The following is a 45,300-nucleotide window of genomic DNA, read 5'->3' on the forward strand; positions in this document are numbered from 1 at the left end:
GGTGAAAAGGTTTTTTTGGGGGGGACCTGGTTTTTTCCCCCCCCCCCCCCCCCCCCCCCCCACGCACGGACTCGCCTCAGCGCCGTACCCGCGGCATCCCCAGGCCGATCCAGGAGATGATCTCGCGCTGGATCTCGTTGTTGCCGCCGCCGAAGGTGAAGATGACCGCGCTGCGGTAGCCGCGTTCCAGCTCCCCGTGCAGCACCGCGCCGGCCGAGCCCTCCTTGAGCGGGCCGGCCGCGGCCACCGTCTCCATCAGCCACGCGTAGGCGTCGCGGCGGGCCTCGGAGCCGTACACCTTCACCGCCGAGGCGTCCTGCGGGGTGAGCGTGCCGGCCTCCAGGGCGTGCACCATCTGCCAGTTGAGGAGCTTCATCGCGTCGAGCCGGGTGTAGGTGCGGGCCAGCCGGGTGCGTACCCAGTCGAGGTCGATGACGCGGCGCCCGTCCGCGAGCTTCGTCCCCGCGGCCCACCGGCGTACGTCGTGCAGCGCCCGCAGGGCCATGGTGCCGTGTGCCGCGAGCGTGACGCGTTCGTGGTTGAGCTGGGTGGTGATCAGCCGCCAGCCCTTGTTCTCCGCACCGACCCGGCGGCTCGCGGGGACCCGGATGTTCTCGTAGTAGCTGGCGGTGGTGTCGTGCGAGGCGAGGGTGTTGATGACGGTGCAGGAGTAGCCGGGGGACGTGGTCGGGACGAGCAGGATGCTGATCCCCTTGTGCGGCGGCGCCCCGGGGTCGGTGCGGACGGCGAGCCAGACCCAGTCGGCGGTGTCGCCGTTGGTGGTCCAGATCTTCTGCCCGTCCACGGTGTACGTCCCCGTCTCCGTGTCGCCCTCGCGCACGGCCCGGGTCCGCAGCGCGGCCAGGTCGGTGCCCGCCTCGGGCTCGCTGTAGCCGATGGCGAAGTCGAGTTCGCCGGAGAGGATGCGGGGCAGGAAGTACCGCTTCTGCTCGTCGGTGCCGAACTGCATGATCGTCGGGCCGACGGTGTTGAGCGCCATCAGCGGCAGCGGCACCCCCGCCTGGGCCGCCTCGTCGAAGAAGACGAACTGCTCCGTCGGCGTCATCCCGCGCCCCCCGTACTCCACGGGCCACCCCACCCCGAGCCACCCGTCCCGCCCGAGCCGCCGCACGGTCTCGCGGTAGAACCGCTTCTGCGCGGCCGGATCGTCATAGCGCGCGTAGGCGTTGCCGGGGACCAGCTCGGCGAAGTACGTCCGCAACTCCTCGCGCAGACGCTGCTGTTCCGGCGTGTATTCGAGATGCACGGCGCCTCCAGGGCTCGGACTGCTGCGACTCGGCGGCGCACACCGTAGAACGTGTTTCACTACATGGGAATGGCGAGGGCGGGACGGGACCCTGAGGGCGTCCCTCACCCCCTCCCCGCCATCCCCTCCAGCACCTTCTCCGGCGTCAGCGGCAGATCTCGCAGCCTCACCCCCGTCGCGTTGAAAACGGCGTTGGCCACCGCGGCCGGGCTGCCGACGATGCCGATTTCGCCGATGCCCTTGGCGCCGAGGGGGCCCGCGTGGGGGTCGTCCTCGCCGAGCCATTCGGCGTCGATGCCGGCCACGTCCGCGCAGCTCGCGACGTGGTAGCCGGCGAAGTCCTGGTTGACGACGTGGCCGGTGCGCGGGTCGAGGACGCTCTCCTCGAACAGGGCCATGGACAGGCCCATCACCATGCCGCCGATGAACTGGGACCTGGCGGTCAGCGGGTTGATCACCCGGCCCGTGGAGAAGACGCCCAGCATCCGCGGCACCCGCACCTCGCCGGTGAGGGTGTGCACCCGGACCTCGGCGAACTGGGCGCCGAAGGAGTGCACGGCGTAGCCCTTCTCGTTGGGCCGGCTCCTGCCGTCGGAGCGGGTGCGGGCGCCGGGCGGCGGGGCCTCGCCGTGCTCCTCGCGGAGGCGGCGGGCCGCGGCGACGACCGCCGTCCCCCAGCCCTGCGTGCCCGAGGAGCCGCCCGCGACGGTGGCGTACGGCAGCCGGGTGTCGCCGATCGAGCAGGCGATGTCCCGGGCCGGGCAGCCGAGCGCGTCGGCGGCGATCTGGGTCAGGACCGTCCACGCGCCGGTGCCGATGTCGGCGGCGCCGATCCGGACCGCGTACCGCCCGTCGCCCAGGTGCTCGACCTCCGCGACGGACCCGGGGCCGCCGTACGCGGGGTACGTGGCGGAGGCGACGCCGAGGCCGACCAGCCACTCGCCCTCGCCCCGGGTACCCGGCTCCCGCCGCCGCTCCCAGCCGAAGCGCCGGGCGCCGGTGCGCAGGCAGCGCACGAGGTCGCGGGCCGACCAGGGACGGCCGCTGTCGGGGTCGGTCTCCGGTTCGTTGCGGACCCGCAGCTCGACGGGGTCGAGGCCGCAGGCGTGCGCGAGTTCGTCCATGGCGACCTCGGTGGCGAACATGCCGGGCGCCTCGCCCGGCGCCCGCATCCAGGACGGTACGGGGACGTCGAGCGCGGCCAGCCGGTGCCGGGTCCGGCGGCTGGGCGCGGCGTACATCATGCGGGTCGCCACCGTCGTCTGCTCGGCGAACTCCTTGATCCGCGAGGTCTGTTCGACCGCCTCGTGCACGACCGCGGTGAGCCGCCCGTCCGCGTCGGCCGCGAGCCGCACCCGCTGGACGGTCGGGGTGCGGTGGCCGGTCAGCGAGAACATCTGCTGGCGGGTGAGGGCCAGTTTGACGGGCCTGCCGGGGACGAGCCGTGCCGCGAGCAGCGCGAGGACGTTGTGCGCGTGCGGCATGCCCTTGGAGCCGAAGCCGCCGCCGACGTGCGGCGCGATCACCCGGAACCGCTCCGGGTCGACGCCGAACAGCGGCGCGAGGGTGCCGCGAACGGGGTGCGCGCCCTGCGTGGAGTCGTGGAGGGTGACCTCGGGCCGGCCCTCGCGGGTCTCCCACAGGGCGATGCAGGTGTGCGGCTCCATGGGGTTGTTGTGCTCCATGGGCGTGGTGTACGTCGCCTCGTGGCGGACGGCGGCCGAGGCGAGCGCGGCATCCGGGTCGCCCTCCTCGGTGTCGGTGGGGAAGGCCGGGTTGACCTTGCCCGGCGCGTACAGATCCTGCCGGTCCGGCCCGAACCGGGCGTCGTGCGGGAGCTGTTCGTAGGTGAAGGAGACCAGGGAGGCGGCGTGCCGCGCCTCCTCCGGCGTCCCGGCGAGCACCGCGCCCACGAGCTGGCCCCGGAAGTGCACCCGGTCCGACTGGAGGACGGCCAGCTCGGCGTCGCCCGCGCCGTCCTCGTCCGGCAGCCGCGCCGCGTTGCGGTGGGTGAGGACGGCGACGACGCCGGGCGCGGCCTCGGCCTCCCCGGTGCGGACTTCGAGGATGCGGCCGCGGGCGACGTCCGCCTGGAGCGCGCAGGCGTACAGCGCGTCGTCGACGGGGTGTTCGTACGCGTACGGGGCCGTGCCGGTGACCTTCTCGCGGCCCTCCAGGCGGAGCCGTGAGGTGCCGCACTCGCGCGCCTCCACCCGGCCGTTGCTGTCCGTCATCGCCGCTCCTCCGCCCGTTCGCCGTGGTCCCCGTCGTGCCCGTCGCCGGTGAGGGCGCCGAGGACGGCGGCCGTGGTGGCGCGGACCATGCCGGTCTTGAACGCGTTGCCCTCCAGGGGCCGCGCGGCGGTCAGTTCGGCGTCGGCGGCGGCGCGGAACAGGGCCCGCGCGGCGCCCGGCTCCAGCGTCTCCCCGCGCAGCGCCCGCTCGGCCAGCGTCGCGCGCCACGGCTTGTGCGCGACGCCGCCCCAGGCGATCCGCACGTCCCGCACCCGCCGCCGGCCGCCCGGCGGCCCGTCCAGCTCCAGCACCGCGGCGACGGAGACCAGCGCGAAGGCGAACGAGGCGCGGTCCCTGATCTTGCGGTACCCGGAGCCCGACTCCCGCCGGGGCGCGGGCAGTTCGACGGCGGTGACCAGGTCCCCGTGCCGCAGCACGGTGTCCCGCTCCGGCGCGTCCCCCGGCAGCCGGTGGAACTCGCCCAGCGGGACGCGGCGTTCGCCTTCGGGGCCGAGGACGACGACGGTCGCGTCGAGCGCGGCCAGGGCCACCGCCATGTCGGAGGGGTGGACGGCCACGCAGTGTTCGGAGGCGCCGAGCACCGCGTGGTGGCGCGTCCAGCCGCCGAGGGCCGAGCAACCGGAGCCGGGGGTGCGCTTGTTGCAGGCGGTGGTGGTGTCCTGGAAGTAGACGCAGCGGGTGCGCTGGAGGAGGTTCCCGCCCGTCGTGGCCGCGTTGCGCAGCTGGCCCGAGGCGCCGGCGAGCAGCGCCTGGGAGAGCACCGGGTACCGGGCGCGGACGAGCGGGTGCGCGGCCAGGTCGCTGTTGCGCACGGTCGCGCCGATGCTCAGGCCCCCGTCGGGCCGCTCCGCGACCTCGCCGAGCGGCAGCCGGGTCACGTCCACGAGCGCGGCGGGGGCGGCGACGCCGAGGCGCAGATGGTCGACGAGGTTGGTGCCGCCGGCGAGGTACGCCGCCCCGGGCTGCGCCGCGACGGCGGCGACGGCCGCGGCCGGGTCGGTGGCGCGCGTGTAGTCGAAGGGCCTCATCCCCGTGCCACCTCCCGGATCGCGGCGACGATGCCGGGGTAGGCGCCGCAGCGGCACAGGTTGCCGCTCATCCGTTCGCGGATCTCCTCGTCGTCGAGACCCGCTCTGCCCGGTGGGGGCGCCTCGGGTGCGGTCACCGCGCTGGGGTGTCCGGCGTCCGCCTCGGCGAGCATGCCGACGGCCGAACACACCTGGCCCGGCGTGCAGTAGCCGCACTGGAAGCCGTCGTGGTCGAGGAACGCGGCCTGCACCGGGTGCAGTTCGCCGCTCCCCCGGTCGGGCAGTCCGGCGGCGGTGACGACCTCGGCGCCGTCGTGGGCGACCGCGAGCGCGAGGCAGCCGAGCGTCCGGCGCCCGTCGACCAGCACGGTGCAGGCACCGCACTGGCCGTGGTCGCACCCCTTCTTCGGCGAGGTGACCGCGAGCCGGTCACTGAGGGCATCGAGCAGCGTCGTCCGGGTGTCGACCGTCAGGGCATGTTCCCCGCCGTCGACCCGCAGGGTGATCCGTGCGTCCATCCCGCGCCGGTACCACTGCCCGGTACGCCCTAAACGCCCGGGTTCGCGGACCGTCCCCGTGTGCGGCATCCGGCCCGCGCGGGACCCGAACGCCACGGTCGCGCGGCCGAGTTCGCGTGGCCGCGCCGGGGTCAGTGGGTGTGGTCCGTGGGGCGGATGTCGCGCGGGACCAGGGCCCAGTTGAGTGCCGCGGCGAGGACGGCGAGGCCGGCGCCGGCGAGGAAGGCCGGGGTGATGCCCAGCGTGAAGGCGTGCGACGCCTGGGCCAGCAGCGCGTCGCCCGCGTCCCCGCCCAGCCGGTCGGCGACGTACGCGGCCTCGCCGATGGAGTCGCGCACCGACTCGGTCGCGGCGGGCCCGAGGCCGAGGTCGGGGAGGCCGCCGCGGTAGAGGGCGACGGCGAGGCTGCCCAGGGAGGCGATGCCGAGGGCGGCGCCGAGCTCGTAGGAGGTCTCGTCGATGGCGGCGGCCCCGCCGACGTCGGCCTCCGGGGTGACGGACATCAGCGTGACGGAGGCGACCGTCGTGCCCACGCCCACCCCGAGGCCGAGCACCGCGAGGGAGCAGGCCATGGCCGGGTAGCCGACCTCGGCGAACCGCTGGACGACCCAGGGCAGCGCGAGTCCGGCGGCGAGCAGCAGCAGTCCCGAGCCCATGACGTGCCGCACGGGGAAGACGTGCATCAGGCGGGGCGTGATCACCGAGGTGAGGACGAGTCCGAGGGGTGCGGGGAGCAGCCGCAGCCCGGCGGAGAGCGGGGTGTAGCCCTGCGCGTACTGGAACCACTGGGTGAGCAGGAACAGCGCCGCGCCCATGCCGACCATGGCGAGGAAGATCGACGCGGCGGCGACCGCGAACGCCGGGTCCGTGAACAGCCGTACCTGGAGGAGCGGGTTGTCCAGGCGGAGCTGGCGGCGGACGAAGACGGTCAGCAGGACGGCCGCGAGGGCCAGCAGCACCCAGGGGACGGGGCTGGTCAGCCCGCTCTTGCCGAGCTGCTTGATGCCTCCGGCGAGGGCGATCATGCCGACGACGGACTGGAGCACGCCCCACCAGTCCCAGCGTCCGGCACGCGGGGCGCGCGACTCGGGGAGCAGCCACAGCCCGAGGGCGACGGCGGCGAAGGCGATGGGGACGTTCAGCAGGAAGGCGGCGGGCCAGCCGAAGTCCTGCACCAGCAGGCCGCCGACGATGGGCCCGAGCGCCATGCCGCCGCCGAGCACGGCGGTCCACACCGCGTAGGCGAGGGCCCGCTCGCGGGGGTCGGTGAAGACGTGGCGGAGGATCGACAGCGTCGACGGCATGATCGCGGCACCGCCGACGCCCAGCAGTGCCCGCGCCGCGATGACGTGCCAGGCCGCGGTGGCGGCGACGGCGAGCAGCGAGGCCGCCGCGAACACCACGAAGCCGATCAGCAGCAGCCGCTTGCGGCCCCAGCGGTCGCCGAGCGCGCCGGCCGTGACGAGCAGGCCGGAGAGGGCGAGCGCGTAGGCGTCGATGATCCACAGCTGTTCGACGGAGCCGGGCTGGAGGTCGGCGACGAGGGACGGGAAGGCGACGTTGAGGATCGTGGTGTCCATCGCGATCAGCAGCAGACTGCCGGAGAGGATCGCGAGAATCCCCCAGCGTCGCGCGTGGATCACGGTGCCGGGGCCGGACGGTTCCGGCGCTGTGGTCCCGGTCATGCGCTCGCCTCACTCACGGTCGGGGGTGCTCGGGCCGGGACAGTGTTCCCGCGCCCCGGCGTCCCGCCGTCGGCGGTACGGGCCCGTCACCCGTCTCGCCCAGCCCGCGTCAGGCGGTGGGGCCCGCGGCGAGGAGGCGGCCCATGCCGGCGAGGACGGAGGGTTCGACGCGGTAGTAGACCCAGGTCCCGCGCCGTTCGGAGACGAGCAGGCCGGCCTCCCTGAGCTTCTTCAGGTGGTGCGAGACGGTCGACTGGGAGACGCCGACGTCGGAGATGTCGCAGACGCACGCCTCCCCGGCCTCGTGCGAGGCGACGAGGGAGAACAGCCGGAGCCGGACCGGGTCGCCCAGCGTCTTGAACATCGCGGCCGTGCGCTCGGCCTCCTCACCGGTGAGCGGACGTTCCGTCAGCGGAGGGCAGCACAGGGCGGGTGACGCTTCGGCGTTCGGCATGCCTCGCATTTTGACCCGGGTCGATACAGGAGCGGCCGGAAGAGCGGGCGGGGGAAACCATCGGGTGTCAACTGCCGCGCGGGGTTGACGTGTTCGGGGTGGCCGGGCAGATTCCGTCGGACAACGTTGTCACGCGCCGGTTCCCCATCGCTGTCACGCGCAGAGGAGTCAACCGCCCATGGACCGCAGAACCTTCCTCTCCCTGCTCGGCGCCGCGGGGGTGAGCGTCGGCCTCGCCGGGCCGGCCGCCCACGCCTCCGGGCCGGCCGCCGCCCCGCGCGGCCCGCATCAGCCCTTCCTGCACGGCTACGACGCCGAGGGGCTGAAGAACTGGAGCCCGGAGACCGACCGTTGGGCCCGCCACTTCCGCTCCCGCGTCCCGCTCGCCGAGCGCATCGCCCCGTTCGCCGCGACCCAGGCCGACCCGGCACTGGCCACCGGACCGCGGGTGATGAACCTCAGCTACGACTACGACAACTCCTTCTTCCACGCCTTCCCGTACAACGACGTCTTCGCCCGGCGCCTGCTCCGCTTCTGGCAGTACACCGACCTGTACGGCTCCTGGCACGGGATGCCCGTCGACGGCTCACCCGCCGACGAGCCCGTGCACGGGGTGGTCAACCTGCCCAACCCGGCCTGGACGGACGCCGCGCACCGCAACGGCGCGCGGAGCCTCGGCTGCTGGTTCTGGCCCAGGGAGGGCACCTTCTCCGCGTACCTGGAGCAGCGCGCGGACGGCTCCTTCCCGGTGGCGGACAAACTGATCGAGATGGCCGCCTACTTCGGCTTCGACGGCTACTTCCTCAACCAGGAGGCGGAGACGGCTCCCGAGGACGCGGCGAAGCTGCTGGAGATGCTGTCCTACCTGCGGCGGAGGGCGCCCGAGGGGTTCCACCTCCAGTGGTACGACACGATCACCACGGACGGCAGCCTGGACTACCAGAACCAGCTCAACGGGACGAACGCCCCCTGGATCCGGAACGGCGAAACCCCCGTCGCGCACAGCCTGTTCGCCAACTACTGGCTGCCGGACGCGCAGCAGGTGGTCACCTCGCGCGAGACGGCGGAGCGGCTCGGGCTCGATCCGTACGAGGTGGTCTTCCACGGCACGGAGAACGAGAAGTACGGCTACAACCCGCCCTACGACACCCGGCTGATCTTCCCCGAGGGTCAGCCGGCGCGCACCAGTTGGGCCCTGTTCGGCTCGCACTTCGCCTGGGACCGCCACCCGGACCGGGAGGACCCCGGGGCGCAGGACGCCGTCTTCCGGCGGGAGCGGCGCTACTGGTCGGGACCGGAGGAGGACCCCACGCGCACCGGCCGCACCGAGTACGTCCCGTGGCCCGAGGAGGACGAGGGGAAGCCGCGCGACGCGGACAACCACCGGAAGTGGGACGGCGTCGCGCGGTACATCACCGAGCGTTCGGTGATCGGCTCGTTCCCGTTCGTCACCCGCTTCAACACCGGGCACGGGCGGGCCTTCTTCCTCGGCGGGGAGCGGGTGAGCGACCGGGAGTGGAACAACATCGGCATCCAGGACGTCCTGCCCACCTGGCAGTTCTGGACGCGCAGCGGCGGCCCGGACGAGCCGCTCGCCGTCGACTTCGACTACGGCCTGGCCTGGGACGGCGGCTCCTCGCTGCGCATCGCGGGCGCGCTCGGCCCCCGGAACCCGACCACCGTGCGGCTGTTCAAGACGGCGCTGGAGGTGACCGGTGCGGAGACGCTGTCCGTCACCTTCCGGACCGGACGGGCGGGCGCGGCGAGCGGTCTGGAGCTCGGGCTGGTCCTCGCCGACGCACCGGACCGCTTCGCGTGGCTGCCCGCCGGGCGCACCGCGTCCGGTGGCTGGAACACCGTCCGGCTGCCGCTGGCCCCGTTCCGCGGCCGGACGGTCGCGGCGCTGGGCGTGCGGGTGTCGGCCGGCTCCGGCGCGGCGGACGGGCGTCCGGAGCCGTACGTGCTGCACCTCGGGGAGCTGGCGCTGACGGGTGCGCCCCCGGCGCCGCCCGCGCGTCCCGCGGGGTTCGCGGTGGACGCGGTGCACCGGGACGGGGACGTGGCGGAGGTCTTCGTCTCCTGGCGGCTCGCCGAGCGCGGCGTCTGGTACTACGACCTGCTCGGGGAGCGTCCGGGCGGCGGGCCGGAGGCGCTCGGCCGGATCTACGGCGAGGTGTTCTACGTCAAGTCCCTTGCCCGCAACGGGAAGGAGGCGGCGCGCACGCTCCGGCTGGTGCCCGTCGCGCCCGACGGCACCCGCGGCGCCCCGGCCACGGCGCGGGTGCGCTGGGAGTGAGACGGGTCAGGCCGGCGCGGACGGGCCCGGCTCGCGGCCGAGCCAGGCCGCGAGCCGGGTGTAGACGCCGGCGTCGTCCGGGACCGGGCGGCGGGGCGCGAACGGCAGGTGCGCGCGCCCGTCGTCCGGGACGGCCCGCTCGGCGACGGCCAGCGCGAACCGGCCGAGTTCCGGGTCGAGTCCGTCCGTGCGGGACGTCGCGGTGGCCAGGTCCCAGGAGTGCACGACCACCTCCAGGACGGTGCCCGCCAGCGCGGCGCGCCCCGGCATGGTGCCCCAGGGCACCGCCACCGTGGCGTCCAGCAGCGCGTCGTCCGCCCAGGCACCGGTCATCCGCCCGCGCGCCTCGGCGTACACCCGGGGCCACTCCTCCGCGGGCAGGCCAGGGGCCCAGGCGGGGACCTCCTCGTACGCGGTGTCGCCGCCCGCGGCGATGGCGGCCATCCGGTCCATGCCGCCCACCAGGTGCCCCAGCAGCGACCGCACGTCGAAGTCGCCACAGGGGGTGGGGGCCGTGAGCTGTTCCGGGTCAACCGCCGCGACCAGTCCGGCCAGTTGCTCCGTGGCGCGGTCGAGTACGGGCCGGGGGTCGGGGTGCTGTTCGCTCACGTTCCGCTCCTCGCTCGGGCCGGTTCCTCCGTGCGGAACCGGCTTCCGGGAGCAGTCTGCCGCCGGGCACCGACATCCGCGCGGCGGCCGCTCAGGGGCGGGCGCGGGCGGCGACGCCGTCGAGGAGGCGGCGGCGCTCGGCCGGGTCGGCGGCCAGGGCCACGCCGGTGCGGGCGAGGGCGAGGGCGCCGTCGAGCACCGCGCGGTCGGCGCCGGGGCTCTTGCCGTGCTCGGCGAAGCCGGGGGTGTGGTGGGCGGCGCCGCCGGTGTCGTAGCCGATGGTGGGGTGGATCGACGGGAGCTCCCTGGAGACGTTGCCCATGTCCGTCGAGGCGAGGGTCTCGCCCTGCCGGGAGGTGACGGTGCGGCCCAGCGCGCCGGCCTCGGCCCGGTAGGCGGCGGTCATCGCCGCGTCCTGGCGCAGTTCGGCGAAGTCCCGTCCGTGCACCCGGAGTTCGAGTGCGGCGCCGGTGGCGAGGGCGCCGGCCTCGAAGCAGGCGCGCACCCGTTGCCGTACGGCGTCGAGGGTCTCCAGGTCGGGTGCCCGCACCTCGTAGCGGGCGTGCGCGTGCTCGGGGATGACGTTCACTGCGCGGCCGGCCTCGGTGACGATGCCGTGCACCAGGGCTCCGGGCGGCAGCTGCTGGCGCAGCAGGCCGATCGCGGTGTGCGCGAGGGTCATCGCGTCGAGCGCGTTGACGCCCTCCCAGGGGGCGACGGCCGCGTGCGCGGGGGTGCCGCGGTAGGTGACGTCCCAGGCGCCGATGGCCAGCGAGGAGGCGCCGACGCTGTCCTCGGGGGCGGCGTGCACCATCATCGCGGCGGCGACGTCGTCGAAGACGCCGGCGTCCAGGAGCAGCACCTTGCCGCCGATGTCCTCCTCGGCGGGGGTGCCGATCAGCTTGACGGTGAGGCCGAGTTCGTCGGCGACGGCGGCCAGTGCGAGTGCCGCGCCGACCGAGGCGGCGCCGTTCACGTTGTGCCCGCAGGCGTGGCCGATGCCGGGCAGCGCGTCGTACTCGGCGCAGAGGCCGAGCACCAGATCGCCGCTGCCCCGGGTGGCGACCAGCGCGGTGGGCAGGTCTCCGACGCCGCGCCGGACGGTGAACCCGGCGTCCTCCAGCAGGGCGGCGATCTTCGCCGCCGACCTGTGCTCGGCGAGGGCGGTCTCGGGCTCGTCGTGCAGGCTGTGGCTCAGGCCGACCAGCCGCTCGCCCCAGGCCCGTACGGCGGTGGCGACCGCCTCGCGGGGCGGGGTGGTGCCGGTGGCCGGTGCCGTGGTGTCCGCCGTGGTCATGCGAACTCCCCTTCCGGTGCGTCGTGTTCGTGTCCCGTGGCGGGGGTGTGCGGTGCGCCGCCGGTGCGGTAGCGCAGGGCGAGGGCGGTGCCGAGGACGGCCGCGGCGGCGCAGGCGGTCCAGCTCCAGACGAAGCCGGAGGCCGCGATGGGGCCGCCGTCCGGTGCCCGGTTCGCGGCGAGGAGCGCGCCGATCACGGCAGCGCCGATGGCCGCGCCGAGGGAGAGCGCCAGCTCGTTCAGGCCGACGGCGAGTGCCGTCTCGTGCTCGGGGACGACCTCGGCCGAGAGGGTGCGCGTCACCGACTCGAACACCCCGGTCGCCAGGCCCACGACGAGCGCGGCGGCCACGTACCCGGCGAACGAGCCGTGCAGCGCGACCATCCCGAGGAAGCCCAGCGCCACCAGCACGCCGCCGGAGGTGAGCACGGCGCGGTCGCCGGCCCGTCGGGTCAGCCGCGGGGTGAGCACCGAACCGGCGAAGCCGGTCACCACCATGGCCAGGGAGACGGTGGCGATGGCGCGCGGGCCGAGCCCCATGCCGTAGCCGGTCTCGTCCGGGTCGGCCGCGAGGAACAGGGCGTTCGCGCCGAGGAAGCCGATGGTGCCGAAGGCCGCGCAGAAGGTGTGCGCGCTGACCACCGCGAGCCGCGGGTTGCTCAGCATCCGTACGCTCACCAGCGGGTGCGCGGCCCGGCGTTCGACCGCCACCCAGGCCCACAGCAGCACGACGGCCGCCACCGCGACGCCCGCGGTCGCCGGCGAGGCCCAGCCCCAGCCGCCGCCCTGCGCCAGCACCAGGACGAGCGCGACGAGTCCGCCGGTGAGCAGTGCCGCGGCGCCGAGGTGGAAGCGTCCGCCGCGCGGTGCGTCGCTGTCGGGCAGCAGCGCGGCGGCGAGCACCGCGAGCAGCGCGACGGGGACGGCCGCCCACAGGCCGGCCTCCGGGTGCCGCTCGCTGAGCAGTCCGGCGACGAGTCCGCCGACGCCGATGGCGATCAGCAGCACCCCGACCAGCAGCGAGACCCCGAAGCGGTTCCGCTCGGGCGCGCGGGAGCGCAGGATGCCCACCAGCAGCGGGAAGAAGCCGACCAGCGCGCCCTGGAGCACCACGCCGAGGGCCAGCGTCGGCGCGGAGGGCCACACCGCCATCAGCAGCGATCCGGCGGCCACCGTCGCCACGGCCAGCCGCAGCAGCCTGCGGTGTCCGTACAGGTCACCGAGGCGGGACAGCAGCGGCGTCATCACCGTGAAGGCGACCTGGGACAGCAGGTAGATGTTGTTCTGGCCGACGGCGTCGATGTCGAGCCGCAGGCCCAGCGCGGGCAGCAGCGGCGTCAGGTACCCCTGCACGATGCCGCTGCACAGCACGACGACGGCCATCGCGCCGAGCATCCCGGGCCCGGTGCCCACCAGTGGTGCCGGTGGGCGGGTCTCCCCCGCTCCGTCCGTGGACAATGCCTCACCCCTTCCCGTACGAGGTCACGGGAGCCGTCACGTCTCGGCCGTGACGACTCCCGTGACCGGAAATCGACAGTGCGGCTACTGTGCGGGCCGGGCCGGGAGCGGTCCCCGACATCGTCGGTTTCGTGCGTACGGAGCAGCCCTGATGCGAGAAACGGTCACCGCCAGCGAGTCCGATCTGGCCCTGGTGAACGCGCTCCAGCTGCGTCCCCGTGCGGCCTGGGCCGAGCTCGCGCCGCTGCTGGGCGTCACGGCGGGCACGCTCGCGCGGCGCTGGGACCGGCTGCGCGAGGCGGGGCTCGCCTGGGTGCACGCGGCGCCCGGGCCCGAGTTCGCGCGGAACCGGTGCACCGCCTTCGTGCTGCTGCGCTGCCGCCCCGAGGAGCGCTCCCGGCTCGCGGAGCGGCTGTGCGCCTTCCCGGAGGCGGTCACCGTCGAGATGACCGCGCCGGGCAGCGCCGATCTGCTGGTCGATCTGCTCACCGACGGGCTGCCCTCGCTGGCGCGGTTCCTGAACGGGACGCTGGAGCGGCTGCCGGGCGTGACGGACGTGAACTGCCTGGTCGCGACCTCGCTGTACACCGAGGCCAGCAGGTGGCGGCTGCGCTCGCTGGACCCGGCGCAGCTCACCGCGCTCGCGGCGCCCGTCCCGCAGGGCCCGCCGCGCGCCGTCGCGCTGGACGAGGTGGACCGGGCGCTGACCGACGCGCTGGTCCGGGACGGGCGGCTGGGCTGGGCCGAGCTGGCCGCGCGCACCGGGACCAGCCCGGCCACGGCGCGGCGCCGCCTGCACCGGCTCACCGACTCCGGCGTCCTCACCTTCCGCTGCGACGTGGCGCCGCCGCTCGCGGGCGGGCCGGTGCCGGTCTCGCTGCTCGGGCAGGCGCCGACCGGGGACGTCGCGGCCGTGCACCGGGCGCTGGCGGGGCTCCCGGAGTGCCGGCTGGCGGCGGCCGTGACGGGCTCGGCGAACGTCTTCGCGACGCTGTGGGTGCACGACATCGCCGACATCCAGCGGCGCGAGGCCGCGTTGTGCGCCCGGCTGCCGTCATTCACCGTCACCGACCGGATCGTGGGCCTGCACACCGTCAAGCGGATGGGGCACCTGCTGGACGAGGCGGGGCGCCGGACGGGTGTGCTGCCCATCCGCCCCTGGTAGCAGGCGAGTTGTGATCGACTCGGGGGCATGGTTGCCCTCTGGACGAGCGTCGTGGCGGTGGCGGGAACGCTGCTGGGTTCCGTGATCACCCACGTCTTCCAGCGCCTCGCCGCGCGACGCAACGAGACCTTCACCCGTGCCGAGGCGCTGCGGCAGGAACGCATCGCCACCTACGTGGCGTTCGCCGCCGCGGCCGAGGAGTTCCGGCGCGGCCAGGCCGACCGCTGGTTCCGCCGCCAGGAGGACCCGGAGGGGGACGCGTTCCTCACCGCGAGGGACACGGCCCACCACCTGCGGACGACGGCGCGGCAGGAGCTGTACCGGGTCAAGCTCCTCACCGAGGACGCCGGGGTACTCGCCGCGGCCGACCGCGCGTACGGGGACACCCGGGACATCGCGCTCGCGGAGGACCGCGCGGACCAGCGGGAGCGGGACGCCCGCGCGAAGGAGTCCATCGAGGCGTTCGTCGCACGCGCCTCTCCCCTGGTCCGCTGAACGGGGCGTTGCGCGCCGGGACTTGGGGCGGCTGTTCCGGGCGGCGTCCACCCCCTCCATGATCGCGTAGAGTGATCACGTGAGTACCAGCGGTAGTTGGCGGGGGTGAGTACGTGTGCACGCAGGACCGGTGCGTCGCTGGCTGATTCTGCTCGTACTGCTGTCCGGGGTCTTCCTCGCGAATCTCGACGTGTTCATCGTGGTCGTCGCCATGCCCGAGATCCGGCGCAGCCTCGGCGCGGGCGAGGCGCAGCAGCAACTCGTCCTCGCGGGCTACCAGTTGGTGTACGGGCTCGGGCTGATCGCGGGCGGCAGGCTCGGCGACTCCGCCGGGACGCTGCGCACCTTCCGGACCGGCATGACGCTCTTCACGCTCGCCTCCGCCGCCTGTGCGCTGGCCCCGTCGGCCGGGCTCCTGGTCGCGGCCCGGCTGCTCCAGGGCGCCGGGACGGCCCTGCTCGTCCCGCAGGTCTACCGCTCGGCTCAGACCCTGTTCACCGGTACGGCACGGCGCCGGGCGCTCGCCCTCACCGGCGGGGTGATGGGGCTCGGCGCCGTCTGCGGGCAGCTGTTCGGCGGCTGGCTGCTGACCGCCGACCCCGCCGGGCTCGGCTGGCGCGCGGTCTTCCTGGTGAACGTCCCCGTCGGCGCCGCCGCCCTGGCCGTGCTCCCCTGGATCACCCGGCGCGGGCACAACTCCCGCGCACCGCACGCCCCTTCGCGGGTACGCCTGGACCTGCCCGGTACGGGTCTGGCGGCCCTCGCGCTCGGGCTGCTGACCGGTCCCCTGCTGGTCGGCGGCCCGGACGGGCCGGGCCCGTGGGCGCTGCCGCTGCTCGCCGCCTCGGTACCGGCCGCGCTGTGGTTCCTGCGGTACGAGCGCGCGGCCGAGGCGCTCGGCGACGATCCGCTGCTGCCGCCCCGGCTGCTGCGCTGCCCCGGCTTCGGCCGCGGACTCGCCGTGGTGGCCCTGGTCAACTGCGGGCTGAACGCCTTCGTGCTGGTGCTCGGCCTGCTGCTGCAACAGGGCCTCGGCTGGCCGCCGTTGGAGACCGGCGCCGGGATGCTGCCGGCGGCCGGCGCCTTCGCGCTCGCCTCGCTGGCGACCCCGCGGCTCCGACGGGTGCCGCAGGCCCGGGCGTTGAGCGGCGCCGCGGCCCTCGCCGCCGCCGGCTATCTCGGCTGCGCGGCGAGCGTCCTGACGTACGGGACGGGTGCGCTGCTCCTCGCGCTGGGGGTGGCCGGTGCCGGGCTGGGGCTGCTCGTCGGCCCGGTGCTGGCGGCGACGCTGCACCACGTGCCCGAGGACATCAGCGGCGCGGCCTCGGGCGTGGTGGCCACGGTGCAGCAGATCGGCGCGGCCCTCGGGGTGTGCGCGCTGGGCGCCCTGTTCTTCGCGCTCCGGCACGCGGGCACCGGCTTCCCCGCCGCGTTCGCCGTCACCACCGCCGTGATCGCCGTGACCACGGCCGCGGGCGGGCTCCTCGCCCGGGGCCTGCGCCCGGCCCCGTCCCCCGCCCCCGCGACCGGCTCACCGGCCGGCCCCCCGACCGGCCGGGCGGAGCCCTGACCGCTCCCCCGGCCATCCCGGATATCCGTCCAACCCCCTGCCCCGGAGGCACCCTTGCTCCCCGAACCGGCGTCCCCCGCCACGCACCCGGAAGCCCCGGAGGACGCGGAGGCGGTGCTCGCCCGCACCGTCCCGCGGGCCCGGCAGTACATCACCGGGCTGCTCGACGGGCACCTGGCGCACCAGACGCACCTGCGGCCCGCGCTGGCCCGGCTGCTCGCCCACGGGCGGGCCGACCCGTACGAGCTGGCCCTGCCGCTGCTGGTGCACGGGGCCCTCACCGGCGACCCGGCGCCCGCGGTCCCGGTGGCCGCCGCGCACGCCCTGTGGTGGCGCGCGGCCAACACCTTCGACGACGTCGCCGACGGCGGCACCGGGGCCGAGCTGTACGGGATGCACTCCGGCGCGGCGCTGACCGCGGCCCTGGAGTGCGGGTACGCGCTGCCGCTGCGCGCCCTGGCCGGCATGCCCGCGCCGGGCCCGGTGCGCGAGGCGCTGACCCGGACCTACCTCGACGGCTGGACCGCCGCCAGCAACGGCCAGCTCGGCGACCTCCAGCACCGGCCCGGCGAGGCCACCCCGCAGCAGGTGCTGGACGTCTACCGGGACAAGAGCGGCGCGATCTACGAGATGGCCTGCACCATGGCGGCCCAGCTCGCGACGGGCTGCGCGGCCTCGCCCGCCCCGGAGGCCGGCGAGGACGGCCGGCGGGTCGCGGGCTGGCGGCGGTTCGGGCAGGTGCTGGGGATGCTGGCCCAGTTCCGGAACGACGAGGACGACCTGCACGGCGGGCCCGGCGAGGACCTGACCAACCAGACGCCCACCTACCTGCTCGTCCACCTGCTGCACTCGGTACCGGAGCAGCGCCGGGAGCAGGCGCTCGGCCTGCTGCGGGAGGCCCGTTCCTCGGAGCCCGAGCGGGCGCGGCTGCGCGCGATGATGACCGACCCCGAGGTGCTGCGCCCGTACCACGCCCGGCTGACCGCGCTGCGCGACGAGGCCGAGGACCTGCTCGGCACCCTCGCCCCCGGCTCCCCCTTCGCCGCGGCCCTCCGCACCCGCGTGCACCACGAGACCCGCTTCCTGCGCCGCACCCGGGAGCCGGAGCCCGGCTGATCCGGTGGACGTGATCCGCGCGAGGGCGCAGAGTGAGGGCCGGACCGGGCAACTGTCCGGTCCGGCCCCTCACTTCTCCCGGACGGTGCCCGCCATGTTCGTCGCCTACGTCGTCGTCACCGTCCTCACGGTGCTGGCCAACGCCGGGATCGCCGCCGCCGACTTCGCACGGGCCCGTCCGGTCCTCGCCAACGCGGCCGCCGTGCACGTGCCCGGCTCCTGGCTCCCGGTGCTCGGGGCTCTGAAGGCCGCCGGGGCCGCCGGGCTGCTGGTCGGCCTCGCGGGCGTCCGCCCCCTGGGCATCGCGGCCGCCACCGGACTGGTCCTCTTCTTCACCGGTGCCGTGGCCGCCCACCTCCGCGCCCGCGTCCTGCACAACCTCGCCTTCCCCGCCGCCTACCTCGCCCTGGCCACCGCCTCGCTCGCACTCGCCCTGGCGGTGTGAGGGCGGCGCCCGCGCTCAGCCCCCTGCCAGCCACAGCGCCAAGGACGCGTCCCCCGCTGCTCGGCCCTCTTGAGCACCACGTCCACGCCCGCCGGGACCGCCTCAGCCCCGGGCGCGGAGGACCGAGGTGAGGGCGTCCTCCAGGATGTCGATGCCGGTGTGGAGTTCGGTGTCGGTGGTGGTGAGGGGCGGGGCGATGCGGAAGATGCCGCCCATGCCGGGGAGCTGGACGATGTTGAGGTGCAGGCCGCGGTCCAGGCAGGCGGCGGTGACGGCCTGGCCGAGGGCGTCGGCGGGGGTCCTGCTCTGCTTGTCGGTGACGAGTTCGATGCCCTGGAGCAGGCCGCGGCCGCGTACGTCGCCGACGACCTCGTAGGTGTCGCGCATGGCCACCAGCCGTTCGGTGAGCTGCTCGCCGAGCTTCGCGGAGCGGGCGACGAGGCCGTCGCGTTCGATGACGTCGAGCACGGTGAGCGCGACGGTCGCGGCGAGCGGGTCGGAGACGTGGGTGGTGAAGAAGAGGAACCCGCGGTCGCGGCAGACCTGTTCGATCTCGTCGCCGGTCACCACGGCCGCGACGGGCAGGCCGGCGCCGAGCGTCTTGGAGAGGGTCAGGATGTCGGGGGCGACGCCGTCCCGCTCGAAGGCGTACATGTGACCGGTGCGGCCGAGGCCGGTCTGCGCCTCGTCGAGGATCAGGAGCATGCCGCGCTCGGCGCACATCTCCTTGAGGCGGGCGAGGTAGCCGACGGGGAGGTCGACGATGCCGCCGGAGGAGAGGATCGGCTCGACCACGCAGGCGGCGAGCGAGCCGGTCGACTGGGCGTCGACGGAGGCGAAGCCGTAGGCGAGTTCGGCCTCCCAGTCGTAGGAGCCGTCGGCCCGGCGGAACGGGGAGCGGTAGGCGTTGGGGGTCGGCAGGGTGAGGTTGCCGGGCAGGACGGGGCCGTAGCCGCGGCGTCCGGCGGAGAAGGTCGCGGCGGCGGCGCCGGAGGTCATGCCGTGCCAGGACCGGTCGAAGGAGACGATCTCGTACTTGCCGGTGTACAGCTTGGCCATCTTCAGGGCGGCCTCGTTGGACTCGGCCCCGGTGGTGAGCAGCAGAGTCTTGCTCAGGTTGTCGGGGAGCGTCGCCGAGAGCCGCTTGGCGAGGTCGACGACGGGACGGCTGAGCATCCCGCTGAAGAGGTGGTCGAGTTCGGCGACGGAGCGGGAGACGGCGCGGACGATGTCCGGGTGCGAGTGGCCGAGGACGGCGCTCATCTGGCCGGAGGTGAAGTCGAGGACGGCCGAGCCGTCGCTGTCGTAGACGTAGGCACCGGCGGCGCTCTCGATGACGCGCGGCGTGAAGCTCGCGCCGTACCGGACGACGTGCCGTTCGACGTCGTCCCAGAAGGTGTCCGCACTCATGGGTTCTCCGTAAGTCGTGGCGCCCGCGGCCGGCTTCCGGTGCCGGCGGGACCGCCGCCCGCTGCTTATGGCATAGGAGGGTATGCCATAAGCAGTACCGGGAAAACCCGGCACCGGGGCACGGGACCGGGGATACGGGTTATGGCTTAGTCGTCTACGCTGACGGCTAGGACACAGCGGCGAAGCGGGGGGCCATGGTCACCGACATCAGCGTCAGCCAGCACTCGGACATCCCCATCTACCGGCAGATCGTCACGCAGCTGACGCTCATGATCGAGATGGGGCACCTGCGCGACGGCGAGCGGCTGCCGGGCTCCCGGCTGCTCGCCGACAACCTGGGCATCAACCGCAACACCGTGGCGCACGCCTACAGCGAGCTGCGGCAGCGGGGCCTGGTGGAGGCGCGGGGCCGCAACGGGATGGTGGTGACCGGCGGCGAGCGGGCACGCTCGGCCTCGGCGGTGCGCGACCGGGCCCGCGAGGTCCTGGGCTCGGCCACCCGCGAGTGCCTGGACCTCGGGCTGGCCCCGGCCGAGATCCAGGAGCTCGTCACCCGGTTCGTGGCCGGCGAGGGGGACGGCTCGCCCGAGGTCTCCTTCGTCGAGTGCAACGCCGACCGGGCCGCGTACTTCGCCGCCGAACTCTCGCGGCACGTCGGCATCCGCGTCAGGCCGCTCGTCCTGGGCGAGTTCGACCCGGCGGAGGAGCGGCCCGATCTGGTGCTGACGACGTTCTTCCACCTCGCCGAGGTGCGGGGGCTGCTGCGGCGCCCGGCGACGGACGTGATCGCGATCGTGGTCGCGCCGCACGTGCAGACGCTGCTCCAGATCGCGCAGGTGCCGAAGAACCGCACGGTCGGCCTGTGGTACTCCACCGAGGACCAGGCCGCGAGCATCCGCGACTCCCTCACCCAGGCCGGCGTGACCACCACCGAGGTGCTGACCGGCACGGCCGACGAGGACCTCCGAGGTGTCGACCTCGTGGTGGTGCCGAGCGAGATGCCGGGGCTGCGGGAGCGGCTGGAGGGGCGCGTCCGCGTGATCGAGTTCGGCAACGTGCTGGACGCCGCCTCGATCCGCATGGTCAGCGACGTCGTACGGGATCTCCGGGTGAGCGCGCCCCGGCGGGCCCGTACGCCCTGACCCGGCTTTCGGGCCGGGCGGTCCCGGCCCACCATGGGAGGCGGCCCGTGAGCCCGGCGGGGCGCCCCCGACGCCCCGCCGCTCACGGGAGCACGTACGCCGACGACGGAGGGCCGCACCGTGCACCCAGAAGACCTCCCGGCTCCCGACACCGGGATGCTGGTCACGCACTTCCTGACGGTGGCGGACGTCGCCCGGTCCCGCGCCTTCTACAGCGAAGTGCTCGGCGGCGAGGTGGTGCTCGCCGAGAACCCGTGCATCGTCCGGCTGGCGAACAGCTGGATCATCATGAACCCCGGCGGCGGACCGACCCCCGACAAGCCCGACGTCACCCTGCGGCCGCCCGAGGACCCGGGGACGGCGACGAGTTTCCTCAACCTCCGGGTGGCCGACATCGCGCGGGTCCACGAGCAATGGAGCGCGCTGGGCGCGGAGTTCCTCACCCCGCCGATCGACCGCAAGGCCGAGATCCGCTGCTATCTCCGCGACCCGGACGGCTACCTGATCGAGGTCGGCCAGGCCACCGGCATGCTGCACGGCCACCTCGCCGACCCGCCCGCCGGGTCCGGCTGAGCACCACCCCGTCGGCGGGACTCACCGTCGGTGGAGGGCCGCGGCTGGGAGGCGTGGGTCCGGCATCATGCTGCGCATGAGCCACCCCGATCACCCGGGCGGCGCCGGCAGGCGCACGCTCGCGCACCGCCTGGTGCCCATGACCGGCCGCGACCCCGAGGAGCCCGGACGTGCCGCCACCCCGCTGGAGCTGCTGTTCGACCTGACCTTCGTGGTGGCCGTCGGCACCGCCGCCACGTACTTCGCCGAGATGCTCGCCGAGGGGCATCCGGGGCACGCGGTCGCCGCGTTCGCGCTGGCGATGTTCGCGATCAGCGTCGCCTGGATCAGCGTGAGCTGGTTCGCCTCGGCCTTCGGCACGGACGACTGGCTGTACCGGGCGATGATGATGCTGACGATGATCGGCGTCGTGGTGTTCGCGCTCGGGCTCCCGGCGATGTTCCACTCCGTCGAGGAGGCCGATCACCTCGAACTGCGGATGATGGTCGTCGGGTACGTGGTGATGCGTGTCGCGATGGTGCTCCAGTGGTGGCGCGCGGCACGGGCCGCGCACCCGTACCGGGCCGTGGGGCTGGCGAACATCCGCTGGACGGCGCTCGTCCAGGTCGGGTGGGTGGTGATCGGCTTCGTGCACCTGCCGCTGGCCGTCGTGATCGTCGGTGTGGTCGTGCTCGGGGCACTGGAGCTGCTGGTCCCGGTCCTCACCCAGGGCGGCGCGGGCGGCACGCCCTGGCATCCGCACCATGTCGCGGAGCGGTACAGCCTGTTCGCGATCATCACCCTCGGGGAGGGCGTGGTCGGCACCGTCGCCTCCTCGGGCGATCTGCTCGGCGGCGCCGACGGGACGCGGTGGAGCGGGACGGCGGTCGCCGTCGTCGTCGCCGGTGTGGGACTGACCTTCGGCATGTGGTGGGTGTACTTCGCGACGCCCTTCGGCGACATCCTGGCGTACCGGCGCCGCCGGGGCTACCTGTTCGGGTACGGGCACATCCCGCTGTTCATGGGCATCGCGGGCGCGGGCGCGGGGCTGCACGTGGCGGGTCTGCGGCTGGAGCACCACTCCGAACTCGGCGACATCGCCGTCACGTTCACCCTGGCCGTGCCCGTCGGCCTGTTCCTGCTGATGGTCTACCTGCTGCACACCCTGCTGCTGTCCGCGCCCGACCCGTTCCACCTGCTGCTGATCTCGCTGACCCTGCTGGTGCTGGCCGCCGCCGTGCTGCTGGCCGCGGCGGGCGTGGCGCTCGCGGTGTGCCTGCTGGTGGTGATGCTGGCCCCGTTCGTCACCGTCGTCGGGTACGAGACGGTCGGCCACCGCCACCAGCGGCGCATGCTGGACGAGCTCCGGGCGCGGACGGTCTGAGACCCCGTCAAGGTCCGTGCCCCGCCCGGGAATCCGCTCGCGCGGCCGCCGCGTCCCGGGCTAGGTTGCCGCGATGAGCGAGCTGACGACAAGGCGACTCAGGCTCCGCGCGTGGCGGGAGGACGACCTCGACGAGTGGGCGGAGATGAACGCCGATCCGCAGGTGCGGGAGCACTTCCCCGGGGTGCTGGACCGGGAGGCGAGCGCGGAGTCCCTCGCCCGCTTCCAGCGGGACCTGGAGGCGCGTGGCTGGGGCTGGTGGGCGCTGGAGGTCCGCGCCACCGGCGAGTTCCTCGGCATGACGGGCCTCGACCCGGTCGAGGACGGACTGGCGTTCACGGGCGTCGAGGCGGGCTGGCGGCTGAAGCGCGCGGCCTGGGGGCACGGGTACGCGACCGAGGCGGCCGGGGCCGCGCTGGACTTCGGCTTCACCGCCCTGGCGCTGCCGGAGATCCTCGCCGTCACCACGGCCGGCAACCTCCGTTCGCAGGCCGTGATGCGCCGCCTCGGCATGCGCCACGACCCCGCGCGCGACTTCACCGACCCGGCCGTCCCTCCCGGCCCCCTCTCCCGGAACGTGGTGTACGGCCTGCCGCGCGACGAGCGCCGGTGCGGTCCGGTTCCGCGCGCGTAGGCCCGCGGTCGGCCGTGGCGCCCCGGCAGCCCGGCCGGACGGTGGAGTTGCGGGGCCGTCCCGGTCAACACCGCGCGGGCGCCCATGTGTTCGGCCGCCGCGGGCCCGGCACCGTACGGGGCGCCCGGTGCCGGGGGACGGGATGCGCGGCGGAGGCGCCGTCACGGGCCGGGCGGGCCCGCGGTCACCACGCCTCGAGCAGGAGCGCCGCCTGTTCGGGGCTGAGCCGGGGGTCGCAGAGGGTGGTGTTGCGGACGGTCAGGTCCCGTTCGGCCACGGGGCCGCCGACGCACTCGGTGACCTCGTCGGCGGCGACCTCCAGGTGCAGGCCGCCGGGGTGCTGCTGCCGCTCCTCCAGGACCCGGCGGGCCGCGTTCACCTCGGCCGTGATGTCGGTGAGGTGCCGGGTCTTGAGGCCGCGCCGGGTGCGCACGGTGTTGCCGTGCATCGGGTCCAGCAGCCAGACGGGCCGGTGCCCGGACGCGGCCACCGCCCGTACGAGGTCCGGGAGTCGGTCGGCGACCCGGTCGTGTCCCATGCGGGCGATGAGGACGAGCCTGCCCGCGCGGCGTTCCGGGTCGAGCAGCCGGCACAGCCGGACCACGCCGGCGGGCGAGGCGCCGGGCCCGATCTTGCAGCCGACGGGGTTGGCCACGCCGGACAGCATCCGGACGTGCGCGCCGTTCTCCTGGCGGGTGCGTTCGCCGATCCACGGCAGGTGGGTGGAGCCGAGGAAGGCCGCTCCGGTGCGCTCGTCGGTGCGGACCAGCGGGGCCTCGTAGTCCAGGACCAGGGCCTCGTGGCTGGTCCACGGGCCGGTGCCGAGCCCGGCCCGGCGGCGCTCCACCTCGGCGGTGACGGCGGCGGCCGACCGGTGGGCGAGCAGCAGCCGGTGCGGGTCGGGGCGCCGGGCCTGCGCGGTGGGTTCCTCCCCGTTGACGAGGTGCCCCCGGAACACCGGGAGTTCCCGGCCCTCGTGCGTCTCGGTGTCGTTGGAGCGCGGTTTGCCGAACTGGCCGCCGATGCGGCCGACTTGGAGCACCTCCGTACCGGTGCGGATGATCATCAGGTCGGCGAGCTGTTCCAGGGTGTCCAGCTTGGCCCGGACGTGCGCGGGCTGGCACTCGTGCAGGCTCTCGGCGCAGTCCCCGGCCTGGAAGACGTGTGCCTCGCCCGCGGCGACGCGGGCCAGCTTCGCGGTCAGGTCGGTGAGCTGTCCGGGGTCGACCAGCGCGGCGGAGCGGCGGAGTTCGGCGCGGCAGAACGGCAGGTCCGGGTGGCCGGACCAGTCGGGCTGCTGGGCTGCGACGGCGTCGTGGCCCGGGGCGAGTGCGAGGGACGGGTCCGCGGAGCGGACGGTGGTGGCATCCATCAGATCCAGTCGCTTTCCGTGAGGACGCCCTGCGCCGCCGAACGGGCCAGGGCGGCGGTGGTGTGGGGCGGCAGGGCGTCGAGCGCGTCGGACATGACCTCGACGCTGACCCCGGTGACCCGGGGGCAGCCGCCGAGGGCCCGGAGCAGGCCGCTGATGTCGGCGGCTCCCCTGCCGGGCAGCAGCCGCAGGTGCCTGGCCTCGTGCCGCAGGTCCTGGTGCGGGGCGGCGGGGGCGTCGCAGATCTGCACCGAGAGGACCCGCTCGGGCGGCAGCGCGGCCAGGTCCGCCGGGCGCACGCCGGTGCGGTGGCAGTGCCAGGTGTCCACCAGCAGGCCGCCGTTGGGGCTTCCGGCCTCCTCGACGATGCGGTTCGCCTGCGCGAGCGAGGTGACGGCGCCGTACGGCATGAACTCCAGGGGCACCAGGAGACCGTCCCGTTCGGCGCGGGCGCAGAGCCGGGCGTACTCACGGACGAGGTCGGTCTCGGCGGTGCCGTCGGGCAGACCGGCGTTGACCCGTTCCGCGCCGAAGAGGCGGGCGATGCGGAAGGCGTCGTCCTCCTCGGCGACGGACTCGGCGGTGGGCCGGGTCCACCAGGAGCGGAGCAGTTCCACCTCGGTGACGCGGAGTCCGTGCCGCTCCAGGAGGTCCTGCATGTCCCGGTCCGACCAGCCCTGGCGCCTGGCCTCCCGGTAGTCGCCGATCCGCAGGCCGATGCCGTCGAAGCCGGCGCTCGCCGCCGCGCCGGCCCGGGCGGCGAAGCCGGCGGTGCGCAGGGTCATGGCGCTCAGTCCGGTCAGGTTCCCGGCCCGGCGCGGCAGGCCCGTGAGGGCACCTCCCGCGGGGGTGGGCACAGGGTCACATGCGCGTTCCACGGTGACGTACTCCTTCGGTCGGTGTGCGAGGACGTGTCGACGGGAGGTACCGGCGGGGATGCTCACGCGGCCGGTGCCGGGGCGGGGGCGCCCAGGGCACGTTCGGCGTTCCCGTGCAGGATCGACGCCGTTGCGCGGGCGCCGAGGCCGAGGGCGCGCACGGTGGCCAGCGGGGTGGTGTCGGCGAGGTCGAAGGGGGTGTCGGTGCCGAGCAGGACGTGGTCGGCGCCGACGCGGTCGACCAGTTCGCGCAGCAGCGGGGCCGAGAAGACGGCGGTGTCGTAGTAGAAGGCGTCGATCCGTTCGGCGGGTGCGACGCGGGAGCGGCGGGCCTGCGGCTTGCGTTCCCAGCCGAGGGTCAGCCGGCCGCGCAGCGACGGCAGGCAGCCGCCGCCGTGCGCGAGGCAGAGCGTCAGCTCGTGCCGGTCGAGCAGCCCGCCGAGCACCAGGCGGGAGGCGGCGAGCGCGGTCTCCATGGGGTATCCGGCCAGTTGCGGCAGCCAGAGGTCGCCCATGCGGTCGAGCCCGGGCGCGGACGAGGGGTGGACGAAGGTGAAGGTGCGGCGTGCGGCGAGGAGGGCCCACAGGTCCTCGTTGACCGGGTGGTCGAGTTCGCGCCGCCGCCCCTGGGTGCCGCAGGCGATGCCGGGGGTACCCAGTTCGTCGAGGCAGCGGGCCGCCTCCCGGGCCGCGCCCTCGAACCCGGCCGGTGCGGTGCCGAGTGCGGTGAGGCGGTCGGGTGCCCGGGCGGTGAACTCGGCCAGCGCGTCGTTGCCCGCGCGGACCACGTCGAGCGCCAGGGCCTCGTCCTCCGCCGTGGCGCAGGTGAGGAACGGCGGCAGGGAGACCGCCTGGCGGCCGACCTGTTCGCGGTCCATCCGGGCCAGGCGGGCCGCGGTGTCGTACTGCTCGGGCGGGCAGGGGATCGGGGCGCGGTCGTCGGCGAGGCCGGAGATGCGGTGGTCCAGGCGCAGGACACCCTCGGGCAGTGCGGCGAGGTCGGCGAGGCCGCGTGCGGCGAGCCGCTCCAGGAGGGGCAGCGGCATGGCGTGCGCGTGGATGTCGAATGCCGTGTGCACGCCGGGAGTTGCGGGGCCCAGGCAGCCGGGGCCGCTCACCGGCCGCCGCCCGTCATGTCGTACTCGGCGACGCCCATGCCGGTGACCCAGGCGCGGATGGGCTCGTACGCCAGGACGCGGGCGGGGCGGTCGACGGCCGCGGCGAGGGTGAGCCAGCTGCGGATCTCGTGGGCGCCGTTGCCCGCCTGGTCGAGTTCGGCGTCGTCCATGTCGAGGACGTCGTCGAAGGAGTTCTTCTCCAGCCTGGTCAGGAACCAGCGGTCGAAGTCCTCGTCGATGTCGCCGATCCGTTCGTTGCCGACCCAGTGCGACAGTCCGCCCGCCGCGACCAGGGCGACCCGGTCGACGGCGGTGCACGCGTCGATCGCGGCGCGGAGCCGCTGCCCGAAGGTGAAGCACTGGCGCAGCGACAGCATGGGCCGCACCGCGCAGTTCTGGAGCAGCGGGACGAGCGGCAGCCGTCCGTCGGGGTCGACGGCGTGGTAGAGCGTCATGATCCCGTGGTCCAGGGTCAGATGCTCCGAGAACGAGGGGGTGGCGCCCGCCTCGTGCAGGCCGCTCAACAGGCCGTGGGCGAGAGCGGGGCTGCCGGGGACGGGACGCCTGGGGATGGGGAGCCAGGGTTCGGCGGGGCCGGTGTTGGCCTCGGCGACGCCCACGCAGGTCTGGGGGAAGTTCTCCAGGAAGAAGTTGGTGAAGTGCTCGTTGGACAGGATGATCACGGCCTCGGCGCCGGAGGCGCGCACCCGCGCGGCGGCCTGCCGCAGCCCGGCCATGAAGGCGTCGTGCTGGGCCGCCGGGGCGCTGTCGGCGGCGGCGAGCATCATGGGCGCGTGGGAGGCGGCGAAGGCCGCGGTCAGGGACGCCACCGGACCTCCCGCTCGCTCGTGGTCAGGGTGCCGGCCAGGATCTCCCGGTACTCGTCGCGTGCCTTGCCGATGGAGCGGGCGTAGGCGTTGACGAGGACGGGGTGGACGCCGGCGGTGAACAGGCCGCGCAGGTCCTGCCGTTCGAGGAGCGCGGCCTCGCTCTCGGTCAGCCGCCCGCCGGCGGCCTCGTCCGTGCCGCGCGGGCAGGCGCAGGCCGCGGGGCGGGTGCCGCGGACGGTGTCGAACACGGCTCGTTGGACTCGGTACAGATTCACTGGTCTGTCGTCCTCTCCTGAGGATGCGGGGCGCGCGCCGCCCGGCCCGGTGCCGGGCGCGCTCAATGCCCTTCGGACATACCGACGTTCATCACCACGGCCTTCGGCTCGGTGAAGAACTCCCTGCTGTACGCGCCGCCTTCGCGGCCGATCCCGGACTGGCCCGCGCCGCCGAACGGGGCCCGCAGGTCCCGCACGAAGAAGCAGTTGACCCAGACGGTGCCGCCCTTGAGCGCCGCGGAGACGCGGTGCGCGCGGCGGAGGTTCTCGGTGAACACCATCGCGTTGAGGCCGTAGGGGGTGTCGTTGGCCAGCGTGACGGCCTCGTCCTCCCGGTCGAAGGGGGTGACGACGACGAGCGGGCCGAAGATCTCCTCCCGGCACACGGGCGCGTCCGGCGCCGCGTCGGTGATCACGGTGGGCCGTACCGCCCAGGTGTCCTCCCCGTACCGGCCGCCGGTGACGATCCGGCCCTGTCCGGCGTCGCCGGTGCCGAGCGCGTCGAGGTACGAGGTGACCTTGGCGTGGTGCTCGGCGGAGGCGAGCGGGCCGATGTCGGTGGCCGGGTCCGCCGGGTCGCCGACGGTCAGCCGCTCGGCGGCCGCGGTGAAGCGGGCGAGGAACTCCTCGTACACCGGCCGCTCGACGAACAGCCTGCTCCCGGCCAGGCAGACCTGGCCCGCGTTGCTGAACGCGGCCTGCACGGACCAGCTCACGGCGAGGTCCAGGTCGGCGTCGGCGAAGACGACGTTGGCGCCCTTGCCGCCCAACTCCATGCTGACGGGCGTGAGATGCGAGGCGGCGCCGCGCGCGATGGCCCGGCCGGTGGCCGACTCGCCGGTGAAGGTGATCCGGTCGACGCCGGGGTGGGTGACCAGGAACTCCCCGGCCGCTCCGGGGCCGTGGCCGTGCACGACGTTCAGGGTGCCGGCGGGGAGCCCGGCCTCCGCGGCGAGCTTCGCGAGGAGCGTCGCGGAGGCGGGGCTCTGCTCGGCCGGTTTGAGCACGACGGTGTTGCCGTGCGCGAGGGCCGGGGCGATCTTCCAGCTCTCCAGCATGAGCGGGAAGTTCCACGGGGAGACGGCGGCGACCACCCCGGCCGGGTCGAAGCGGGTGTAGACGTGGCAGCCGAGGTCCGAGGGCAGGTGCTGGGACTCGGCGATCCGCGCGTGGTCGGCGAAGAAGCGGAAGTTGGCGGCGGCCCGGGTGACGTCCTTGGCCAGGGCCTGGCCGAGCGGTCGGCCCATGTCGCGGCTGTCGGCGGCGGCCAGCTCCTCGGCGTGCGCCTCGATCAGGCCGGCCAGGGCGTGCAGCGCGCGGCCGCGTTCGGCGTACCCCATGCGCGGCCAGTCGCCGCCGGTGAAGGCGCGGCGCGCGGAGGTCACGGCCCGTTCGACGTCGTCCGCGCCGCCCTCGGCCACCTCGGCCCACTCGCCGCGCCGCCACGGGTCGACGGTCGGGAAGCGGCGGCCGTCGGCGGACTCGTCCTCCTTGCCGTCGATCACGTGGCCGATGAACGGCTTGCTCATGCCTGACTCCTTCTCGTGCGGTTCCTGAGCCCGTGCGGGCGGGTGAAGTCGGGGCGTACGGAGGTGCTGACGGCCGGGGCGGGGGAAGCGGCCGTCAGGTGCGGACGGTGACCTCGCCGAGGGTGCCGAAGTACGCGGTGACCTCGTCCCCGGCGGTGACGGGGACGGCGTCGGTGATGCCGCCGGTGAGGACGGTCCAGCCGGGTTCGATCCGGATGCCGCGGCGTCCGAGCAGCTCGGCCGCGAAGACCAGGGCCCGGAGCGGGTCGCCCAGCACGTCGGCGCCGACGCCCTCGCTGACCGGCTGCCCGTTCTTCTCCATCCGGCAGGGCTCGGCCACAAGGTCCAGGCCGCCGGGGGGTGTTGACGTCCCGGCGAGCGCGTAGTGGGCGCTGGAGGCGTTGTCGGCGATGACGTCGGGCAGGGTGAAGCGGTAGTCGCGGTACCGGCTGTCGATGACCTCCAGGCCCGCCCGTACGGCGCTGACGCACTCCAGGGCCTGCCCGGCCGTGACACCGGGGCCGGCCAGCGGGGCGCCGATCTCCAGGACGATCTCCGGCTCGACGCGCGGGTGGATGAGTGGCTCCAGCGGCACCTTCGCGCCGGGGCCGAGCGTCATCCGGTCGGTCAGCCAGGCCACCAGCGGTTCGTCGACGTTCATCCGCCGCTGCTTGGCGGGCGAGGTGAGCCCGAGCTTGACGCCGACGACGCGCTCGCCGCGCCGCTTGCGCAGCGCCAGCGTCTCGGCCTGGATGTCGTACGCCGTCTCCACGTCGAGGCCGGGCAGCCGGGAGGTCAGCAGGTCGGTCTCGGCGCCCCGGTCCTCGGCCCGGAGCAGCTCGGCGGCGATGGCGTGGATGTCGGTCGGCACGGTTGTCACGGTGGTCACCCCTCTTGCTCACCGTCGGGTCCGGCCGGTCGCCCGACCTCGGTGACTGAATCCTTGCCGCGCGGCCGGGAGTCGTGGAACGGACCCTTCTACTGAGCGGAACCAGAGCGTCCTATTCGATCTCGGGGTCCCAGCATGAGAGACGAGCCGACCGGCTCGAACCGCTCAACTCCACAGCGAGAGGAGACCGATGACGTCCCGGCCCGCCGTACGCGTCCATCCCGCCTGGGGGATGCTCGCCCTGGTCCTGCTCGGACTGCTCACCGCGCAGGGCACCCGCATCGCGTTCGGTGCCTTCGTCCCCGCCTGGCAGGACGACCTCGACGTCAGCCGGGGCACGATCAGTCTGGTCGGCACGGCCAGCTTCGTGATCTACGGCCTCACCCAGCCGCTCGTCGGCCGGCTCTCCGACCGGTACGGGGCGCGGGCGGTGCTGTCGGCCGGTGTCGTCGTCGCCGGGCTCGGCCTGGTCGCCTCCTCGCAGGCGCCGGACGTGGCCTGGCTCGCCGTGCTGTACGGGCTGCTCGCCTCGCTCGGCTTCAGCGCCGCCTCGGGTGTGACGGCCGGGCTCGTGGTGAGCCAGTGGTTCACCACGCGGCGGGGCGTGGCCTTCTCGTTCGTCGAATCGGGCTTCGGCGCCGGGCAGTTCGTCTTCGTCCCGCTGTCGCTGGCCCTGATCGACGCGTACGGCTGGAGCACCACGCTCGCCGTCGAGGGTGCCGCGCTGATGCTGGTGGTGGGCCCGCTGATCGCCGTGCTGCTGCGCTCGGCCCCGGCCGAGAAGGGCCTCGAACCGTACGGCGGGCCCGCGCCCGCGCCGGCCGGGGAGGAGCCGGCCGGGGGCGGCGGGGCCGGGCGGCGGGTGCTGCGCTCCCCGGTGCTCTGGGCGCTGGTGGCGCCGTTCTTCGTGTGCGGGGTGACCACGACCGGGCTGATCGACACCCATCTGGTGCCGCTCGCGCACGACCACGGCAACTCGACGGCGCTGACCGGCACCACCGTGAGCCTGCTGGCCGCGGCCAACATCACCGGCATCCTGGCCTCGGGCCCGCTGAGCGACCGCTACAACTGCGCCCGCATCCTGGCAGTGTTGTACGGCGTGCGGACGCTGAGCCTGATCCTGCTGGCCATGGCGCCGCACGGCGGCTGGCTGGTGGCCTTCGCCGTGGTCTTCGGCCTGGTCGACTTCGCGACGGTCACCCCGACGCACCTCATCGCCACCCGGCACTTCCCGCCCGCCGCGCTCGGGCTGGTCTTCGGGTTCCTGTCCATGGGGCACCAGCTCGGCTCCGCCGTGGGCAGTTACGTGCCCGGGCTGCTGCACGACCTGACGGGCAGCTACACCACGACCCTGATCGGCTGCTCGGCCGCGCTGTTCGGGGCCACCCTCGTCTGCCTGGCCGTGCTGCCGGCCCGCAGCGTCGCGCCCACGGCGGCGGAGACGCCGGAACCGGCCTCCCCGGTGAACTGAGCCCGCTGGTGGGCGAGTTCGGGCGGGGAGGCCGGAGAGGGCTTGCGGCGCGGGCTCAGGTGCCGGGCCCCGGCCGGCCCGTACGGACTCCCCGCAGCGCCAGCATCTCGATGACCAGGGCGCCGATCAGGGCCAGGGAGGCGCAGGCCACCCCGGGCAGGGGGGTGCGGACGAGGAGGAGGCCGAGGCCGATCATGCCGATCAGGTGGGCGAGGGCGGCGCGCGGCAGGATGCGCGTGCGCTCCTCGGCCAGTGCCCTGGCCCGCAGCCGTCCGCGTACCGCCCACAGTGCGGGCACCACGGCGAGCAGGGCGATCCAGCGCAGGCCGAGCCCGGCGGGGCCGTCGGGCACGTGGCTGAAGTCGACCAGGTACAGGCGCGCGAGCGGGGTGAGCGCCACCAGCAGCCCCGCGCCGAGGAGTCCGCCGGCGAGCAGGAACGTGAAGCGCGAGAGGGTGCCCGGCCGTCCGGACCGGCGCAGGAAGGCGGCGCCGACGGTGTCCAGGTCGGACAGCGGGACGGTGCCCAGGGACAGGAGCCCGTAGATCGCGGGCCAGACCACCAGCGAGTCCTCGGCGGAGGCCGCGCGGGTGAGGACCACGGTGGTGACCAGCGCGGGGCTCATGTTGAGCAGCACGCTGGAGGTGATCCTGGCGTGCTGCACGAGCAGCCCGCGCGCCCGGGCCGCCGGCACGGGCGCGAGGCGGCGGACGGCGAGGAGGAGCCCCGCGGTCTCCGCCCAGGCACCGGCGGACAGCGCGAGTCCGCCGGCGGCCGCCGCGGGGACGCCCGTCCACCAGGCGACGAGGCCCGCCAGTCCGGTGGCCGCGATCCGTACGCCGGTGGAGACGGCGATGGCCCGGGTGGTGTCCCGGGTGATCAGCCGGCCGTGCAGGTAGCGGCGGAGCGCCACCGCCAGCGGGGCGGTCGCGAAGGAGAGCAGGCTGAGCCGGAAGGCGTCGTGCAACTCACCGGGCAGCCCGAGGAGTTGGGGGAGGAATTCCCGCAGGCCCGGTACGGCCGCGCAGGCCGTCAGGGCCGCGCTGCCGGCCAGTCCGGTCGCCGCCGCCCACCGGAGCAGGGCCCGCGAGCCCTGCCCGGCGAGCTCGGCCACCACGAGGGGGGCCATCGCCAGCGCGGGCGAGTTGGCGACGAACAGGACGGACAGCCCGACCCCCAGCGCGGCGACCGCGTCGGCGCCGTCCGGCATCCGGGCCGCGATCGCCACCACCAGGGGGATCTCCCAGGCCAGCATGGACGAGCCGAGCGCGGTCGGCGCCCAGGAGCGGGCCAGGGCGGCGGCTCCCGACTCCGCCGTCCCCGTGCGAGCCGGGGACTCCGGGGCGGGGGGATCGTCCTGCGTGAAGGTCACTGCGGCGGCCGGCCTTCCCTGCACGGGCACCCGTCGCGGAAGGAGAAGGGCGTGAAGTCGAAGGTGAGCGTCTCGGCGTTGACGTAGAGGCTCTGGCCCGCCGTGCGGGAGGTGTCCTTGGCGCCGGAGACCAGGCCGACGACCTCGTTCACCGCGATGCCGGCGACCATCGCCACCAGCGTTCCGGTGAGGCTGCCGGACTTCTCCGGACGCAGCACCTTCAGGTCCCGGATGCCGACGCACTCCATGCAGGGGGTGCGGCCGGGGAGCATCGTCGGGCCGACCCGGGCGCCCTTGTTGGTGATGCCGATCTGCCCGAACGGCACCCCGGTGCGCAGGCTGGCCTCGTTGGACCAGCGGATGGCCTTGTTGCGGGGCCGGTCGTAGGCGTTGAAGAAGAAGTCGGCGCCGTCGACGAGTTTGACGATGTCGTCGGCCGACTCGATCCGCGTCCGGTGCTGGATGAACCTCGACCGGGAGTTCTGCAGGGCGAGATGGCGCTCCAGGGCCTCCAGCTTGTGGACGCCGACGTCCTGTTCGTCGAAGGTCGGGTGGGTGGGCAGGTTCTCCTCGGCGAAGGTGTCGAAGTCGACGGCCTCCAGGGTGCCGATGCCCGCCGCGTTGAGCAGCCGGAGCAGGGTGGTGCCGCCGGCGCCGGTGCCGATGATGACGACGCGGGCCTCGCGCAGCCGGCGCATGCCCTCGTAGCCGTTCCAGTCGTCGTGGTCGTACAGCCGCAGGTGGTTGATCTGGCGGCTCCAGCGGCGGACGTCGTCGGCGTCGAGGTCGGGGACGTGCGCGGCGTCGTCCAGGACGCCCTCGGAGCCGAGGACCTCCAGCCACTCGTCGGTCTCCGGGTAGCCGGCGCGCAGCTCCTCCAGGGTGCGGGTGCCGTCGAGGTCGAGCACGAAGGACACCATGTCCGGGGTCGGGTCCGTGATGCGGAACTTCTCCGGCCCGATGCCGATGTACAGGTGGGGTTCCTCGTCCACCTGGTAGATCCGGAGGAACTCCTTGACCCTGGGTCGACGCATCCGGGCGTCTCCTTCTCGTGTGGTGAGTCGAGGTGATGGGTGGTGCGCCCGGGCGGCGCGCGTACCGTGGCGGGGAGGGCGCGGGGCCGGCTCCCCGCCACGGTCGTCAGCACGTGCCCGTCATCAGATGACGTTGGCGTGCCACTCCTTGACGAGGCCCTCCTCGTGGATGCGCTCGATCTTCATGCTGGACACCTCCCTCCGGGTGTCGGTGGCTGTGGCCGTCCGTGCCCGGCCGCCAGGGCGCCACGGCGGGGCGCGCGGCCCGGTCGGGGAGACGCGTGACCGGGCTGCCACGCCCGCCGTGCGGCGGCGGGGCACGAACTCTCGGGGGGACCTGCGGTGTTACCGCGGTCCGGCCGCTGTCCGCTCGCGCGCGGCGCGGGCTGCCGCCCGGCGGCGCGCGGTGTCCAGGGCCTGGTCAGGGGTGTCGCCGAGGCCGACGGCCCACACCGTGCGGCCGCCCGCCTCGCAGCGGGCGTGGGCGAGGGTCAGCGCGCGGCCCTCGCGGGTCCACGGCTGGGTGTGCGACTCGACGACGGTGGCCTCGTCGGGCGCGGCCGCGTACCGGCCGTCGGCGGGGTCCAGGTACGCCTGCTCGAAGAGCTCCAGGAGGTGGGCCGCGGTGACCTCGCCGCCGGCCTCGTCGGTGCGGCGCTGCACGTGCCGGGAGAACTCGATCTGGAGCTCCCTGGGCAGGTCGATGCCGTGCGCCTCCTTGAGGACGTACGCCGGTCCGGCCTTGCCCGACTGGGAGTTGACCCGGACGACGGCCTCGTAGGTGCGTCCGACGTCCTTCGGGTCGACGGGGAGGTACGGGACCTCCCAGGGGTACTTCTCCAGGGCGACGCCGGCGGTTCCGGCGTCCTCGGCGAGGGCCTCCATGCCTTTCTTGATGGCGTCCTGGTGGGTGCCGGAGAAGGCGGTGTGCACCAGTTCGCCGCCGTAGGGGTGGCGCGGGTGGACGGGGAGCCGGTTGCACTCCTCGACGGTCCGTTTCACCTCGTCGATGTCGGAGAGGTCGATCATCGGGTCGATGCCCTGGGTGAAGAGGTTCAGGGCCAGGGTGACGAGGCAGACGTTGCCGGTGCGCTCGCCGTTGCCGAAGAGGCAGCCCTCGATCCGCTCGGCGCCCGCCATGACGCCGAGTTCGGCGGTGGCGATGCCGGAGCCCCGGTCGTTGTGCGGGTGCACGGACAGCACCAGGGAGTCGCGGCGGTCCAGGTTGCGGTGCATCCACTCGATCGAGTCGGCGTACACGTTCGGTGTCGAGGTCTCCACCGTGGCCGGGAGGTTGATGACGGTGGGACGGTCCGGGCCGGGCTGCCACACGTCGTTGACCGCGTTGCAGACCTCCAGGGAGAAGTCCAGTTCGGTGCCGGTGTAGGACTCCACGGAGTACTGGAAGGTGAAGTCGGTGCCGGGCAGCGCCTCGGCCTGTTTCACGCACTGCCGGGCGCCGGCCACGGCCAGGTCCCGCACCCCGTCCCGGTCGAGGTGGAAGACGACCCTGCGCTGGAGCGCGGACGTCGAGTTGTAGAGGTTGATGATCGCGTTCCTGGCACCCGCCACGGCCTGGAAGGTGCGCTCGATGAAGTCCTCCCGCGAGGGGGTGACGACCTGGACGACGACGTCCTCGGGGATGAGGTCCCGGTCGACCAGGCTGCGGCAGAAGTCGAAGTCGGCCTGGCTGGCGGTGGGGTAGCCGATCTCGATCTGCTTGTAGCCCAGGGCCACCAGGAGGCGGAACATCCGCAGCTTGCGCTCGGGGTCCATGGGGTCGGCGAGCGCCTGGTTGCCGTCCCGCAGGTCGACGGAGCACCACTGGGGCGCGGCGGTGATGACGGTGTCCGGCCAGGTGCGGTCGGGCAGGTCGAGCGTCGGGTAGGCCCGGTACCGGGAGACGGGCATACCGCTGGGCCGCTGGATCGCGACGTTCCTCATACTGGGCACCTCACCTTGGGGTCGGCTGCTCACTCGGCGGACCGTCCTGCGTGCCGGGTCCCGGCCCGTTCCGCTCGGCGAGCGTGCGCCCGCCCGCCGACCACAGGCGTGCGGGGACCTCGCGGACCAGCACCCGGATCTGGTCGTCCGTCACGTCGAGCGCGTCGCGTGCCGCGTGGTGCACGGCGTCCAGCAGGGCACGCAGGCGGTCCTGGGAACGGCCCTCGGCCACGGTGACTTCGATCAGCGGCATGTCCGTGCTCCACGGTCGTCGCGGAAGGAGGGGCCGGGCGGGCAACTGCCGCTCGGTGGACCTCATTCGAGCACGGGGCCGGTGGCGGGGGTCCGGGCCTTTTCACTCAGTGCAAAGCGTCCGCTCCGCCGGCCGTCCGCTCCTAGGTTCGGTGCGGTGCGCCGCGCGGTGCACCGGAGACGACAAGGAGCGTGCGAGATGCGGAAGTTCACCGTGCACCGGGGGACGGCGGTGCCGCTGCGGCGGCGCCATGTGGACACCGACCAGATCATTCCGGGCGAGTTCTGCAAGCGCATCGGGCGCACCGGGTACGCGGACGCGCTGTTCGCCGAGTGGCGGGACGACCCCGGCTATCTGCTGGCGCGTCCCGAGTACGCGCGGGGCAGTGTGCTGGTCGCGGGTGAGGGCTTCGGCATCGGTTCCTCGCGGGAGCACGCGGTGTGGGCGCTGATGGACCACGGGTTCCGGGCGGTGCTCGCCCCGTCGTTCAGCGACATCTTCCAGGGCAACGCGATCGGCAACGGGCTGCTGCCGGTGCGGATCACCGAGGAGGAGACGGAGCGGCTCTGGGAGATCGCCGAGCGGGCGCCGGAGACGGTCTTCACGGTCGACCTGGAGGAGTGCGCGGTCACCGCGGGGGACGCGCGGGTGGACTTCACGCTCGACGCGCACAGCCGGTTCCGGCTGCTGAACGGACTGGACGCGATCGGGGCCACGCTGCGGCACGAGACGGACATCAGCGCGTACGAGAACCGCCGTTCGCGCTGGCTGCCGCGTACCGCGTAACTCCCGCCGGGCGCACCGCACTTCGTTCCCCCGCCGCCGCCGAGGGCGGGGTGCGGTTCGACGGCGCGCGTGCCGCGGCCGCCGATTCCGAACGGTGTTCGGAGTCCGTCGACACTTCCGCAACGGATGCCTACTGTCGGCCCGCATGACCGAATCACACACGCGCTCACACCTGTACGGCGGAACCCTGCCGGTCCTCGCGGCGGCCTGTCTGTGGGGGACGGTGGGCCCCGTCCAGGTGTGGGCGGACTCCGGAGCCGATCCCGTGTCCCTGGGCGCGGTGCGCCTGCTCATCGGCGGAGCGGTGCTGGCGGCGGTGGCGCTGCTGCTGCCGGGCGCCCGTTCCGGGCTGCGGCTGCTGTGCACCCGCCGGGTGGGCCCCTGGGTGGTGGCGGCGGCGCTGGCGACCGCCGTCTACCAGGCCGGGTTCATGTTCGCGGTGAGCCGTACCGGCGCCGCGCTGGCCACCGCGGTGGCGCTCGGGGTGGCGCCGGTGGCCACCGGGCTCTGCGCCCGGCTCGTCACCGGTGAACGCCTCACCGCCGCCTGGGCGGTGGGCACCGCGGCGGCCGTGGCCGGCTGCGTGCTGCTGCTGGGGCCGGGCGGCGGGCAGGTGGCCGTCAGCGGCGTGGTCCTGGGCATCGTCTCGGGCATCTGTTACGGCCTGTACACCGTCGCCGCGAAGCAGCTGTCCGACCAGGGCGCGAGCATGCCGGCCGCGGTCGCGGCGACGCTGCTGATCGGCGGCCTCGCGCTCGTCCCGGCGCTGGTGCGGGACTCCGGCGGCCTGGTCACCGGCTCCGGGCCCGGACTCCTGCTCTGGCTGGGCGTGTTCGCCACCGCCGGCGCCTACATGCTGTTCGTGACGGGGCTGCGCCGGGTGACGGCCGGGACGGCGGGGACGCTCAGCCTCGCGGAACCGCTGGTGGCGGCCGTACTCGGCCTCCTCGTGCTCGGTGAACAGCTCTCCCTCGTGGCCGGATTCGGTATGGCGCTGCTGCTGGTCGGGCTGGTAGCGGTGAGCGTGCCCGCGGGCTTCTTCGGGCGGGCGCAAAAGGGGGCACCCCTTCCCGATACCCTCCCCGGCACCGGCACAGCGGACGGCCCGGCGGACCCGCACGGGGAGCGGCGGCGTGCCGGACGGCTGCCCGCCGAACGAGGTTGAGCCGAGTTGGAGTTGGCCAAGTCGGCACCGTGAACCAAGGCTTCCGTTTTGCCTCACAGCCCGCTGAGGCATCCTGACCCCCGAGTCAACAGACGTACGCACCCTCGGGGGTTCTGAGTGCAACTGGACGAAGTGGACTGTGTCCTGCTCCGGGAGATACAGCGGGACGCGCGCCAGACCAACAGAGAGCTGGCCGCCGCCGCCGGGGTCGCGCCGTCCACGTCCCTGGAGCGTCTCCGGTCGCTGCAACGCCGCGGTGTGCTCAAGGGGTTCACCGCCGAGGTGGACCTGGAGGCCATCGGCCGGCCCACTCAGGCCCTGATCGCGGTCCGCATCCGGCCGCCGTCCCGCACGGTGCTGGAGGGGTTCCGCGAGTGGGCGCGGATGCGCCCCGAGGTGGTGGCGCTGTTCGTCACCACGGGCAGCGACGACTTCCTGATCCACATGGCGGTTCCGGACAACGACTCGCTGTACGACTTCATCATCGACGAGCTGACCGAACGCCGGGAGGTCGCCGACGTGCGCACCTCGATCGTCTACGAGCAGCTGGAGACCCGGGTCGTGCAGCCGCTGGTCAGCAAGCACGGCCCGGGCGGCCGCCGGGACGGCGACGGACGCCCGCGCACCCGCCCGCCGGGCCCCGGCCACGAGGCGCCCTGACGCACGGGCGCACGGGCCCTCCCGGCGGAGGGCCCGTGCGTCACCGCCGCGGTCAGGCGTTCTTCTGCGCCAGGACCAGCAGTCCGTCGGGCATCGCCGGGCGGACCATGGCCTTGACCGTCAGTCCGGCCTCGGTGAACGCCCGGCGCCAGCCGTCCTCGTCCAGCAGGTACTGGCCCATCACCGAGTGCACCAGGGCGAATTCGGGGCCGAAGACGTCGTCCGTCCTGGTCGAGCTGGGCGTGGCGGTGACCTCGGCGGTCAGCACGTGGGCGCCCGCGGGCAGGCGGGCGGCGAGCTGCCGCAGGTAGTCGACGAGCGCGTCGAAGCCCTTCTCGTAGACCTCGTGCAGGAAGAAGAAGGTGACGGCCAGGTCGACGTCCTCCAGGCCCTGGATGGAGGAGATGTCGCTGCCGTCCGCCACCACGGTGTCGATGTGGGCGGACTTGCCCGCGGCGTCGATCTCGCGCCGGGCCTCCTCGACCGCCTCCGGGCTGATGTCGACGCCCAGTCCGCTGCAGCCCAGCTGGTCGTGCAGGGTGATCAGGAAGTGCGCGTTGCCGCAGCCGATGTCGGCGACCCGGCTGAACTCCAGGTCGCTCATCAGCTTCACGACCTCGGGCTGCACGTCCTTCTTGCCGAGCAGCGCCGAGCCGACGGCCACCCATTTGCCGTCCCGCAGCACCTCCTTGCGGTAGGTGGCCTGTCCGGTCAGCAGGTCGCCGAAGCGGCGCAGCGGCTCGCTGTAGCCGCCGGCCAGCCAGACCAGGTAGCCGCGGTCCTCGTACAGGCTGCGGCCGGTCTCGGTCAGGTGGTAGCGGTCGCCCTCCAGGTAAAGGACGCCGCGCTGCGACAGGTAGCGGAAGAGTCCCTCGGAAAGGAACCGGTTGCTGCCCGCCTCCTCGACGGACAGCCCCCGCTCGGCGAGCCGGTCCAGGGAGCCCGTCATGTCGAGCGCGGCGAAGGTGGAGGCCGTGACGTGGCCGCGGATCAGGTCGAAGGCGGGACGGTTGGCAGCGGGGCTGTTCACAAGTGGCTCCTCGGGTGCGTACGGCCGGGACGGGGACATCATCGGCAGGGACGCGGGCCGCCGTGCGGGGTGCTTCCGTTCACCGGAAGCACGGGGCGGTTCCTTCCGCTGAGTGGCGGGCGGCGCCGCCGTGGCACGCGGGGACGTCATCATCGCCGCCTGCCACGGACGAACCGGCGCCGGAGCCGGTCACGCCGGTTCGTCGTCCACCCGCCCGAGGAGGACGCGCTGCATTCCCGAGGCCGCCGAGAGCAGCGGCTCCCGCCACTGGCCGAGGCCGGCCGTGGCCCTGGCCGACAGACCGAGCGCGGCCTCGGCCCGGCCGCTCGGCCGGAGCACGGGGACGGCGATGGTCTGCAGGCCGGTGTCGGTACGGTCGGTGAGGGCCGCGTAGCCCTGCCGGCGCACCTTGCGCAGGGTCGCGTCGAGCAGCTGGCTCCGGGGCGCGGGGCCGCGGCGGCGGCTCTCGCCCTGGTAGGCGAGCAGCGCGAGCCCGGCGGCCGATCTGTCCAACGGCTGCCGCAGGCGCCGTGCTTCGGGGCTGCCGGCGCGCAGCTGGTGCGGCCCGAAGCGTTCCACGTACACCGCGTCGGCGCCGTCGGCGACGGCGATGAAGACGTGGGCTCTGGTGGCCTCGTGCAGGGCGTGCAGGTAGGGCATCGCCGCTTCGCGGAGCTGCATCCTGGCGGAGGCCAGGCTGCCGACCTCCCACAGGCGCAGTCCGATGCGGTACCGGCCGTCGGCGCCGCGTTCCACCGCGCGCCACCTCTCCAGTTCGGAGAGCAGGCGGTGCACGGTGGCGACGGGCAGTTCGGCCCGCCTGGCGATCTCGGTCAAGGTCAGCTGCTGATGCGTCACGTCGAACGTTTCCAGAACTGCCAGCACCCGGCTCGTCACCGACGCACCGGCCTGCTTCGTGTTGCCCGCCATCCCTGGTCTCCCGTTCTGAGGTGGCTACGCGCCCAGGGGCGGGCGTGGTTCGCACGGGCACTCGTCCCCTGGTGAAGGCGCACGAATCGCGGGCGGTCGGCACCGCGGCACTGGCGAACATAAGATCAGGCCCGGCGCCGGGCCACCGGGTCCGAACGCGCACGCCCGGACGCCCCGGCAGGTCCGTGGTTAGTTCGGCCGTGCGGGGCTCATATCAGCAGCCGGTGAACATATGCCAAAAGCCCGTGCCCTCCGCCGAGTCCGACCCGCGTTCCGCACAGTGAGACAGCGTATGGACAGCCCGCCCGGGACCGCCCAGTGAGACAACGTCCCAGTTCGGAAGGGGTGAACAGGCCCCGCGCCGAAGGAAGTTGCGGTGCGCCGCCGGAGGGCCGGAGGATTTTTCGGAACGGCGGCCGTGCGCCGGTGCGCGCGGGGCGAGGGCGGCCGGGTGCGCCGTCAGGCGGCGGACGGACGGCGGCCCCAGGCCGAGATCATCGGCGAAGTGGCCAGATCGAGGCCCCCGGTGGCGAGATTCGCCAGATGGCGTTCGATCTCCTCCTCGGTGGCCAGCCCCTCGGCGACGAGCCGGCCTTGGACCTGGTGGACGGTGGCCTCCTCCAGGACGGTGCAGGCGGGCGAGGTGATCGGGAAGTAGGCGTCGGCCCCGACATCGGCCAGCCCGGCGCCGCGCAGCAGCCGCGGCAGCCTGCGCCCGTACGCCAGGTCGGCGCCGCGCTGCCGGAGCAGCGTGCGGAAGCCGCGCCGCAGCCGGTTGGCGAGCTCCTGCTCCGGGCCGTACTCGTCGGGGCTGATCAGCGGCTGGAGTTCGGGGTCGGCGTCCTCCAGGACGAGCCAGCCGCCGGGGCGCAGCGCGGCGGCCATCGTGCGCAGCGCCCGGTCCCGGTCGGCGACGTGGACCAGCACCAGCCGGGCGTGGACGAGGTCGAACGGCCCGCCCGGCGGGGGCTCTTCGGCGGCCACGTCGTGGCGCAGCACCTCGAAGCCGCGCGCGCCTGGGAGCCAGGAGGTGTCGATGTCGGTGGCGACGACGTACCCGTCCGGGCCGACGCGTCGGGCCAGCCAGGCCGGGACGGTGGGCCCGCCGGCGCCGATCTCCCAGCAGCGCCACCCGGCCCCGGCCCCGACCCGTTCGAAGTGCCGGAAGGTCGAGGGGTCGAAGAGCTCCGCGAGCGCGTTGATCCGCACCCCCGCCTCGGCCTGCCGGTTGTCCAGCAGGTACCCGTCACCGCCCGTGTCCCGCGCCATGCCCCGATCATCCCACCGGGGCCCGGGACGGGCGCGGCGCGAGACGGCGGGCCCGTGCGGTCACGCGGGGTGTCCGGCCGCTCACCCCGCGCCCGGGGTCAACCGGCCTGCCCCGCCGTCCCGTTCGTCAGCTCGTACGCGTGGCCCGCCGCCCACCGGGCCGGGGTGCGGGCCGGGCGGCCCAGGACCCGGGCGACGTCGGGCCGCACCTCGGGCAGCTCCTCCGCGTACTCGGCCCGGTAGCCCAGCAGGATGCCGCCGGGCCTCCGAGGCCGTGTGTACGTGCGTACGCTCCGGCTCTAGGCTCCCGGCATGACCGTTGACGTCCTGCGGCGGCCCTCCCCCGCCGAGCGTCGGGCCCGGGTGGCCGTCGCCGTGCTGTTCTTCACCAACGGGGCCCTGTTCGCCAATCTGCTGCCGAGGTTTCCGCAGATCAAGGCGGATCTCGCGATCGACAACTCGGCCTACGGGCTGGCCGTCTCAGCCTTCCCCGCGGGCGCCGTCGCGGCCGGGCTGGCGGCGGGCCTCACCGTCCGGCGGCTGGGCTCGGCGCGGACCGCCGCCGCCGGGACCCTGCTGACCGGCGCGGGCATCCTCGCCGCCGGACTGGCCGACTCCGTCCTGCTGTTCGCGGCGGCGCTGTTCCTGGCCGGGGCGATGGACGCGGTCACCGACGTCGGGCAGAACGCCCACGGGCTGCGCGTGCAGCGCCACTACGGACGCTCGATCATCAACGGGTTCCACGCCATCTGGTCGATCGGCGCGGTGACCGGCGGCGCCATGGCCGCCGCCGCGATCGCCCTCGGCCTCAGCCGCGGGCAGCACCTCGCCCTCGCGGCCGCCCTGTGCGCGGCCGCCGCCTGCACGGCCCTGCGCTTCTGCCTGCCGGGCCCGGACACGGACGGCTCAACAGCCGCCGGGGACACCCCGGTTGACGGCCCCGGGCCCGGCGGTGCGCCGCGTCCGGCGGCGGGGCGGCGTACCGCGTACGTGCTGGCCGCGCTCGTGCTGATCGCCACGGCCGGGACGCTGGTCGAGGACGCGGGCAGTTCCTGGGCCACGCTCTATCTCGCCGACACGCTGCACGCCCCGGTGACGGTGGCCGCCTCCGGCTACATCGCCCTGGTGGGCGCCCAGTTCGTCGGCCGCGTGCTCGGCGACCGGCTCACCGACCAGTTCGGCCAGCGTGCCGTGGCCCGCGCGGGCGGCCTGATCACCGCGTGCGGCATGGGGCTGGCACTGGCGGTGCCCACGGTGCCCGGCACGGTGCTCGGTTTCGCCGCGGCCGGGTTCGGGGTGGCCACGCTGGTCCCGGCGGCGATGCACGAGGCCGACGAACTGCCGGGCCTGAAGCCCGGATCGGGGCTGGCGGCCGTCTCCTGGCTGATGCGGATGGGCTTCCTGCTGTCGCCGCCCGCCGTCGGCCTGGTCGCCGACGCGGCCGGGCTCCGCACCGGCCTGCTCGTCGTCCCCCTGGCCGGCCTGCTCGTCCTCCTCCTCGCGGGCGTACTGCGGCCCCGGCAGGGGTAGTTGCCGGGGCCGCCGCGCACTCAGTCCTCGTTGCCGGGGATCGTGCGGGTACGCAGGCGGTTGCCGGGCGCGGCGTCCTTGCGGCGCCCGACGCGGGCCGCGTCCGTGAGGTGCCGGGTGGCGACGCGGGCCAGCGCCTGGAGCGCGGCCTCCGCCTCCAGGTGGTCGAGCGCGTCGGTGTCACCGGCCACGAGGGGGCTGTCGCTCGTCAGCAGGGTCCGGCCGGCCTCGTCCCGCTCCAGCCGGACGGTGACGGACTCGCCCGTCGGCAGGGTGAGCGCGAGGCTCGCGCCCTCGGCCACCGCGTGCCGGCCGCCGTGCAGGACGGCCTGCCGGTAGCTGTCGGTGTCGGCGGCGAGTTCGTCCGGTCCGGCCTGCGAGGTCAGGGCCCGGCGGCTGTGGCGCGCGAGCTTCTCGCCCTCCTCCGCCAGCCCGGGCAGCGTCTCCCGGGGCGTCCATCCTGGCCCCTGGCCGGACGGCGGCTCCAGCACGTCGGCGACCGTCCCCAGGGCACGCGTCGCGGCGAGTGCCACGCCCACGAGCGGGTCGTCCGGGGCGCGCGCGTAGGCGGGCCGGACGACGGAGTCGGCGACGCCGGCGAGGTGGCGCACCGTGTCGGCCCGGAGCGGGGGTTCGCCCGCCGCCGGGGCGGCGGGCGTCTCCTCCGCGGGCGCGTCCCGGTCGACGCCGCGGGCCGCGAGGTCGGCGTAGACGGTGTCGCGGCTGACCCGGGCGAGGCGGGCGAGTTCGGCGACGTTGCGGGTGCCGGTGCGCCAGGCGGCGGCCACGGCGGCGGCCCGGTCCGCGCTGAACCGCTCCCGGCGCGCGGCCCAGGCGACGAGCTCGGACAGGGCGGCGACACGTGCTGCTTCGTTGAGTTCGGTCACAGGGGCACACTATGTCGACTCACTCGACATGTCGAGTGAGTCGACACTCATGCGTGGAAGGTGGTGGTGGCATCGAGGGCGGCGCGGCCGGCCGTCACGCGGTTCACCGGCGCGGCTTCGTCGGCGTGACCGAAGGAGACGCCGACGAGCAACTTCCCCTCGGTGACGCCCAGTTCGGCCCGGACCGGGTCGGCGTAGAAGTGAGCAGGCCCTGCGGGCAGCTGTCCACGCCGTACACCGTCAGGGCGAGCAGCAGCGTCTGCAGGTACGCGCCGGCGTCGGCGGCCAGCCGCGCCCCGCCGTCCCCGGTGGCGAACAGGAAGGCGACGTGCGGCGCCCCGTAGAAGTCCAGGCTCTCCGCGTCGTAGGCGGCGCGGGCCGCGTGGTCGCCGGGGGCGACGCCGAGGGCGCCGTACAGTCCGGCGCCGTAGGCGGCGCGCCGCTCGTGATGGACGGGCGCGTACATGTCCTCGGAACAGGGGAAGTCGGCCGAGGTGCGGCGCTCCTCGTGGGCCGCCCGCAGGGCGCGGGCCAGCCGGTCGCGCCGGGCGCCGCTCGCCACCTCGACCCGCCACGGCTGCGCGTTGGAGTTGGACGGCGCGGCCCCGGCGAGCGCGAAGACCGCGCGCAGGGTGTCCTCGGGTACGGGGTCGGGGCGGAACGCCCGGGTCGCGTGGCGGCCGCGGATCAACTTCTCGGCGCAGGCGCTCAGTCCGGTGGGGACCGGCAGGCTCATGGGGCTCTCCTCGGGAACATAGGTAAACGGGAGCATTTACCATGAGTACGGTGAGCACGGCTTCCCCGGCAGGGACGCGGCGGAGGGGGCCCCGGTGCGCGGGTGCCCGTTCCTCGACGCCGCGGCCGAGTACCCCGACCCGGACAGCGCGGTGCACTCCTGCGCGCGGGACCGGAAACTGCTGATGCTGCGGCTGGTGACGGACCTGGTCACGGAGCTCGGCTGCCGTGAACCCGCCGCGCTCGCCGAGCAGTTGGTCACCCTCGCGGACGGCGCCGCGGCGCGCGCGAGGGTGCTGGACGACCCGGAGTACGGCCGCCACGCGCGCGCGGCGGCCGAGATCCTGCTGGACCACGCACGGACCGGCACCGGCTGAGCGCCGGGGAGGGCCGGCGGACCGGAAAGACGTCAACGGACTCGCAGGCGGCGGCGCACCCGCCGCTCGTCGTACCGTCCGAGGCGCTCCGGGTCGTCCCGGAGGACGACGGCGCGCAGTTCGGCCACCGCGTCCACGAGGCGGCGCGCAGCTCCCCTTCCGGCATGGCGGCAAGCCACCGGCGCGG

43 protein-coding genes are annotated in these 45,300 nt (G+C 74.5%); 16 read left to right on the forward strand and 27 right to left on the reverse strand.

Annotated features, from left to right (window positions below; all coding sequences use genetic code 11):
• Positions 1-76 precede the first annotated feature (76 nt).
• The 6 genes from HCC30_RS27610 to HCC30_RS27635 form a co-directional block, all read right to left on the reverse strand.
• Positions 77-1,267 carry an acyl-CoA dehydrogenase family protein gene (locus HCC30_RS27610; RefSeq protein WP_169445650.1) on the reverse strand — a complete coding sequence of 397 codons (1,191 nt, stop codon included), beginning with the start codon at positions 1,265-1,267 and terminating at the stop codon, positions 77-79.
• 104 nt (positions 1,268-1,371) lie between these two features.
• Positions 1,372-3,501 (reverse strand): xanthine dehydrogenase family protein molybdopterin-binding subunit, encoded by a 2,130-nt coding sequence (locus HCC30_RS27615; RefSeq protein WP_169445651.1) that lies wholly within the window; start codon positions 3,499-3,501, stop codon positions 1,372-1,374.
• On the reverse strand, positions 3,498-4,550 hold the full coding sequence (locus HCC30_RS27620) for a xanthine dehydrogenase family protein subunit M (RefSeq protein ID WP_169445652.1): 1,053 nt from the start codon (positions 4,548-4,550) through the stop codon (positions 3,498-3,500). The genes HCC30_RS27615 and HCC30_RS27620 overlap by 4 nt, the downstream gene beginning before the upstream one ends.
• On the reverse strand, positions 4,547-5,068 hold the full coding sequence (locus HCC30_RS27625) for a 2Fe-2S iron-sulfur cluster-binding protein (protein WP_169445653.1): 522 nt from the start codon (positions 5,066-5,068) through the stop codon (positions 4,547-4,549). The genes HCC30_RS27620 and HCC30_RS27625 overlap by 4 nt, the downstream gene beginning before the upstream one ends.
• Positions 5,069-5,199: 131 nt before the next feature.
• On the reverse strand, positions 5,200-6,753 hold the full coding sequence (locus tag HCC30_RS27630) for an MFS transporter (protein ID WP_169445654.1): 1,554 nt from the start codon (positions 6,751-6,753) through the stop codon (positions 5,200-5,202).
• 109 nt (positions 6,754-6,862) lie between these two features.
• On the reverse strand, positions 6,863-7,207 hold the full coding sequence (locus tag HCC30_RS27635; protein ID WP_240979953.1) for a metalloregulator ArsR/SmtB family transcription factor: 345 nt from the start codon (positions 7,205-7,207) through the stop codon (positions 6,863-6,865).
• A gap of 178 nt (positions 7,208-7,385) precedes the next feature.
• Here HCC30_RS27635 and HCC30_RS27640 point away from each other — a divergent pair, with 178 nt between their 5' ends.
• Positions 7,386-9,503, forward strand: a complete 2,118-nt coding sequence (locus HCC30_RS27640; RefSeq protein ID WP_169445656.1) for a hypothetical protein — start codon at positions 7,386-7,388, stop codon at positions 9,501-9,503.
• 6 nt (positions 9,504-9,509) lie between these two features.
• Here the strand turns inward: HCC30_RS27640 and HCC30_RS27645 are convergent, their stop codons facing one another.
• From HCC30_RS27645 to HCC30_RS27655, 3 genes are all read right to left on the reverse strand, one after another.
• Positions 9,510-10,112, reverse strand: a complete 603-nt coding sequence (locus tag HCC30_RS27645; protein ID WP_169445657.1) for a TIGR03086 family metal-binding protein — start codon at positions 10,110-10,112, stop codon at positions 9,510-9,512.
• Positions 10,113-10,203: 91 nt separating this feature from the next.
• Positions 10,204-11,409, reverse strand: a complete 1,206-nt coding sequence (locus HCC30_RS27650; RefSeq protein WP_169445658.1) for an amidohydrolase — start codon at positions 11,407-11,409, stop codon at positions 10,204-10,206.
• On the reverse strand, positions 11,406-12,866 hold the full coding sequence (locus HCC30_RS27655; protein WP_240979954.1) for an MFS transporter: 1,461 nt from the start codon (positions 12,864-12,866) through the stop codon (positions 11,406-11,408). The genes HCC30_RS27650 and HCC30_RS27655 overlap by 4 nt, the downstream gene beginning before the upstream one ends.
• A gap of 151 nt (positions 12,867-13,017) precedes the next feature.
• Between HCC30_RS27655 and HCC30_RS27660 the strand changes: the two genes are divergently transcribed.
• The 5 genes from HCC30_RS27660 to HCC30_RS27680 all read left to right on the forward strand — a co-directional run bounded on the left by HCC30_RS27660 (position 13,018) and on the right by HCC30_RS27680 (position 17,657).
• Complete coding sequence (locus tag HCC30_RS27660) at positions 13,018-14,031, forward strand: Lrp/AsnC family transcriptional regulator (RefSeq protein WP_169445659.1); 1,014 nt, start codon at positions 13,018-13,020, stop codon at positions 14,029-14,031.
• A 27-nt stretch (positions 14,032-14,058) separates the two neighbouring features.
• Positions 14,059-14,526, forward strand: coding sequence for a hypothetical protein (locus tag HCC30_RS27665; protein ID WP_169445660.1), 468 nt, complete (start codon positions 14,059-14,061; stop codon positions 14,524-14,526).
• 115 nt (positions 14,527-14,641) lie between these two features.
• Positions 14,642-16,096 carry an MFS transporter gene (locus HCC30_RS27670; protein ID WP_169445661.1) on the forward strand — a complete coding sequence of 485 codons (1,455 nt, stop codon included), beginning with the start codon at positions 14,642-14,644 and terminating at the stop codon, positions 16,094-16,096.
• Positions 16,097-16,150: 54 nt separating this feature from the next.
• Positions 16,151-17,212 carry a polyprenyl synthetase family protein gene (locus HCC30_RS27675; protein ID WP_169445662.1) on the forward strand — a complete coding sequence of 354 codons (1,062 nt, stop codon included), beginning with the start codon at positions 16,151-16,153 and terminating at the stop codon, positions 17,210-17,212.
• A gap of 94 nt (positions 17,213-17,306) precedes the next feature.
• Complete coding sequence (locus tag HCC30_RS27680) at positions 17,307-17,657, forward strand: DoxX family protein (RefSeq protein ID WP_169445663.1); 351 nt, start codon at positions 17,307-17,309, stop codon at positions 17,655-17,657.
• Positions 17,658-17,759: 102 nt separating this feature from the next.
• On the opposite strand, the gene HCC30_RS27685 is transcribed toward HCC30_RS27680, so the two are convergent.
• Positions 17,760-19,067 (reverse strand): aspartate aminotransferase family protein, encoded by a 1,308-nt coding sequence (locus tag HCC30_RS27685; RefSeq protein WP_169445664.1) that lies wholly within the window; start codon positions 19,065-19,067, stop codon positions 17,760-17,762.
• Between the two features lie 194 nt (positions 19,068-19,261).
• Here HCC30_RS27685 and HCC30_RS27690 point away from each other — a divergent pair, with 194 nt between their 5' ends.
• The 4 genes from HCC30_RS27690 (at position 19,262) to HCC30_RS27705 (ending at position 22,779) form a co-directional block, all read left to right on the forward strand.
• Positions 19,262-20,209 carry a GntR family transcriptional regulator gene (locus tag HCC30_RS27690; RefSeq protein WP_169445665.1) on the forward strand — a complete coding sequence of 316 codons (948 nt, stop codon included), beginning with the start codon at positions 19,262-19,264 and terminating at the stop codon, positions 20,207-20,209.
• Between the two features lie 120 nt (positions 20,210-20,329).
• A complete protein-coding gene (locus HCC30_RS27695; RefSeq protein WP_346776838.1) occupies positions 20,330-20,782 on the forward strand; it encodes a VOC family protein in 453 nt (150 codons plus the stop codon).
• 76 nt (positions 20,783-20,858) lie between these two features.
• The gene (locus tag HCC30_RS27700; RefSeq protein WP_240979955.1) at positions 20,859-22,145 is read left to right on the forward strand and encodes a low temperature requirement protein A; all 1,287 of its coding nucleotides are present in this window, start codon (positions 20,859-20,861) and stop codon (positions 22,143-22,145) included.
• 73 nt (positions 22,146-22,218) lie between these two features.
• Positions 22,219-22,779 carry a GNAT family N-acetyltransferase gene (locus HCC30_RS27705; protein WP_169445666.1) on the forward strand — a complete coding sequence of 187 codons (561 nt, stop codon included), beginning with the start codon at positions 22,219-22,221 and terminating at the stop codon, positions 22,777-22,779.
• A 184-nt stretch (positions 22,780-22,963) separates the two neighbouring features.
• Here the strand turns inward: HCC30_RS27705 and HCC30_RS27710 are convergent, their stop codons facing one another.
• The 7 genes from HCC30_RS27710 to HCC30_RS27740 all read right to left on the reverse strand — a co-directional run bounded on the left by HCC30_RS27710 (position 22,964) and on the right by HCC30_RS27740 (position 29,652).
• Positions 22,964-24,151, reverse strand: a complete 1,188-nt coding sequence (locus HCC30_RS27710) for a 3-deoxy-7-phosphoheptulonate synthase (protein WP_169445667.1) — start codon at positions 24,149-24,151, stop codon at positions 22,964-22,966.
• Positions 24,151-24,936 (reverse strand): sugar phosphate isomerase/epimerase, encoded by a 786-nt coding sequence (locus HCC30_RS27715; protein ID WP_169445668.1) that lies wholly within the window; start codon positions 24,934-24,936, stop codon positions 24,151-24,153. Before HCC30_RS27715 ends, HCC30_RS27710 begins: the two co-directional genes overlap by 1 nt.
• A 155-nt stretch (positions 24,937-25,091) precedes the next feature.
• Positions 25,092-26,108: an amidohydrolase family protein gene (locus HCC30_RS27720; protein WP_169445669.1), complete on the reverse strand. Its 1,017-nt coding sequence runs from the start codon at positions 26,106-26,108 to the stop codon at positions 25,092-25,094.
• A 35-nt stretch (positions 26,109-26,143) separates the two neighbouring features.
• Positions 26,144-26,977, reverse strand: coding sequence for a hypothetical protein (locus tag HCC30_RS27725; protein WP_169445670.1), 834 nt, complete (start codon positions 26,975-26,977; stop codon positions 26,144-26,146).
• Complete coding sequence (locus tag HCC30_RS27730) at positions 26,965-27,225, reverse strand: hypothetical protein (protein WP_169445671.1); 261 nt, start codon at positions 27,223-27,225, stop codon at positions 26,965-26,967. The genes HCC30_RS27725 and HCC30_RS27730 overlap by 13 nt, the downstream gene beginning before the upstream one ends.
• Before the next feature lie 89 nt (positions 27,226-27,314).
• Complete coding sequence (locus tag HCC30_RS27735; RefSeq protein ID WP_169445672.1) at positions 27,315-28,781, reverse strand: aldehyde dehydrogenase; 1,467 nt, start codon at positions 28,779-28,781, stop codon at positions 27,315-27,317.
• Between the two features lie 94 nt (positions 28,782-28,875).
• On the reverse strand, positions 28,876-29,652 hold the full coding sequence (locus HCC30_RS27740) for a fumarylacetoacetate hydrolase family protein (protein ID WP_169445673.1): 777 nt from the start codon (positions 29,650-29,652) through the stop codon (positions 28,876-28,878).
• 208 nt (positions 29,653-29,860) lie between these two features.
• Here HCC30_RS27740 and HCC30_RS27745 point away from each other — a divergent pair, with 208 nt between their 5' ends.
• Positions 29,861-31,141 carry an MFS transporter gene (locus tag HCC30_RS27745; protein WP_169445674.1) on the forward strand — a complete coding sequence of 427 codons (1,281 nt, stop codon included), beginning with the start codon at positions 29,861-29,863 and terminating at the stop codon, positions 31,139-31,141.
• Between the two features lie 55 nt (positions 31,142-31,196).
• Here HCC30_RS27745 and HCC30_RS27750 read toward each other — a convergent pair whose 3' ends face one another.
• From HCC30_RS27750 to HCC30_RS27770, 5 genes are all read right to left on the reverse strand, one after another.
• Positions 31,197-32,513 (reverse strand): hypothetical protein, encoded by a 1,317-nt coding sequence (locus HCC30_RS27750; protein WP_169445675.1) that lies wholly within the window; start codon positions 32,511-32,513, stop codon positions 31,197-31,199.
• A complete protein-coding gene (locus tag HCC30_RS27755) occupies positions 32,510-33,547 on the reverse strand; it encodes a ThiF family adenylyltransferase (protein WP_169445676.1) in 1,038 nt (345 codons plus the stop codon). The genes HCC30_RS27750 and HCC30_RS27755 overlap by 4 nt, the downstream gene beginning before the upstream one ends.
• 123 nt (positions 33,548-33,670) lie before the next feature.
• Entirely contained in the window at positions 33,671-33,844 is a 174-nt protein-coding gene (locus tag HCC30_RS27760; RefSeq protein ID WP_169445677.1) for a hypothetical protein, read from the reverse strand.
• Between the two features lie 48 nt (positions 33,845-33,892).
• The gene (locus HCC30_RS27765; RefSeq protein WP_169445678.1) at positions 33,893-35,491 is read right to left on the reverse strand and encodes a 2-isopropylmalate synthase; all 1,599 of its coding nucleotides are present in this window, start codon (positions 35,489-35,491) and stop codon (positions 33,893-33,895) included.
• A 10-nt stretch (positions 35,492-35,501) separates the two neighbouring features.
• Complete coding sequence (locus HCC30_RS27770; protein ID WP_169445679.1) at positions 35,502-35,744, reverse strand: tautomerase family protein; 243 nt, start codon at positions 35,742-35,744, stop codon at positions 35,502-35,504.
• Between the two features lie 198 nt (positions 35,745-35,942).
• Here HCC30_RS27770 and leuD point away from each other — a divergent pair, with 198 nt between their 5' ends.
• The 3 genes from leuD to HCC30_RS27785 all read left to right on the forward strand — a co-directional run bounded on the left by leuD (position 35,943) and on the right by HCC30_RS27785 (position 38,355).
• Positions 35,943-36,530, forward strand: a complete 588-nt coding sequence (leuD, locus tag HCC30_RS27775; RefSeq protein ID WP_169445680.1) for a 3-isopropylmalate dehydratase small subunit — start codon at positions 35,943-35,945, stop codon at positions 36,528-36,530.
• 145 nt (positions 36,531-36,675) lie between these two features.
• Positions 36,676-37,695: an EamA family transporter gene (locus HCC30_RS27780; protein ID WP_169445681.1), complete on the forward strand. Its 1,020-nt coding sequence runs from the start codon at positions 36,676-36,678 to the stop codon at positions 37,693-37,695.
• A gap of 117 nt (positions 37,696-37,812) precedes the next feature.
• Complete coding sequence (locus HCC30_RS27785; RefSeq protein ID WP_346776839.1) at positions 37,813-38,355, forward strand: Lrp/AsnC family transcriptional regulator; 543 nt, start codon at positions 37,813-37,815, stop codon at positions 38,353-38,355.
• Between the two features lie 52 nt (positions 38,356-38,407).
• Here HCC30_RS27785 and HCC30_RS29260 read toward each other — a convergent pair whose 3' ends face one another.
• From HCC30_RS29260 to HCC30_RS27800, 3 genes are all read right to left on the reverse strand, one after another.
• The gene (locus tag HCC30_RS29260; protein WP_169445682.1) at positions 38,408-39,385 is read right to left on the reverse strand and encodes a class I SAM-dependent methyltransferase; all 978 of its coding nucleotides are present in this window, start codon (positions 39,383-39,385) and stop codon (positions 38,408-38,410) included.
• A gap of 189 nt (positions 39,386-39,574) precedes the next feature.
• On the reverse strand, positions 39,575-40,315 hold the full coding sequence (locus tag HCC30_RS27795) for an IclR family transcriptional regulator (protein ID WP_169445683.1): 741 nt from the start codon (positions 40,313-40,315) through the stop codon (positions 39,575-39,577).
• Between the two features lie 459 nt (positions 40,316-40,774).
• Complete coding sequence (locus tag HCC30_RS27800; RefSeq protein WP_169445684.1) at positions 40,775-41,584, reverse strand: methyltransferase domain-containing protein; 810 nt, start codon at positions 41,582-41,584, stop codon at positions 40,775-40,777.
• Positions 41,585-41,896: 312 nt separating this feature from the next.
• Here HCC30_RS27800 and HCC30_RS27805 point away from each other — a divergent pair, with 312 nt between their 5' ends.
• Entirely contained in the window at positions 41,897-43,114 is a 1,218-nt protein-coding gene (locus HCC30_RS27805; protein WP_169445685.1) for an MFS transporter, read from the forward strand.
• Positions 43,115-43,134: 20 nt separating this feature from the next.
• On the opposite strand, the gene HCC30_RS27810 is transcribed toward HCC30_RS27805, so the two are convergent.
• Positions 43,135-44,001 (reverse strand): hypothetical protein, encoded by an 867-nt coding sequence (locus HCC30_RS27810; RefSeq protein ID WP_169445686.1) that lies wholly within the window; start codon positions 43,999-44,001, stop codon positions 43,135-43,137.
• A 103-nt stretch (positions 44,002-44,104) separates the two neighbouring features.
• Positions 44,105-44,737 (reverse strand): nitroreductase family protein, encoded by a 633-nt coding sequence (locus HCC30_RS27815; protein ID WP_240979956.1) that lies wholly within the window; start codon positions 44,735-44,737, stop codon positions 44,105-44,107.
• A gap of 94 nt (positions 44,738-44,831) precedes the next feature.
• Here HCC30_RS27815 and HCC30_RS27820 point away from each other — a divergent pair, with 94 nt between their 5' ends.
• On the forward strand, positions 44,832-45,113 hold the full coding sequence (locus HCC30_RS27820; protein ID WP_240979957.1) for a hypothetical protein: 282 nt from the start codon (positions 44,832-44,834) through the stop codon (positions 45,111-45,113).
• The last annotated feature ends 187 nt before the right edge of the window (positions 45,114-45,300 follow it).

Origin of the sequence: Streptomyces sp. HNM0574, from assembly GCF_012726235.1 — a bacterium.
Lineage (GTDB): Bacteria > Actinomycetota > Actinomycetes > Streptomycetales > Streptomycetaceae > Streptomyces.

What these genes read in the sequence shown, in the direction of transcription:
- HCC30_RS27615 (WP_169445651.1), bottom strand. Translation starts at nt 3,501, where the DNA reads ATGACGGACAGCAACGGCCGGGTGGAGGCGCGCGAGTGCGGCACCTCA.
- HCC30_RS27620 (WP_169445652.1), bottom strand. Translation starts at nt 4,550, where the DNA reads ATGAGGCCCTTCGACTACACGCGCGCCACCGACCCGGCCGCGGCCGTC.
- HCC30_RS27625 (WP_169445653.1), bottom strand. Translation starts at nt 5,068, where the DNA reads ATGGACGCACGGATCACCCTGCGGGTCGACGGCGGGGAACATGCCCTG.
- HCC30_RS27630 (WP_169445654.1), bottom strand. Translation starts at nt 6,753, where the DNA reads ATGACCGGGACCACAGCGCCGGAACCGTCCGGCCCCGGCACCGTGATC.
- HCC30_RS27635 (WP_240979953.1), bottom strand. Translation starts at nt 7,207, where the DNA reads ATGCCGAACGCCGAAGCGTCACCCGCCCTGTGCTGCCCTCCGCTGACG.
- HCC30_RS27640 (WP_169445656.1), top strand. Translation starts at nt 7,386, where the DNA reads ATGGACCGCAGAACCTTCCTCTCCCTGCTCGGCGCCGCGGGGGTGAGC.
- HCC30_RS27650 (WP_169445658.1), bottom strand. Translation starts at nt 11,409, where the DNA reads ATGACCACGGCGGACACCACGGCACCGGCCACCGGCACCACCCCGCCC.
- HCC30_RS27660 (WP_169445659.1), top strand. Translation starts at nt 13,018, where the DNA reads ATGCGAGAAACGGTCACCGCCAGCGAGTCCGATCTGGCCCTGGTGAAC.
- HCC30_RS27665 (WP_169445660.1), top strand. Translation starts at nt 14,059, where the DNA reads ATGGTTGCCCTCTGGACGAGCGTCGTGGCGGTGGCGGGAACGCTGCTG.
- HCC30_RS27680 (WP_169445663.1), top strand. Translation starts at nt 17,307, where the DNA reads ATGTTCGTCGCCTACGTCGTCGTCACCGTCCTCACGGTGCTGGCCAAC.
- HCC30_RS27685 (WP_169445664.1), bottom strand. Translation starts at nt 19,067, where the DNA reads ATGAGTGCGGACACCTTCTGGGACGACGTCGAACGGCACGTCGTCCGG.
- HCC30_RS27690 (WP_169445665.1), top strand. Translation starts at nt 19,262, where the DNA reads ATGGTCACCGACATCAGCGTCAGCCAGCACTCGGACATCCCCATCTAC.
- HCC30_RS27700 (WP_240979955.1), top strand. Translation starts at nt 20,859, where the DNA reads ATGAGCCACCCCGATCACCCGGGCGGCGCCGGCAGGCGCACGCTCGCG.
- HCC30_RS27705 (WP_169445666.1), top strand. Translation starts at nt 22,219, where the DNA reads ATGAGCGAGCTGACGACAAGGCGACTCAGGCTCCGCGCGTGGCGGGAG.
- HCC30_RS27710 (WP_169445667.1), bottom strand. Translation starts at nt 24,151, where the DNA reads ATGGATGCCACCACCGTCCGCTCCGCGGACCCGTCCCTCGCACTCGCC.
- HCC30_RS27715 (WP_169445668.1), bottom strand. Translation starts at nt 24,936, where the DNA reads ATGACCCTGCGCACCGCCGGCTTCGCCGCCCGGGCCGGCGCGGCGGCG.
- HCC30_RS27735 (WP_169445672.1), bottom strand. Translation starts at nt 28,781, where the DNA reads ATGAGCAAGCCGTTCATCGGCCACGTGATCGACGGCAAGGAGGACGAG.
- HCC30_RS27745 (WP_169445674.1), top strand. Translation starts at nt 29,861, where the DNA reads ATGACGTCCCGGCCCGCCGTACGCGTCCATCCCGCCTGGGGGATGCTC.
- HCC30_RS27755 (WP_169445676.1), bottom strand. Translation starts at nt 33,547, where the DNA reads ATGCGTCGACCCAGGGTCAAGGAGTTCCTCCGGATCTACCAGGTGGAC.
- HCC30_RS27765 (WP_169445678.1), bottom strand. Translation starts at nt 35,491, where the DNA reads ATGAGGAACGTCGCGATCCAGCGGCCCAGCGGTATGCCCGTCTCCCGG.
- HCC30_RS27770 (WP_169445679.1), bottom strand. Translation starts at nt 35,744, where the DNA reads ATGCCGCTGATCGAAGTCACCGTGGCCGAGGGCCGTTCCCAGGACCGC.
- leuD (WP_169445680.1), top strand. Translation starts at nt 35,943, where the DNA reads ATGCGGAAGTTCACCGTGCACCGGGGGACGGCGGTGCCGCTGCGGCGG.
- HCC30_RS27780 (WP_169445681.1), top strand. Translation starts at nt 36,676, where the DNA reads ATGACCGAATCACACACGCGCTCACACCTGTACGGCGGAACCCTGCCG.
- HCC30_RS27795 (WP_169445683.1), bottom strand. Translation starts at nt 40,315, where the DNA reads ATGGCGGGCAACACGAAGCAGGCCGGTGCGTCGGTGACGAGCCGGGTG.
- HCC30_RS27800 (WP_169445684.1), bottom strand. Translation starts at nt 41,584, where the DNA reads ATGGCGCGGGACACGGGCGGTGACGGGTACCTGCTGGACAACCGGCAG.
- HCC30_RS27805 (WP_169445685.1), top strand. Translation starts at nt 41,897, where the DNA reads ATGACCGTTGACGTCCTGCGGCGGCCCTCCCCCGCCGAGCGTCGGGCC.
- HCC30_RS27815 (WP_240979956.1), bottom strand. Translation starts at nt 44,737, where the DNA reads ATGAGCCTGCCGGTCCCCACCGGACTGAGCGCCTGCGCCGAGAAGTTG.